The sequence below is a fragment of the Quisquiliibacterium transsilvanicum genome, from assembly GCF_014202215.1.
Classification (GTDB): domain Bacteria; phylum Pseudomonadota; class Gammaproteobacteria; order Burkholderiales; family Burkholderiaceae_E; genus Quisquiliibacterium; species Quisquiliibacterium transsilvanicum.
This window is the reverse complement of sequence record NZ_JACHGB010000003.1, coordinates 1-57,671: the sequence shown is the minus strand read 5'-3', so window position 1 is coordinate 57,671 and position 57,671 is coordinate 1. Positions and strand designations below refer to the sequence as shown.

At 66.4% G+C, this 57,671-nt stretch carries 50 protein-coding genes, 1 tRNA gene and 1 pseudogene (1 of these 52 running past the window's edge); 47 read left to right on the top strand and 5 right to left on the bottom strand.

Going from position 1 to position 57,671, the window contains the following annotated elements; genetic code table 11:
- From HNQ70_RS06740 to HNQ70_RS06630, 24 genes are all read left to right on the top strand, one after another.
- Nucleotides 1–170, top strand: partial view of a portal protein gene (locus HNQ70_RS06740; RefSeq protein ID WP_183965635.1) — the 3' end only. Its footprint begins 2,179 nt before the window's first position; the window shows 170 of its 2,349 coding nt (coding positions 2,180–2,349); the start codon falls outside the window, past its left edge; it ends in the stop codon at nucleotides 168–170.
- A gap of 123 nt (nucleotides 171–293) precedes the next feature.
- Complete coding sequence (locus HNQ70_RS06735) at nucleotides 294–476, top strand: hypothetical protein (protein WP_183965633.1); 183 nt, start codon at nucleotides 294–296, stop codon at nucleotides 474–476.
- A 28-nt stretch (nucleotides 477–504) separates the two neighbouring features.
- The gene (locus tag HNQ70_RS06730; protein WP_183965631.1) at nucleotides 505–1,461 is read left to right on the top strand and encodes a hypothetical protein; all 957 of its coding nucleotides are present in this window, start codon (nucleotides 505–507) and stop codon (nucleotides 1,459–1,461) included.
- Complete coding sequence (locus HNQ70_RS06725; protein ID WP_183965629.1) at nucleotides 1,461–1,667, top strand: carbon storage regulator; 207 nt, start codon at nucleotides 1,461–1,463, stop codon at nucleotides 1,665–1,667. The genes HNQ70_RS06730 and HNQ70_RS06725 overlap by 1 nt, the downstream gene beginning before the upstream one ends.
- A 77-nt stretch (nucleotides 1,668–1,744) precedes the next feature.
- Complete coding sequence (locus tag HNQ70_RS06720; RefSeq protein ID WP_183965627.1) at nucleotides 1,745–2,857, top strand: N4-gp56 family major capsid protein; 1,113 nt, start codon at nucleotides 1,745–1,747, stop codon at nucleotides 2,855–2,857.
- A 32-nt stretch (nucleotides 2,858–2,889) separates the two neighbouring features.
- The gene (locus HNQ70_RS06715; protein ID WP_183965625.1) at nucleotides 2,890–3,357 is read left to right on the top strand and encodes a hypothetical protein; all 468 of its coding nucleotides are present in this window, start codon (nucleotides 2,890–2,892) and stop codon (nucleotides 3,355–3,357) included.
- An 83-nt stretch (nucleotides 3,358–3,440) separates the two neighbouring features.
- Nucleotides 3,441–3,794, top strand: a complete 354-nt coding sequence (locus HNQ70_RS06710) for a hypothetical protein (RefSeq protein ID WP_183965623.1) — start codon at nucleotides 3,441–3,443, stop codon at nucleotides 3,792–3,794.
- 12 nt (nucleotides 3,795–3,806) lie between these two features.
- A complete protein-coding gene (locus HNQ70_RS06705) occupies nucleotides 3,807–4,418 on the top strand; it encodes a hypothetical protein (RefSeq protein WP_183965621.1) in 612 nt (203 codons plus the stop codon).
- Between the two features lie 22 nt (nucleotides 4,419–4,440).
- Nucleotides 4,441–5,151: a phage adaptor protein gene (locus tag HNQ70_RS06700; RefSeq protein ID WP_183965620.1), complete on the top strand. Its 711-nt coding sequence runs from the start codon at nucleotides 4,441–4,443 to the stop codon at nucleotides 5,149–5,151.
- 16 nt (nucleotides 5,152–5,167) lie between these two features.
- On the top strand, nucleotides 5,168–5,515 hold the full coding sequence (locus HNQ70_RS06695) for a hypothetical protein (RefSeq protein ID WP_183965618.1): 348 nt from the start codon (nucleotides 5,168–5,170) through the stop codon (nucleotides 5,513–5,515).
- Nucleotides 5,516–6,903: 1,388 nt separating this feature from the next.
- Nucleotides 6,904–7,068 carry a hypothetical protein gene (locus tag HNQ70_RS20365; RefSeq protein WP_221302699.1) on the top strand — a complete coding sequence of 55 codons (165 nt, stop codon included), beginning with the start codon at nucleotides 6,904–6,906 and terminating at the stop codon, nucleotides 7,066–7,068.
- Nucleotides 7,069–7,748: 680 nt separating this feature from the next.
- Entirely contained in the window at nucleotides 7,749–8,042 is a 294-nt protein-coding gene (locus HNQ70_RS19910) for a hypothetical protein (RefSeq protein ID WP_221302698.1), read from the top strand.
- A 718-nt stretch (nucleotides 8,043–8,760) separates the two neighbouring features.
- Nucleotides 8,761–9,234, top strand: coding sequence for a tail fiber assembly protein (locus tag HNQ70_RS06685; protein ID WP_183965616.1), 474 nt, complete (start codon nucleotides 8,761–8,763; stop codon nucleotides 9,232–9,234).
- Complete coding sequence (locus tag HNQ70_RS06680; protein ID WP_183965614.1) at nucleotides 9,234–10,307, top strand: glycosyltransferase; 1,074 nt, start codon at nucleotides 9,234–9,236, stop codon at nucleotides 10,305–10,307. Before HNQ70_RS06685 ends, HNQ70_RS06680 begins: the two co-directional genes overlap by 1 nt.
- Nucleotides 10,304–10,510, top strand: coding sequence for a hypothetical protein (locus HNQ70_RS20135; protein WP_183965612.1), 207 nt, complete (start codon nucleotides 10,304–10,306; stop codon nucleotides 10,508–10,510). The genes HNQ70_RS06680 and HNQ70_RS20135 overlap by 4 nt, the downstream gene beginning before the upstream one ends.
- Nucleotides 10,507–10,977 (top strand): glycoside hydrolase family protein, encoded by a 471-nt coding sequence (locus HNQ70_RS20130; RefSeq protein WP_183965610.1) that lies wholly within the window; start codon nucleotides 10,507–10,509, stop codon nucleotides 10,975–10,977. The genes HNQ70_RS20135 and HNQ70_RS20130 overlap by 4 nt, the downstream gene beginning before the upstream one ends.
- Entirely contained in the window at nucleotides 10,974–11,495 is a 522-nt protein-coding gene (locus HNQ70_RS06665) for a hypothetical protein (protein WP_183965608.1), read from the top strand. Before HNQ70_RS20130 ends, HNQ70_RS06665 begins: the two co-directional genes overlap by 4 nt.
- The gene (locus HNQ70_RS06660; RefSeq protein WP_183965606.1) at nucleotides 11,482–14,268 is read left to right on the top strand and encodes a hypothetical protein; all 2,787 of its coding nucleotides are present in this window, start codon (nucleotides 11,482–11,484) and stop codon (nucleotides 14,266–14,268) included. The genes HNQ70_RS06665 and HNQ70_RS06660 overlap by 14 nt, the downstream gene beginning before the upstream one ends.
- A 263-nt stretch (nucleotides 14,269–14,531) precedes the next feature.
- On the top strand, nucleotides 14,532–17,918 hold the full coding sequence (locus tag HNQ70_RS06655) for a DUF1983 domain-containing protein (protein WP_183965604.1): 3,387 nt from the start codon (nucleotides 14,532–14,534) through the stop codon (nucleotides 17,916–17,918).
- A gap of 1 nt (nucleotide 17,919) precedes the next feature.
- Nucleotides 17,920–18,498: a DUF4376 domain-containing protein gene (locus HNQ70_RS06650; RefSeq protein ID WP_183965602.1), complete on the top strand. Its 579-nt coding sequence runs from the start codon at nucleotides 17,920–17,922 to the stop codon at nucleotides 18,496–18,498.
- Nucleotides 18,499–18,555: 57 nt separating this feature from the next.
- The gene (locus tag HNQ70_RS06645) at nucleotides 18,556–18,975 is read left to right on the top strand and encodes a GNAT family N-acetyltransferase (protein WP_183965600.1); all 420 of its coding nucleotides are present in this window, start codon (nucleotides 18,556–18,558) and stop codon (nucleotides 18,973–18,975) included.
- Nucleotides 18,953–20,080, top strand: a complete 1,128-nt coding sequence (locus HNQ70_RS06640; RefSeq protein WP_183965598.1) for a tail fiber domain-containing protein — start codon at nucleotides 18,953–18,955, stop codon at nucleotides 20,078–20,080. The genes HNQ70_RS06645 and HNQ70_RS06640 overlap by 23 nt, the downstream gene beginning before the upstream one ends.
- Nucleotides 20,081–20,172: 92 nt before the next feature.
- On the top strand, nucleotides 20,173–21,669 hold the full coding sequence (locus HNQ70_RS06635; RefSeq protein ID WP_183965596.1) for a hypothetical protein: 1,497 nt from the start codon (nucleotides 20,173–20,175) through the stop codon (nucleotides 21,667–21,669).
- Nucleotides 21,670–21,786: 117 nt separating this feature from the next.
- Entirely contained in the window at nucleotides 21,787–33,453 is an 11,667-nt protein-coding gene (locus HNQ70_RS06630; RefSeq protein WP_183965595.1) for an LPD38 domain-containing protein, read from the top strand.
- Between the two features lie 323 nt (nucleotides 33,454–33,776).
- On the opposite strand, the pseudogene HNQ70_RS20615 reads toward HNQ70_RS06630, so the two are convergent.
- Nucleotides 33,777–34,199, bottom strand: a pseudogene (locus tag HNQ70_RS20615) (DNA cytosine methyltransferase); the annotation flags it as partial.
- Nucleotides 34,200–34,391: 192 nt separating this feature from the next.
- Here HNQ70_RS20615 and HNQ70_RS06620 point away from each other — a divergent pair.
- From HNQ70_RS06620 to HNQ70_RS06585, 8 genes are all read left to right on the top strand, one after another.
- Complete coding sequence (locus HNQ70_RS06620) at nucleotides 34,392–34,922, top strand: hypothetical protein (RefSeq protein ID WP_183965593.1); 531 nt, start codon at nucleotides 34,392–34,394, stop codon at nucleotides 34,920–34,922.
- A gap of 53 nt (nucleotides 34,923–34,975) precedes the next feature.
- Nucleotides 34,976–35,053, top strand: a tRNA-Ile gene (locus tag HNQ70_RS06615).
- 274 nt (nucleotides 35,054–35,327) lie between these two features.
- Nucleotides 35,328–36,401 carry a tyrosine-type recombinase/integrase gene (locus tag HNQ70_RS06610; protein ID WP_183965591.1) on the top strand — a complete coding sequence of 358 codons (1,074 nt, stop codon included), beginning with the start codon at nucleotides 35,328–35,330 and terminating at the stop codon, nucleotides 36,399–36,401.
- Complete coding sequence (locus HNQ70_RS06605) at nucleotides 36,394–37,131, top strand: hypothetical protein (protein WP_183965589.1); 738 nt, start codon at nucleotides 36,394–36,396, stop codon at nucleotides 37,129–37,131. The genes HNQ70_RS06610 and HNQ70_RS06605 overlap by 8 nt, the downstream gene beginning before the upstream one ends.
- 127 nt (nucleotides 37,132–37,258) lie before the next feature.
- Nucleotides 37,259–37,468, top strand: coding sequence for a hypothetical protein (locus tag HNQ70_RS06600; RefSeq protein WP_183965587.1), 210 nt, complete (start codon nucleotides 37,259–37,261; stop codon nucleotides 37,466–37,468).
- Nucleotides 37,465–37,761 (top strand): hypothetical protein, encoded by a 297-nt coding sequence (locus HNQ70_RS06595; protein ID WP_183965585.1) that lies wholly within the window; start codon nucleotides 37,465–37,467, stop codon nucleotides 37,759–37,761. The genes HNQ70_RS06600 and HNQ70_RS06595 overlap by 4 nt, the downstream gene beginning before the upstream one ends.
- Nucleotides 37,761–38,297 (top strand): DNA-primase RepB domain-containing protein, encoded by a 537-nt coding sequence (locus tag HNQ70_RS06590; protein ID WP_183965583.1) that lies wholly within the window; start codon nucleotides 37,761–37,763, stop codon nucleotides 38,295–38,297. The genes HNQ70_RS06595 and HNQ70_RS06590 overlap by 1 nt, the downstream gene beginning before the upstream one ends.
- 5 nt (nucleotides 38,298–38,302) lie before the next feature.
- Nucleotides 38,303–40,000 carry a phage/plasmid primase, P4 family gene (locus HNQ70_RS06585; protein WP_183965581.1) on the top strand — a complete coding sequence of 566 codons (1,698 nt, stop codon included), beginning with the start codon at nucleotides 38,303–38,305 and terminating at the stop codon, nucleotides 39,998–40,000.
- Between the two features lie 116 nt (nucleotides 40,001–40,116).
- On the opposite strand, the gene HNQ70_RS06580 is transcribed toward HNQ70_RS06585, so the two are convergent.
- Complete coding sequence (locus tag HNQ70_RS06580; protein ID WP_183965579.1) at nucleotides 40,117–40,593, bottom strand: terminase small subunit; 477 nt, start codon at nucleotides 40,591–40,593, stop codon at nucleotides 40,117–40,119.
- Nucleotides 40,594–40,703: 110 nt separating this feature from the next.
- On the opposite strand from HNQ70_RS06580, the gene HNQ70_RS06575 reads away from it, so the two are divergent.
- The 15 genes from HNQ70_RS06575 to HNQ70_RS06505 all read left to right on the top strand — a co-directional run bounded on the left by HNQ70_RS06575 (nucleotide 40,704) and on the right by HNQ70_RS06505 (nucleotide 54,465).
- Nucleotides 40,704–41,717, top strand: a complete 1,014-nt coding sequence (locus HNQ70_RS06575) for a helix-turn-helix transcriptional regulator (RefSeq protein WP_183965577.1) — start codon at nucleotides 40,704–40,706, stop codon at nucleotides 41,715–41,717.
- Nucleotides 41,714–41,893: a hypothetical protein gene (locus HNQ70_RS06570; protein ID WP_183965575.1), complete on the top strand. Its 180-nt coding sequence runs from the start codon at nucleotides 41,714–41,716 to the stop codon at nucleotides 41,891–41,893. The genes HNQ70_RS06575 and HNQ70_RS06570 overlap by 4 nt, the downstream gene beginning before the upstream one ends.
- 22 nt (nucleotides 41,894–41,915) lie before the next feature.
- A complete protein-coding gene (locus HNQ70_RS06565; RefSeq protein ID WP_183965573.1) occupies nucleotides 41,916–42,209 on the top strand; it encodes a DUF4258 domain-containing protein in 294 nt (97 codons plus the stop codon).
- Nucleotides 42,210–42,249: 40 nt separating this feature from the next.
- On the top strand, nucleotides 42,250–42,573 hold the full coding sequence (locus HNQ70_RS06560; RefSeq protein WP_183965571.1) for a hypothetical protein: 324 nt from the start codon (nucleotides 42,250–42,252) through the stop codon (nucleotides 42,571–42,573).
- Between the two features lie 384 nt (nucleotides 42,574–42,957).
- Nucleotides 42,958–43,776, top strand: coding sequence for a DUF6988 family protein (locus HNQ70_RS06555; protein ID WP_183965569.1), 819 nt, complete (start codon nucleotides 42,958–42,960; stop codon nucleotides 43,774–43,776).
- 300 nt (nucleotides 43,777–44,076) lie between these two features.
- Nucleotides 44,077–45,198, top strand: a complete 1,122-nt coding sequence (locus HNQ70_RS06550) for a DUF262 domain-containing protein (protein ID WP_183965567.1) — start codon at nucleotides 44,077–44,079, stop codon at nucleotides 45,196–45,198.
- A 73-nt stretch (nucleotides 45,199–45,271) separates the two neighbouring features.
- Nucleotides 45,272–46,204, top strand: coding sequence for a HEPN domain-containing protein (locus HNQ70_RS06545; RefSeq protein ID WP_183965565.1), 933 nt, complete (start codon nucleotides 45,272–45,274; stop codon nucleotides 46,202–46,204).
- A 133-nt stretch (nucleotides 46,205–46,337) separates the two neighbouring features.
- Complete coding sequence (locus HNQ70_RS06540; RefSeq protein WP_183965563.1) at nucleotides 46,338–46,559, top strand: hypothetical protein; 222 nt, start codon at nucleotides 46,338–46,340, stop codon at nucleotides 46,557–46,559.
- The gene (locus tag HNQ70_RS06535; RefSeq protein WP_183965561.1) at nucleotides 46,559–47,230 is read left to right on the top strand and encodes an SOS response-associated peptidase; all 672 of its coding nucleotides are present in this window, start codon (nucleotides 46,559–46,561) and stop codon (nucleotides 47,228–47,230) included. Before HNQ70_RS06540 ends, HNQ70_RS06535 begins: the two co-directional genes overlap by 1 nt.
- A 436-nt stretch (nucleotides 47,231–47,666) precedes the next feature.
- A complete protein-coding gene (gene istA, locus HNQ70_RS06530; protein WP_183965559.1) occupies nucleotides 47,667–49,196 on the top strand; it encodes an IS21 family transposase in 1,530 nt (509 codons plus the stop codon).
- Between the two features lie 15 nt (nucleotides 49,197–49,211).
- The gene (istB, locus tag HNQ70_RS06525; protein WP_183965557.1) at nucleotides 49,212–50,006 is read left to right on the top strand and encodes an IS21-like element helper ATPase IstB; all 795 of its coding nucleotides are present in this window, start codon (nucleotides 49,212–49,214) and stop codon (nucleotides 50,004–50,006) included.
- Between the two features lie 196 nt (nucleotides 50,007–50,202).
- Nucleotides 50,203–50,571, top strand: coding sequence for an IS66-like element accessory protein TnpA (gene tnpA / locus HNQ70_RS06520; RefSeq protein WP_183965555.1), 369 nt, complete (start codon nucleotides 50,203–50,205; stop codon nucleotides 50,569–50,571).
- Complete coding sequence (gene tnpB, locus HNQ70_RS06515; protein WP_183965553.1) at nucleotides 50,568–50,915, top strand: IS66 family insertion sequence element accessory protein TnpB; 348 nt, start codon at nucleotides 50,568–50,570, stop codon at nucleotides 50,913–50,915. Before tnpA ends, tnpB begins: the two co-directional genes overlap by 4 nt.
- Nucleotides 50,916–50,975: 60 nt before the next feature.
- Nucleotides 50,976–52,547: an IS66 family transposase gene (tnpC, locus tag HNQ70_RS06510; RefSeq protein WP_183965551.1), complete on the top strand. Its 1,572-nt coding sequence runs from the start codon at nucleotides 50,976–50,978 to the stop codon at nucleotides 52,545–52,547.
- Nucleotides 52,548–52,890: 343 nt separating this feature from the next.
- Nucleotides 52,891–54,465: a DNA cytosine methyltransferase gene (locus HNQ70_RS06505; RefSeq protein WP_343060672.1), complete on the top strand. Its 1,575-nt coding sequence runs from the start codon at nucleotides 52,891–52,893 to the stop codon at nucleotides 54,463–54,465.
- Here HNQ70_RS06505 and HNQ70_RS06500 read toward each other — a convergent pair.
- From HNQ70_RS06500 to HNQ70_RS06490, 3 genes are read right to left on the bottom strand one after another with little or no spacing between them, the layout of a single operon-like run.
- Nucleotides 54,426–54,890: a very short patch repair endonuclease gene (locus HNQ70_RS06500; RefSeq protein ID WP_183965547.1), complete on the bottom strand. Its 465-nt coding sequence runs from the start codon at nucleotides 54,888–54,890 to the stop codon at nucleotides 54,426–54,428. The two genes, HNQ70_RS06505 and HNQ70_RS06500, sit on opposite strands and share 40 nt — an antisense overlap.
- Before the next feature lie 44 nt (nucleotides 54,891–54,934).
- The gene (locus tag HNQ70_RS06495; protein WP_246434829.1) at nucleotides 54,935–56,692 is read right to left on the bottom strand and encodes an AIPR family protein; all 1,758 of its coding nucleotides are present in this window, start codon (nucleotides 56,690–56,692) and stop codon (nucleotides 54,935–54,937) included.
- A 20-nt stretch (nucleotides 56,693–56,712) separates the two neighbouring features.
- Nucleotides 56,713–57,492 carry a PD-(D/E)XK motif protein gene (locus HNQ70_RS06490; protein WP_246434854.1) on the bottom strand — a complete coding sequence of 260 codons (780 nt, stop codon included), beginning with the start codon at nucleotides 57,490–57,492 and terminating at the stop codon, nucleotides 56,713–56,715.
- Between the last annotated feature and the right edge of the window lie 179 nt (nucleotides 57,493–57,671).

The following is a 57,671-nucleotide window of genomic DNA, read 5'->3' as shown; positions in this document are numbered from 1 at the left end:
AGGCGAACAAGGACGCCGACGTCGCCATCGAGCGCGCCCGTATCGAAGCCGCCTCGCGCGAGCGCGTGGCCGAGATCCAGGCCGGCAGCGACCGCGCCATTGACCAGCTCTCGCGCCGCCTGGCCGAGCTCGAGCAGCGCATGAACACGAGGCCGGCCGCGCCGGCCTGATCACCGTCTGTCTCTGGGGTGGGCATCGCGCCCGCTTTGGCCCCGCCGGGCAACCGTGCGGGGTCTTTTTTCGTGGCAAGCATGGTCCCATGAGCGCCGGTCTGCCAACGACAGGAGAGGCCCGTGGCCAAACGCAGCAAGCCGATGACGTCGGTCAAGCCCGATGAGGAATGGAAGGTCGAGTCGGACCTGAACGTGCTCATCGAAGCCGAGAAGATCAAGGGCGACGCCAGCCGCTACGCCAAGGCGCAAGCCATGGCCAAGCGAAAGATGATGGACGCGGCCAAGGTCGCCTCCGATGACTGACCGCCTTCAACCCACCATAGGAGCGCGCATGAGTGCGGCTTTCGACCAGGACGCCCTGGACACCCTGACCCCCGAAGAAATCGAAGCCATTCAGGGCGACGAGATGGACGACGCCGAGCGCGCTGCAATGGCGCGCATCGCCGGCGATGCCGGTGACGACGACGCCGACGCCGACGCCGACGCCGAGGACGACGATCCGGACGACGACGGCGAAGGGGATGGCGACGACGCCGCCGAGAAGCCCGAGCACGCCGCAGCCGAGGCGGCAGCCGACGCAGACCCCGAGCCGGCGCCCGAGCCGCCGGCCCAGCCGGTGGCGCAGCAGACCGCCTACCAGGCGCCGTTGCCCGACGGCTACGAGGACAAGGTCAAGTCGCTCGACAGCCAGGAGTCCGACCTCAAGGCCCGGTTCAAGGCCGGCGAGATGGACTTCGAGGAGTTCGACGAGAAGCGCGCGCAGATCATCGCCGAGCGCGACGAGCTGCGCACCGCCCGCGTGAAGGCCGAGATCGCCCGCGAGATGGCCGAGCAGAACGCCGCCGCCCAGTGGCAGCGCGCAATCGACAACCTCGCCACCCGCGCCGCAACCCCGGAAGGCGGTGGCGTCGACTACCGCAAGGACGCCGAGAAGGCCGCCGACCTGGACTCGTTCGTGCGCACGCTGGCCAACAACCCGGCCAACGCCGAGCGGCCGATGGAGTGGTTCCTCTCCGAGGCCCACAAGCGGGTGCTCGCGCTGCACGGCCTGGCGCCTGCGCGCGCTGCGGCGCCTGCGAGCGCGGATCCGGTGGCCGAAGCCAAGGCCAAGCGCCGCCCGCCGGTGGACGCAGTGCCCAAGTCGATCGCCGGCGTGCCTGGCGGTGACGGCCCGGGCGACGTCGGCGGCGAGTTCGCGCACCTCGAGCAGCTCGAAGGCTGGGAGCTGGAGGAGGCGATCGCGCGCCTGTCGCCGGCGCAGCGTGCGAAGTACGCAATGGGCGCGTGATGGACGAGCGTCGCCGCACCTGCACCGTGTGGGACGTCCGGGCCGGCGAGGTCTTGCGCTTTGCCGGCGCGGAAATCGAAGTCGCGCTGGTCAAGAAGTCCGGCCAGCTCGCGCGGCTTCGCGTGGCCGCCCCAGCGCGCGTGAAGATCGTGCGCGAAGTTGCAGCCGAGCGCGAGGCGGAATTCGTACCAAGCATGGCACCGTAGCACCGTGCTGCAAAGCATCGTAGTCCCCGAGCGCATGACGTGCTCCCGGCAAGTGAAAACTTCTTGGGAGTATCTGAATGGCCCGCACGATCATTGGGATTAACGATCCCAAGGCAGTCAAGAAATGGAGTGGCATGCTGGCGCACGACGCGTCGCACAAGAGCTACTTCAACAGCCGCTTCATGGCGCGTGGCGCCGAGGCGGAAGTGCCCATCCAAATCCTGACCGACCTGGAGTCGGACGCGGGCGAGCAGATCAGCTATGACCTGCTGGCCGAGCTTCGCATGGCCCCGGTCGAGGGCGAGGCGAACCTGGAGGGCAACGAAGAGGGTCAGCGGTTCTACACCGACACCATCTACATCGACCAGGCTCGCTGCGGTGTGAACACCGGCGGTCGGATGACCCGCAAGCGCACGCTGCATGACCTGCGCGAGAAGGCCAAGCGCCAGCAGTCGAGCTGGTGGGCGCGCCTGCAGGACGAGCTGCTGTTCATCTACCTGTCCGGCGCTCGCGGCGTCAACGCCAACTTCCTGCTGCCGCTCGGCTACACGGGCCGCGCCAACAACGACCTGTTCGCGCCCGACAGCAACCATGTGCTGTACGGCGGCGACGCCACGGCGTTCAACAACCTGGACGCCAACGACAAGTTCGACCTGCGCCTGATCGACCGCGCCAAAACGCGTGCGGACGTCCAGGGCGGCGGCGCGACCAACGTGCCGGTGCTGCAGCCGTGCAAGATCGACGGCAACGAGACCTTCGTGTGCGTGATGCACACGTTCCAGGAAGACGACCTGCGCGCCAACACCAACGCTGGCCAGTGGCTCGACATCCAGAAGGCGGCAGCCGGCGCAGAGGGCCGCAACAGCCCGCTGTTCAAGGGCTCGCTGGGCATGTACCGCGGCGTGATCCTGCACAGCCACCGCAACGTGATCCGGTTCGCCAACGCTGGCGCCGGCACCATCGAGGCGGCCCGCGCGCTGTTCCTGGGTTCGCAGGCGGCGGTCGTTGCCTACGGTTCGCCGGGCACGAACATGCGCTTCTCGTGGCACGAAGAGACCCGGGACAACGGCGACAAGGTCGTGATCTCGACGTCGAGCATCTTCGGCGCGAAGAAGGTGCGCTTCACCACCGAGGAAGGTCCGCAGGACTTCGGCGTGTTCGCGCTCGACACCGCAGCGGCCTCGCGCTGATCGGCGTCAGGTAACGGAAACAGGAGCAAGCAATGCCTTTCACCAACTCCAATGACTACCTGACCGGCCGCAAGCCGACGGTCTTCCCCGCCGGCGCGGAAGTGGTGGCCGTGCGCTACCCGATCGCGCTGGTCGCTGCCGACCTGGACGAGAACGACATCGGCGCCGTGGGCACCCTGCCTGCGGGCTGCGTGCCGGTCGGCGTGCTTGTCGACAGCGACGACCTCGACACCAACGCCCAGCCCACGATCGCCCTGGCGGTCGGCGTGCTCAATGCCACCGGCGACGACCTGTCCACGGCCGCGGCCGACGGCGGCGCCGCCTGGGGCACGGGCCTGACCGTGGCGCAAGCCGGCGGCCAGGTCCAGGTGCTGAGCAAGGCGCTGTCCAGGGTCGCGGCCACCGGCGCCGACCGCACCGTGGCGCTGAAAGTGACCACGGCGGCGGCAACCAAGGCCGCCGGCACCGTGGGCGTGACCCTGCTGTATCGCGCCGCCTGACGCGCGATCCATGCAACAGGCTGGCGCCACGAGCGCCGACCGGGGGAGGGGGGCGGCTCCCTCCCCTTTTTTCTGGAGCACCGATGAAACTGAGCACCAGCATCCTGCCGCGACGTGACGGCACCGTGCGCGTTCGCGGGCTCGACGACCAGACCTACATCTTCACGCCCGGCGACGACGGCGAGATGGTCGGCACGATCGAGCATGAGCCGACCGTCGCGTTCCTGCTGCAGGGCGGGCTGTTCTACCCGGCCGACCCCGGCGACTACGAAGCCGCGCTGCGCCTGGCCGGCGCGGACGAAGACGAGCCGGAAGAGGACGACAAGGACGACGACGAGGCCGGCGCCTCCGCGCTTCCCGTCGAGGCCAACACGCCGCCCGTGGCCGCTCCGGCGCGCCGCCGTGGCCGCCCGCCGCGCGCAGCTGCTGCGCAGTAAAGGGCCGGGGCCGTGGCCACCTGGGACACCTGGTTCTCCGAAGTGCTGGTGCACGCGCCTGGCGCGCCGGACCCTCTGGTGCTGCGTGCGGTCAGCCGGGCGGCGCGCGAGTTCTTCCAGCGCACCCGCGCCTGGATGGAGTGGCTCGACCCGGTGGCCTCGGGCGATGCGCCGGACTACGCCTTCGAGCTGCCGCGCGAGACCGAGATGGTGCGCATCGAGCGGGCAACAGCCGACGGCCAGCCGTTCCCGGTGCGCTCGTACCGGCTGATCCCGTCCGACTGGACCCGAACCGACACCGAGGAGCGCTCGCTGGTGAGCCGCGACCTGCAGACGTTCGTGCTCACCGGCAACACGCCGGCTGGGCTGCAGCTGCAGGCCCAGGTGTCTCTGATGCCGAGTCGCCGCGCGCGGGGCATCCCGGACCACCTGGCCGACCGCTACCTGGAGCCGATCGCAGAAGGCGCCAAGGAGATCCTGCTGCTGACGCCGGGCTCGTTCGCGGATGCGGCTGCGGCGGGGTTGGCGCGCGCGAAGTTCGATGCCGCGATCGCCGCGCATGCGGTGGACGCTTTCATGGGGCACGCCGGCCAGGTGCCGCGCGCCCGCGTTTCCTGGTTCTAAGCAACGCCGAACGGAGTACCCAATGGCCATCACCGCCCAATCCATCATCCGCCGCGTCGCCGAGACGCTCCAGGACACGACGTCCATCCGCTGGCCGATCAACGAGCTGGTGCGATACCTGAACGACGGCCAGCGCGAGATCGTGCTGCACCGGCCCGACAGCATGGTCACCAACGCGGCCCAGGCGCTGGTGGCCGGCTCCAAGCAGTCGATCCCGTCCAACGGCGCCAAGCTGATCGAGGTGGTGCGCAACTCGGGCGGCGCCAAGCGCGCGATCCGCGTGTGCGAGCGCGAAATCCTGGACGCCCAGGCGCCCGGCTGGCACGGCCTGAGCGGCGTCACCGAGGTGCTGCATTTCATGTACGACCCGCGCGACCCGAAGGTGTTCTACGTGTACCCGCCGGCCGCAGCCTCCGGGGCGTCCGTGGATCTGGTCTACGCGGCGCTGCCGACCGACGTCACCGAGCCGGCCGACGGTGTCACCTACTCGTCGGTCACCGGCAACATCAGCGTGCCGGACATCTACGGCAACGCGCTGCAGGACTTCATCCTGTACCGGGCCTACACCAAGGACAGCGAGTACGCCGGCAACGCGCAGCGCGCGGTCAACCACTACACGGCGTTCGCCAACGCGCTTGGCGTGGAGCTGCGCGGCACCCTGGCTGTGGCCCCGGTCACCCGCGGCAACCCGAACGCGGCCCGCACGGCCGCTCTGGCCACCTCCGCAGGCTGACGCAAAGGCCTGAACCGTGACCGCTCAGTACGACCTGACCATCCAGCAGGGGGCCACCTACCGGCGCACGTTTCGGTGGCTGGCTGACGGCGACCCGGTGAGCCTGACGGGCTTCGTGGCCCGCATGCAGATCCGGCGCTCGGTGCGCGCCCCGGAGGTGATCGTGTCGGCCACGACCGAGAACGGCCGGCTGACGCTGAACGCGCCCGCGGGTGAGGTGTCTCTGGAGTTGCCCGCATCGGTCACGGCGGCGATCACGGCGCGCACAGGCGTCTACGACCTGGAGCTCGAGGACGCGGGCGGTGTGGTGACGCGCCTGGTCGAGGGCGCGGTGGAGTTCGTGCCGGAGGTGACCCGTGACTGACACGGTGGTAGTGATCGAGCCGCAAGGCGAGCGTCTGCTCGAGGTCGGCATCGCTGGTCCCCGCGGCCCGGTTGGTCCCACCGGTCCGGCCTCGACCGTCCCTGGCCCGCAGGGTGCGACTGGTCCGACCGGGGCGCAGGGCGAGCCGTCCACGGTTCCCGGCCCGACCGGTCCTGCCGGACCGCAGGGCAGCCAAGGCATCGCCGGACCCACCGGGCCGCAGGGCGACCAGGGTGTTCAGGGTGAGACCGGTCCCGTCGGCCCCACCGGTCCGCAAGGCAGCGTCGGCGCGACCGGCGCGCAAGGCCCTACCGGCCCGCAGGGTGTCGTTGGCCCCACCGGTCCGCAGGGGGTGCAGGGCGAGGTCGGTCCGACCGGCCCGCAGGGTGCGCAAGGCATCCAGGGCGAGCAGGGCGTGCAAGGCGTCGCTGGCCCTACCGGCCCGCAGGGTGAGGTTGGCCCGCAGGGTGAGCAGGGCGTCCAGGGGGCTGTTGGCCCGACTGGGCCTCAAGGCGCTCAGGGTGATGTCGGCCCGACTGGTCCGCAAGGCGATGTCGGCCCTACCGGGCCGACCGGCGCGGCATCGACCGTTCCTGGCCCCACTGGCCCGACCGGGCCCGTCGGCGCCGGCCTGAACATCCTCGGCACGCTGACCGATCCGTCCGAGCTGCCGGGGTCTGGCTCAGCCGGTGACGGCTACCTGATTGGCGGCAGCCTGTATGTCTGGGACGGCGACAGCTGGGAGAACGTCGGCAGCGTGCAGGGGCCGACTGGGCCGACGGGTGCTGCTGGCGAGACTGGTGCAGCCGGCGCTGTCGGTCCGACGGGGCCGCAAGGTGAAGCGGGCGCCGCGGGCGTTCAGGGTGATGTTGGACCGACTGGACCTACCGGGCCTCAAGGTGAGGCGGGTGAAGCGGGCGCCACGGGCGTTCAGGGTGATGTTGGCCCAACCGGCCCCACGGGCCCACAAGGTGAGACCGGTGCTGTAGGTGCAGCTGGTGCGACCGGACCCACCGGGCCTACTGGCGCCACGGGCGCCACGGGCGAGCAAGGTGTTGCTGGAGAGGCCGGCGCAGTCGGCCCGACCGGACCCCAAGGGGAAAAAGGCGACCAGGGTGTCGCTGGGGACGTTGGCCCTACCGGACCGCAAGGCGAGACCGGTGCGACGGGCGCACAAGGCGATGTCGGCCCGACGGGTCCGACGGGGCCTCAAGGTGACCCTGGTGCTGCAGGCGAGACCGGTGCTGCTGGGCCTACCGGCGCCCAGGGCGACGTTGGGCCTACCGGGCCTACCGGGCCGCAGGGCGACGCTGGCGAAGCAGGTGCCACAGGTGCCACAGGTGCCATCGGGCCTACCGGCCCGACTGGGCCACAAGGCGAGAATGGTGATGCCGGTGCACAAGGCGAGGCAGGCGCTCAAGGTCCGACCGGCCCGACTGGACCTCAAGGCGAGACCGGTGCCGCCGGTGCCACGGGTATCCAAGGCGATGTCGGCCCGACTGGCCCTACGGGGCCGCAGGGTGCTCAAGGTGACCAAGGTGTCGCTGGTGTAGCGGGTGCCACCGGTGCTGTCGGCCCAACTGGACCCACTGGCCCCCAAGGAGAGACCGGTGCTACCGGTGCTACCGGCGCGCAGGGCATCCAGGGTGTGCAGGGCGTTGCCGGACCTACTGGTCCGACCGGCCCTCAAGGAAGCACCGGCGCTACGGGTGCTGCTGGTGCTGTTGGGCCCACCGGGCCGATTGGTCCTCAGGGTGCCGTTGGCGCAACCGGAGTCGCTGGAGCAACTGGTGCTCAAGGTCCGACTGGACCAACCGGTGCCACAGGGGCGCAAGGTGCTCAAGGGGTCACTGGATCCGTCGGTCCAACCGGACCCACCGGCCCCCAGGGTCTGACCGGCACCACCGGGTCAACTGGTTCAGCCGGACCAACGGGCCCAACTGGTCCCCAGGGTCTGACGGGCAACACCGGCTCGCAAGGCAACGTCGGCCCAACTGGGCCCACCGGCTCGCAAGGCAACGTCGGCCCAACTGGGGCTACTGGAGCGACGGGTGCACTCGGGCCAACGGGCCCAACTGGAACGCAAGGCCCGACTGTCTACCCCGCTGCCGGTCTGGCTGTTTCGACTGGATCTGCGTGGACGACCAGCAAGGCATCGCCATCGGGCGCCGTTGTCGGCACCACCGACACGCAGACGCTGACCGCCAAGACGCTGGGGAACTACACCGAGACGGTGTTCGCCATCACCGACGGTAGCACGGTCAACCTCGACCCCAACAACGGGCCGATCCAGACCTGGACGCTCGGCGCGAACCGTACGCCAGGGCAGGCCAACTGGGCGGCCGGTCAGTCGATCACGCTACTGGTCGATGATGGCAGCGCCTACACGCTCACCTGGACCACGCTGGCAGTGGTGTGGAAAACCGACGCAGGGGTCGCGCCCACGCTCAATACAACCGGCTTTACCGTCATCGTGCTTTGGAAAGTCGGCACGACGATCTACGGCGCTCGCGTGGGGGATGCGTAATGCTTTCTGCAAAAGCCTTGACGGCATCCAAATCTGTTGCGCCTACCACGATAGTCTCTTTCCCCTCCGCAGGGGCTTATTCTTGGACTGCGCCAGCTGGGGTCACGAACATCATTCGCCTGACTGGACGAGGGGGGTCGGGAGGTTCTGAGTGGCAGGTTAGAAACAACTTTGGTGCCACTGTGAGCAACTCCTTAAATTGCAGCATCGCAACTGTTCACGGTGGTTCTTTGAATTGGTCTGTGCCGTATAACCGAGGAATTGAGGCAATAAATCTTCTAAATACAATAACAACCGATCCGAATGGTCAATTTATTAACCCTGGTGTAAACGGCGTCAGGATAGAAATCTATTATTGGTGCAATACAACATCGACATGGAGAATTTCCAGGTCGGGGAGCTCTAGCGGGCAGTATAGAAGGACTGGGACATTTGTTCCATCGGATCCCAGCTTCCCAACCACCGGGACTGTCCCAACACCAAATTCGGTTAATAGACCCATCGTTAATAGCGGCGGCACTTTGGAACAGTTCGTCCTGAGCGCGTCGGGTGGATATTCAGGCGCCTTCGGCTTTGCTTACAGCTTCCCTGGTGGGTTCGGATCAAACCTGCCGTCTGAGGCAACCTACGAAAACATAAGCGTCGTTCCTGGAACGCAATACTCATTCTCGGTGGGCAGGAACATCGGTAGTCCATTGAGCTTCATTGAGTTTGAGTATTGAGCGGGGCCAGGCAAATGCATATCAGGCTTACAAACGGCAATCCCGAGAAGTACACGGTCTGGCAACTGCGTCGTGACAACCCCCAGACCAGCTTTCCGGCGGAAATCTCAGATTCCACGCTGGCCGACTACGGCGTCTTCCCGGTCACGCCCACCGAGCGACCCGATGTCGACCCGCGCACCGAGCGCCTTGAGGAAGGCACGCCGATCCTGATCGATGGGCAGTGGACGCAGCAGTGGTGGATCGTCGCGCTTACCGACGACGAGATCGCCGCGCGGGACGAAGCGCAGGGAGACCAGATCCGCGCCGAGCGCACCCAGCGCCTGAGCGACACCGACTGGACTCAGGTCGACGACGCGCCGCTCTCGAACGGCCAGAAGGCCGCATGGGCTGCCTACCGTCAGGCGCTGCGCGACATCCCGCAGCAGGGAGGCTTCCCTTGGGACGTTGTCTGGCCGGAGACGCCGTGATGCGGATCGCCGTCTACGCCATCAGCAAGAACGAGGAGCAGTTCGTCGAGCGCTTCTGCGCGTCGGCCAAGGACGCCGACCTGGTCCTGATCGCCGACACCGGATCGACCGACGCCACCGTCGAGCTTGCCGAGGCGTTCGGCGCTGCGGTCTACGACATCACGATCACCCCGTTCCGCTTCGACCTGGCGCGCAACGCTGCGCTGGCCCTGGTGCCACGCGACATCGACGTGTGCGTGAGCCTGGACCTGGACGAGGTGCTCGAGCCCGGCTGGCGCGAAGAGATCGAGCGTGTGTGGGAGCTGGGCAAGACCACCAGGCTGCGCTACGGGTTCGACTGGGGGCAGGGCATTCGCTTTGCCTACGAGAAGATCCACGCCCGCCACGGCTACCGGTGGCACCACCCGGTCCACGAGTACCCCAGGCCCGACGGCCGCATCACCGAGGTCTACGCGCACACGGACCGCTTGCTGGTGCGCCATCTGCCGGACCCGACCAAGAGCCGCGGCCAGTACCTGGATCTGCTCAAGCTCGCCGTCACCGAAGACCCGCGCTGCCCGAGGAACGGGTTCTACTACGCGCGCGAGCTGACCTTCTACGCCAAGTGGCTGGACGCGATCGAGGCGCTCAGCCGCTACCTCGCCATGCCCGAAGCCGACTGGCCCAACGAGCGGTGCTACGCGATGCGCCTGCTGGGCAAGGCCCACGACGAGCTGGGCCACGCGCAGGAAGCCATGCGCTGGTACCGCCGCGCGACCGCCGAGGCGCCCGGCACGCGAGAGCCCTGGTGCGATCTGGCGATGGCCTGCTACCGGCGCTCCCTGTGGGCCGAGTGCTACGGGGCGGCCACGAGCGCGCTGGCGATCACCGACAAGGCGTTGGTCTACACGATGGACCCGGCCGTCTGGGGTGCGCTTCCGCACGATCTGGCGGCGATCTCGGCGTGGCACCTGGGCCTGACCGATCAAGCCCGCGTGCATGGCCGCCAGGCCGCCGCGCTGGCCCCGGGTGACGAAAGGATCGCCCGCAACCTGGCGCACTACGAGCGCTCGCAGGAGGAAGTCGAAGCATGAGCACCAGCAGCCAAGCCGCCGTCGAGTCGGGCGCCGCCATCGTCGCCAAGGCGACCCCGCCCGTGACCGTCAGCCTTGCCACGGTGGCGGGCTATCAGGTCAGCGAGATCCTGCTCTGGGCGACGCTGATCTACACGGTGATGATGATCGGGCACAAGCTCTACGCGATCTGGGGCGACGTCAGCGGGCGGGGCAAGAAGTGAGGCACCCGAGGCTCGCGGTCGCTGGGCTGGCGCTGAGCGCCTCCGCGCTCGTGGGCATCGCCGTGCATGAGGGCTACCGCGACCGGGCCTACATCCCCGTGGCCGGCGACCGGCCGACGATCGGGTTCGGTGATGCGACCGGCGTCCAGATGGGTGACCGGACCGACCCGGTGCGCGCCCTGATCCGCCTGGGTGAGCACGTCGAGCGCAAGGAGCGCGAGCTCAAGGTGTGCATCGGCGACGTGCCGCTCCACCAGCACGAGTGGGATGCGATCGTGTCCTGGGCCTACAACGTCGGCACCACGGCAGCCTGCCGCTCGACGCTGGTGCGCAAGCTCAAGGCCGGCGACTACGCGGGCGCGTGCGCCGAGCTGCTGCGCTGGGACAAGTTCCAGGGCCGAGTCCTGCCCGGGCTGACCAAGCGCCGCGCCGACGAGTACCGCCAGTGCATGGGGGCACAGGGATGACCCTCCAGTCCCTCGGCATCATTGCCCTCGTCGTCGCCCTGGCGGTCGGCGGGTTCGGCGTCCACCGCGCCGGCGTCAAGTCCGGCGAGGCCCGCATCCAGGCCCAGTGGGACGCCGAGCGGCTCGCCCACGCCGAGGCCGTCCAGCGCGCCCAGCGCGACAAGGAGGCCGCCGAGCGCGACCTCGCCATCCGTCTGCAGGAGTCCGCCGATGCCCACACAGTCACGCTCGATCGCCTGCGCGACGCTGAGTCTGCTGCTGGCCGTGCTCAGCTACGGCTGCGCGCAGCCATCGCCACCGCCGCCCTCGGTGCTCGTGAGCAGTCCCAGGTTGCCGCCGCCGGACCCGCGACTGATGACCGTGCCGCCGCCGCCGGAGAGCTTCTCGCAGCGTGTGCAGGAGAGCTTGAGCAGATGGGCGCAGCAGCTGGAGGTCTTGCGGCCCAGGTGATCGGATTGCAGGGCTATGCGCGCACGGCCTACGAAGCCGCTCAGGAGAGCCCCCATGGCAATGATTGACCTTCGCAACTTCGGCGGGGAGATGCCGTCTGCCTCGGCCCGCGCGCTCCCGGCGAACGCGGCCAGGACCAACAAGAACCTGCTGCTGGCGACCAACGAGTTCCGCCCGCTGGCCCAGGACACGAACACCGCGGTGGCGGCCGCGGGGGCCAAGAGCATCTACCGCATGAACACCGGCACGTGGAAGGTGTCCGCCTCGGACATCAACTACGTCAAGGGTCAGATCGCTGACGACGACACCGAGCGCACCTACCTGACCTTCAACGACGGGTCTGCGCCGCCGCGAGTGTTCGACAAGGACGGTGCCGACCGGCAGCTCGGAGTCCCTCCCCCCGCCACTGCCCCTGCACTCGTGCACAACGTGGTCGACGAGCTGCGGATCTCTGAACTCCCCGAGGCCGCTACCCAGGCGGCCAGTCTGATCGAGAGCACCATCCGGGCGCAGCTGACCTACCCGATGCTGGGGGGCATTGCACTCGACCCGCCAACGAGCACCTCATACGGTTGGCTGCCGCACCCGACCGACCAGACCAATACCCTCCTGCTGACGCCGATGACCGCCGGCGCGCTCCCCGTAGGCTACGAGTTCTTGCTGGACCCCTTGCTGAACGGCGTCGAGGTCACTTATTCAGGCTTGCAGTTCTGGCAGATCGAGGTCAACTCGCTGGCCGTGGGCCGCGCCGTCAACGAGGCAGCGCTTGCCACCGCGCTTGAGGCTGTCGACGACCCGGTGCGCCCTGGCGAGAAACTGCTCACGCCGACGGAGGCCGCGTTCGCGGCTGACGAGGCTCACCGCTACCTCGACGCCACACAGGAGCCCCAGGCCGCGATGCTCGAGAGCATCTGGCGGGCAGCCTGGAAGGTCGACGGCGTGATGCGCACGGTGCGAGACGGCACCATGACGGCGGCGTTCTTTGCTGGCGACGTGTACCAGCGGGCGCTCTGGCAGCTTGGTGGGAACGCGAGCAGCGGGGAGGAGGGCGCGGTCACGGCCCGGGTGATGGATCTGCTCTACATCGTGGTGGCAAACACCGCCTACGGGACGCCGACCAACATCAACGCCGAGGACGACCCGGCAGCCTGGGTTGCCAACTACGACACGGCTGGCACGCCGCTCGGGTGGTGGGAGCCCAACATCCCCGCGGGTTCATTCAGCCGCTCCGAGGGCATCGGCAAGATCCGCACTGCGCTCTACGCAGCTGTGAAGACGGGCGTCGATGGCGTGCCGTACCTAGATCGCGAGGAGTTCCGAGACAAGGCGCTCGGTGAACTAAATGATCTCGTCAACCGGCGCCCGAGTGCTGAGAGCCGCAGCTACTACGCACCGCTGGTGGTTCAGTGGCTCGACGAAGCCCTGGTTCAGCTCGAGGCGTTCTTTGCCGCGGAGAACCTGCGCAGGCTCGCGCTTGGACTGACGGGCTCCAGCACCTCCGTGGCGTTCGCCCGAGCTGTCGACGACCTACGCGTCGCCACCGACACGCTCACCGCGCACTACGCGATCCTCGGGGACAGTCTGGCCACGCTCGCGCGCAACGTCGTGGGTCACTACTCGGTGGCGGTTGCTGGTCGGCATGCTGAGGTGGCGGTCAGTCCGGTTATCGAGGCTCGCTTTTACGTCTACACCTACGTGACTGACTGGGGCGAGGAGTCGGCGATGAGCCCCGTGAGCACCATGCTCGAGGTGGACCAGAACGACACTGTCGGCGTGACTATGGCCGCTGCACCGAGCGGGCGGAATGTCGCGAAGTGGCGGCTCTACCGCAGCGCCACAGGCTCCACGAGCAGCGCGTTCCTGTTCGTGGCCGAGGGGGCTGTCACGGGCCTGACCTACACCGACTCGGTCGCGGGGGCCGCCCTCGGCGAGCCGTGTCCGTCTGGAGCTTGGCTTCAGCCCCCGGCCAAACTCGGCGGCCTGGTGGGCATGCCCAACGGCATCATGGCTGGGTTCTTCGGGTCGACGGTGGCTTTCTGCGAGCCCTATGTGCCCTACGCCTGGCCGGCGGAGTACTGGGTGGCGCTTGAGCACCCGGTGGTGGGTCTTGGGGTATTCGGACAGACGCTCTTCGTGGGTACCACAGGCAACCCGTACTTCATCAGCGGCGCGGACTCGGCCTCCATGAGCGCGGTCAAGCTCGACAGCCCTCAGTCCTGCGCGTCTCGCCGCTCGATCGCCACCGTCCAGGGCGGGGTGCTGTACGCCTCTCCTGACGGCCTGTGCGTGGCCACACCCAACGGCGTGGAGCTTGTCTCCACCGGGCTGTTCACCCGGGAAGACTGGCAGAAGCTCACGCCATCGACCATGGTGGCGGCTCAACATGAGGGGATCTACTACCTCTTCTACGCGGGATCCGGTGGCGGTTGCCTGACCTTCGACCTGACGGCTCGCAAGCTCGGGCGCATCGATCTCATCGCGACCGCTACCCACAGCGACCTGCTGACCGACACGCTCTACGTCGCGCACAGCGGCACGATCCACTCGGTCGCGACTGCCGCCACCAGACGCACTGGCGAGTACCAGACGGGCAAGATGACCTTCGAGCGCCACGTGCCGATGGCATGGCTCAAGGTGTACGGCGACCAGACGCCCGAGGCCCCGGTGACGGTGCAATGGTATGGCGAGGGCGTGCTGCGGCACACGGCAACGGTGGCCGACACGTCGCCCCAAAGGCTGCCTGCCGGCAGGTGGCTCGAGCACGAGGTGCACATCGCGTCCAAGGCTCGCGTAACGCGCTTGGTCATGGCCGGGAACACTGAGGAGCTGCAGGCCCTATGAGTCGAGGTCGAGACACCGGCAGGGCGCGGCTGCCGGCGCTCCCGCCGGTCAATCCCCAAGACCCCGCGCTGCGAAGCTGGGTCAGCGCAGTCAATGAACGCCTTGAGGTCCGAGAGGGCAGTCGCGGCAATCCTGCAGAGCGCGTCGTCACCTGGCGCGACCTGGAGGCCCTCGGCGTTGATCCGCGTCGGCTTGCGTCCGGGCGGCTCGGCCCGGCTGGCGGCCCCCCGTTTCTTGTGGGCGGCCCAGGCGGGACGACGTACTTGACGGACGCCGAGGCGTTCTCAGCGGCCATCTACAACTCCCGACTGTTCCAGAGCCTCGTGAAGCGCCTGGATGACCTGAGCCGGTTTGACGCCCTGCCCGAGGAGGTGCGGCGCATCCTGCTCAACGAAATCTCTCTGGAGGCAAAGCGGCGCGGCGCCGACATCCAGCGACTGGAGCACAAGTTCCAGAGCGAGACGCAGAGCCTTGCCTACAAGGTCGAGGAGACCACGGCCGCCGTCCAGGGCTCGTCTTCCGGGGTGCGCGAGTTGGCGTTCGCAGCTGCCACTGAAGCCCGCGCTACCGCGGGGCTGGTGAACCAGGTGCAGGCCCGCTTGGATGATGTCGGTGGTGTGACCATCGAGGAGTCGCTGATCGCCGTAGCCGACCGGGTGGAGGGGCTTTCCGGCGAGTACATGGTCAAGATCAACGCCGGGCGCGCGGTCGCAGGGGTCGGCCTGTCGGCCTCGGAAGATCCGGATGGGAACACTGAGTCGGCCTTCATCGTGCAGGCGGACACGTTCGCCTTGGTGCCTACCTACGACTACGCGCAGGGCACCGCCCCTTGGGCCATCGCCGTAGGCGAGACGTGGTACGACACCGAGAACCGCCTGTCCTACCGATCGACTGGTACCGGCACCGGGAATTGGGCGCTCTATACACCCGTGGCGCCTTTCGGCGTGGACACGACCGACGGCGCGATCTACCTCAACGGACTGGTGCGGATCAACGCCACCGGCCCGACGCTCGACGAGCTCGCGTCGATGGGCGGCATCAAGCTCGACTACTCCTCGCAGTATTTCAAGATCGACGCGACCGGCTCGCCGGTGAATGCCACGATCACCCTGACCGCGGTGCTCTCCTCGGGCCTGTCGGGCTACGTGGACTGGTCCTCGTCCTCGGGCTACGGCGGCACGCTACCGGCGGCCGGCACGGCCAACACGGCTACGATCAACGTCGCCGACCTGACGGCCGACGCGGCGGTGTTCACGATCACGAAAGTGGATGGCGCCGACACCTACACCGACACGGTGACCCTGGTGAAGCTGCGCGACGGCACCGACGCGGTTTCGGCGCTGCTGACCAACGAGCATGTCACGGTGCCGGCCAATGCCGACGGCAGCAGCCCCGTATTGACCGGTGCGACCAGCTCCATGCGGGTCTACGTCGGCACGGTCGACGACACGGCCAACTGGACCTTCACGACCTCTGCGTCTCCCGGGGTAGCGCTGTCTTCTGGCAGTGCCACGCCAGACATCGTGGTCAGCGGGCTCACGGTGGACTCCGGGACCGTCACCAAGACCGCGAGCAAGGCCGGCTACTCGCCGATCAGCAAGGTATTCACGATCACGAAGGCCAAGGCCGGCACGTCAGGCACCAACAACGCCGTCGTCTTCATCTACCGGCGCGCGGCCTCTGCACCAAGCAAGCCCTCCGTCGCCTCGACGTACACGTTCTCGACGCGGTCCATCAGCGGGTTGAACAACAGCTGGACGGCAACCGTCCCGGCAGGCACCGACCCGGTCTGGGTGTCCACTGCGGTGGCATCGTCCAGTAGCGACACCGACAGCATCGCGGCGGCGGAGTGGACGAATCCGACCATCCTGGCGCAGAACGGCGCCGTCGGCGATACCGGGCCCAGCGGCCTGAACTCCGCGACCGTCTACCTGTACCAGCGCACCGCGACCGATACGCCCCCTGCGCTCCCCTCGGCGACGACGACCTACACGTTCGCGACGGGGTTCGTCACCGGGTTCAACAACGGCTGGGCGCGCGAGCTGACGACGACCGGTGGCCCGTACCGCTGGGTCATCCAGGCGACCGCCGCCAGCAGCTCTGCGACGGACACAATCTCGTCGGGCGAATGGTCGGAGCCGCGCATCCTCGCCCAGGACGGGAGCAACGGAACGGCAGGCGCGGCCGGCGCGCGAGGCTCGTTGGCGATGTCGGCGATGGTCAGTGGTCTGATCGCCTACCCGACGCGCGTCGGCGGCAAGGCGCGCTGGAGTACCAGCAACCTCAACGAGGCAGGTGCGGTATCGGCCGACTCAGCGGCTACGTCAACCATCTGTACGGCGCTCGGTGTACCGGCCCTTACCAGCAACCTGCAGATCGGCGATACGGTCACGCTGAGCTCAATTGCAGGCGGGGACACGTGGTTGATCGGCACGCCAACGGGGTTCACGGCCGACGCGATTCGCGCCATGACCTACGGGTTGGGTGTCTACGTGGCCGCGGGGACTTCCGGCAAGCTCTCGACGTCGGCTAACGGGAGCATCTGGATTGCGCGTACCAGCGGCTTCGGCACGACAGCGATCAACGCGGCGTGCTTCGCCTACGGACTGTTCGTCATCGGCGGGGATTCTGGGAAGCGGGCCTGGAGCACCGACGGCATCACGTGGACGGCGACCTCGACCTTCGACGGTGGGGGGACGGCCATCACAGGGATCGCCTGCGGCAATGAGGTCTGGGTCGCTGTCGGCGGCACGAAGTGCCAGGTGTCCCGCAACGGCAAGGACTGGGAGGCAACCACCACGCCGTTCGCCGGCGCAATCAACGCTGTGGCGTTCGGCAACGGACTGTTCGTGGCCGTCGGCGCTGCAGGGCGAATCTACACGTCGGCTGACGGCGCCGCGTGGACGCTGCGCACCAGCAACAACACGGACGCATATCACGCGGTGGCGTTCGGGGAGGGCCGGTTCGTGGCCGTTGGCGCCGCGGGCAAGGTGTCGGTGTCGGACACACCCACGGGCGCCTGGGCCGCGCCCACGTCCCTCGGCTCGATGACCTTTTACGCCTGCATCTTCGGCAACCGCACCTTCGTCGTCGGCGGGTCCACGGGCAATCTCCAGACCAGCCCGGATGGTGCAACCTGGGTGTCCCGCAGCGGCTTCACCGGCGCAAGCAACACCATCCAGGCCGCGGCCTACGGCGGGGTTCGGTTCGCGGCCGGAGGCTTCGCCGGGAGCGCCGGTTTGCTGGGGTACAGCTCGTCCCAAACTCCAGCTTCTGTGACCGGCTACTGGTCAGGATCGGCCTGGGTGAACCCAGGGGTCACGATCGACGGAAACCTGCTGGTCACCGGTTCGCTCAGCGCTGGGACAGGCAACTTCAACAAAGTGGTCGTTGCCTACTCGGGCTTCTACTACAGCGACTCGCTCAGCACGAACGCGCAAGGGTTCGTCGACATCACGTTCTCGACCTCCGGCATCGGCACCCCCCTGTGGTCCTGGGCGATCTACACCGGGCTTGACGACCTGATGCCGGTCCTAACGTGGATCGACAACACGGCCACCTCGGTTACGTTCCGGCTGCATATCTGGAACAAGGCGACCGGCGCGGCGTACGTGGGACCAGTTCCAGTTCTGAAAATTGCGGTGTTCTGACATGGACTACTACCTCATCCAGAACGGCGGCGACCGGACGGTCATCCGCAGCGACGCGCCGGTACCGGGGGCCAACGTCATCCCGGACGAGCTGGTCCATGCGGTGTTCGACTGCATGGACGCCGGCATACCCTTCCGCCTCGTCGATGGTCAGCTCGAGCTGGCTTCGGATCTGCGCCCATCCAGGCACGCCACCTACGACTGGGAGCGGCGGGCGTGGGTGGATGCGCGCACCCTGGGCGAGATGAAGGCTCAGAAGTGGGCCGAAGTACGTGCTACCCGAGACGCCAAGGAGTTCGGCGGGTTCACTTGGGATGGCTCGATCTTCGACTCGGACGCGATGAGCCAGTCTCGCATCATGGGTGCTGCACAGCTCGCGCAACTGGACCCTGGGTTTCAGATCGACTGGACCCTTGCCGACAACACCGTGCGTAGCCTATCGGCCGTGGACATGCTCGCTGTCGGAGTGGCTCTCGGCGCTCACGTTGCCGCGCAGCACGCAACGGCCCGGGAGCTGCGCGCGCAGATCCACGCGGCCGCCGATCACCAAGCTGTCGAGGCCGTGGCATGGCCCGACTGATCGCCTGCATCTACCTGTGCGGGTGAGGCGCGTGGCAAGCATGGCACGCTGGTTGCCATGCTGGTCTACGACCTCGATGCGGTGCACGCCTTCATGAAGGGCCGGATTCCGGGCCTGCATCGCTGCGACGACATGCAGGCCATCGGATGGGAGGAGCGCGGGCAGCTGGTCGCCGGCGTGCTGTACGAAGGGTTCAACCCGCACAACGTCTGGATGCACGTGGCGGCGGTGCCTGGTGCCCGGTGGATGCGGCGCGAGTACCTGCGGGCGTGCTTTGCCTATCCGTTCCTGGTGTGCGGCGTCGAGCGGATCAGCGGCTACGTGAACGAGAGCAACTGGCAGGCCCGCGGCTTTGACGAGCACCTGGGTTTCAAGGAAGAGGCGCGGCTGCGCGGTGCGGCGCCCGACGGAGGCGACGTCATCATCTACGTGATGCGCCGGGAGGATTGCAGGTATGTCCAGGTTCCACAGCACTGAGTTCGATCTTCTGCCAGAGCGCGCCTTTGCCGGCCGCCCGGGTCGCTTCGGCCAACGCCTGACCTACGAGGGCAGCAAGGGCAGCAGCACCCCGGCGCCCGACCCGCGCCTGGTCGAGGCGCAGATCCGCTCGATGGGCGTCCAGGACGACGTCATCCAGCGCATCGTCGCCACGTCCGAGGAGATGATGCCGCTGCAGCGTGAGCAGATGCAGTTCGGTCTTGACGCGGCGCGCACGGCCTACACTCAGGCGCAGGCGGACCGGGACTACACCCTGGCCCGCCGTGGCGTTCTGAGCGGGCTTCAGGACCGCTTGACCGAGGACGCGCGCAGCTTCAACACCGAGGACCGGCGCGACCAGTTGGCCGGGCAGGCGACTGCCGACGTCTCGCAGGCGTTCGGCGTGGCTCGAGAAGCGCAGGCGCGCGACCTTGCCAGGCGCGGCGTGAATCCCGCCAGCGGGGCTTTCGCTGCGATGTCGACGCGCTCAATGACCGACGAGGCGCTGGCCCGGGCGGGTGCGGCCAACACGGCGCGCACCGCCGCGCGCCAGGAGGGCTTCGCGCTCACCGACCGTGCGACCAACGCGCTGGCGGGCTACCCCTCGATGAGCATGCAGGCCACGGGCGCCGGCGCGGGCTACGGCGGCATGGGCCTGAACCTCGCCAACAGCGGGCTGGCCGGGATGAACGCCGGGTTTGGCCAGGCTGCAGGCGTTGCCGGCCAAATGGGCTCCAACGCCACGAACATGTACGGTGCGCAGGCGCAGTACAAGCTCGGCCAGGACAGGCTCGCCGCTGAGAGTGACCCATTTGCGTCCCTGCTTGGTGCTGGCGCACAACTAGGCGCAGCGTGGCTCGGCAAGCCGTCCGACCGTCGCCTCAAAGCGAACATTGCCCTAGTCGGGAAGGACGAGCGCACCGGTCTGAACCTGTACGAGTTCGCCTACGTCGGGGCGCCGCAGCGGCGCTTCCGTGGCGTGATGGCCGACGAGGTGGAGTCGCGCTTCCCGGCGGCGGTGGTGTACGACGATCTGGGCTTTGCTAGCGTCGACTACGCGATGCTCGGCATCGAGATGGCCGAGGTGCAAGGAGAGCCGGCATGAGTTTCGCTCGCAATTTCGCTGCTGGGCAGCGCATCGCCAGCGACCTGCTGGACACCTACGAGAAGGGCAAGCTGCGCAGCGATCTGGGCAAGGTGTTCGCCGAGAAGCCAGAGGATTTGCAGGGGTTCACCACGGAGCACATGGACCAGCTGCGCCAGGCCGGCGAGTCCGGGCAGAGCGACATCGGCTACGACGAGGCGCGCCGGGGCTACACCGTGACGCCAAAGGCCGGCGGCGAGGCGAGCTTCATCCCGATGCAGCCGGTGACCGACTTCCTGGGCAAGCGCACTGCCGGGACGATGAACGAGTCTCAGGTCAACGCTGCGCGGATGCGGTCGGTTGCCGACATCCTGGGCGCGCGCGATCCGGTGGCTGGGCTGCAGATGCGTCGGCAGTTGGAGCGCGACGAGCGTGATGACCAGCGGTTCGCCTGGGAAAGGTCGCGCAACGAGCGCGAGGAGCGCACCGCGGCACAGAAGGAGGCCGACGACCAGCAGATGCGCGGAATCGACGCCGAGATCGGAAAAGCCATGGAGCAGCGCCTGGTGCAGAAGGATGGCACACAGCGCCCCATGACGGTGGACGACTACCTCTACGGCAGTCAGATGCGTGCTGCGCGCCTGTTGGCGGCTGGCAAGTCGGACGAAGCTGGGCAGGCGATCAAGGACTACCAGGCGCAGTCGTTCGCCAAGATCCAGCTGGAGACGGCGCAGCGTAACGAGGCGCTAGGCCAGACGGTGGCCGCGCTCAACGCTGGCGACTTCTCCAAGGTGCGCGACTTCTACAACGCCTACGTCCCCGACGGCATGCGGGTGACCGATGTGGTGCCGGACCAGAGGACCGGCTCCATCACGATCCGGCGCATGACGGCTGACGGCCGGCCGGTGCCGGACACCGTCATCAAGGACACCGGGCAGCTGACCGCAGCGCTGTCGACGTTCAAGGATCCGATGGCCGTCTACAACTGGAGCCAGAACGAATTCCAGAACAGCCTGCGCGAGAACCAGGATCGGCGGGCCGAGAACGCGGACAAGCGGGCCGGGTCGGCTGCGTCGGACGCTCGTTCTGAGCGTGATCGAGCGCGCAAGGAGAATGAAGAGAAGGCAAACGCTGCCGTGGCGCTCTTCAAGGAGCGCAACCCTGGCGCGTCAGAGGCAGAGCTGAACGCGGTGCGCAACGGCGTGCTTGCTGCCGTTCAAGAAGGTGGCAGCAAGGCCGACTACAAGCCGGATCAGTTCGGCGCCGGCGGCACCGTGGTTCAGACTGACAAGAGCGGCAACATCACGATCACGAAGGTCGGCGCAAGTGGCAAGCCGACGGCGCCGCTGCGGATCACCGCACCTGGCGCGGCTAGCGCGCCGAGCCAGCAAACGCCGGCCGGCAGAGCTGCAGCGGCAGCGCAGAACCCGCCGGCTCAGCCCCCGATTCCAGCGGCCGGCCAGCGGCGCAATGACGACGGATCGATCACCGGGCGAATTGGGGCTGCGCCGAAGAGGCCCGACAACATCACGGCGGAAGACATCGCCGCGACCGCCAAGAAGTACGGCATCACCGAAGCGGAGGTCAGGCGCCGGCTGAACCTCCCGTGATCCGCGTGGCAAGCATGGCACCCTCGATCGGACTTTGCGAGGGTGTCTATGGCGCGCGATCTGTTCGAGGAAGCTGGCATTGTGATGGCTCCGGCTGCCAAGCAAGGCGGCCGAGACTTGTTCGAAGAGTTCGGCGTCGCGGCGCCGGCCCCGGACAGGCCCGAGCGTAGCGCTCTGCGTGGCGCGGCTGACGTAGCACTCGAGGTCGTCAGCGGCGGCATCAAGGGCATCAAGTTCATCTCGGACGCGGCCGGCGCGGACAACGTCGTCTCTCGCGGCCTTGGCGCCGCAGACGACGCCGTCAAGGGGCTGCAGAGCCCGCTTGCTCAGTATGAAGACCGCCAGGTCTCGCAGATCATGCGCGAGGCCGAAGACAAGGGTGGCCTCGAGCAGGCCGGGCAGGCGCTGCGAGCCGCTGGCGTCGCGCCTGTTCGCATGAGCCTTGGTGCGCTGGCCACCGGGGCGCCGGTGATCGCAGCGTCCATGATCCCGGGCGTGCGCGAGGCGTCTTGGGGCGCTCGTCTTGCGGCTATGGGAACGCTTGGCGCAACGCAGGGCGCGGGCGTCGTCAAGTCCTCGATCTACGAAGGGGTGCGCGATCGCGCCCTGCAGGAGGGGCTTGCGCAAGACGAGGCGCAGGCGGTGGCCGAGCGCGCTCAGCGCTACACCGAGAACCCCGGTCTGATTGCAGGCGGCGCAGCTCTCGGCGCAGCGGCCAGTGCAACCGGCTTCGAGCGCTCAGTGGCGCAGATCCTCGGCCGCAAAGCCGCCGAGCAGGCGGTGGCCCGCAGCGCTGTCGGGTCCGTGGCCAAGGGCGTCGTCAAGGAAGCGCCGCTGGAGGCAACGCAGGGCGGCCAGGAGAGATACGCCACCAACGTCGCCACCGACCGAGCCGGCTTCGAGACCCCGGCATTTCGCGGCGTCGTCGGATCAGCAACGCTGGAGGGCACGCTGTCTGCGCCCGGTGGCGCCATCGGAGGCGCGCTGGACTACGCCGGCAGCCGCCGGCAGCCGCCCGCCGAAGGCCCAGATCCGGCCGCCGAGCCTGCCGCCACCCCAGTCGCCGACCAACCCTCGGCCCGCCCCACGCTATCGGCCGAGACCGTGCAGGCCACCGCGCAGGCCCGCCTGGATGCGCTGGAGCGCAAGGCCAACGGCACGCCCGAGCAGACCGTAGTCGGCCCGGACGGCGCCTCGCTGGTGGTCCCCGGCGAGCAGCCGCAGTACCTGAACCTCGAAGAGCGCCGCGAGCGCACGTTCCTGCGCGAGAACCTGGGCGAGCCGCAGCGCTTGGCCGACGGCCTCGGCGTGACGGTCGGCACGGCGGCGACGCCCGAGGCGCGGCTGGTCGAGTTGGATCTGCTGTCCCAGGTTCGCGGTCTGTCCGAGCCGGAGCGCGCGGAGTTCGATGCGCTGCTGGCGCAGTTCGACCAGGAGGATGCCGATGGCGGAGATGGCGCAGTTCCACCCATGGATCCAGGAGCCGATGGAAGCGGGGCTGCTGACGATGCAGCAGGCATGGGCGCTGGAGTGGGAGTTGATGGTCGACCCGAGCCCGGCGTGGTCGGATCCGGTCCTGCCGCTGGCACGGGTGGCGAGGCTGTACCACCTGGACGTGACGCAGAGCGTGCCGCAGTAGCACCTGCCGCACCTGCGGTGCCGGATACCGCACCTGCGGTGCAGGCGACCGCACCTGCGGTGCCAGAGGCCACAACCGAGGTGGCGAGCGCCCCAGCAGAGGTGACAGGTGCGCCGGCGGTGCAGCCTGCGCCGATCACCCGCGAGGCGAAGCTGCCCCTTGGCTCGACGGTCTACGACGGGCAGGGCAACCCCTGGCGAGTGCAGAACCGGCGCAGCGGTATCCTGACCCTGCAGCCGATCGTCGGCGGGACGCCGGACACGAAGGCGGCGCAGCGCTTCGTCATCGACCAGGACAAGGCGCCGGCCAACAGCGGTGCGCGCGTGGAGCCGCTGTTCCTGCAGGCGCCGGCTCAGGGCCCGCAAGCTGGCAGCACGCCCACTGGAGCCGAAGCCCCGGTGGGAGAGGCGCCGGCCTCGGGCGAATCGGGAGTATCGCCGGCGTACGCCCGCCGTGTGTTCCGCGGATCGGGCCGCAAAGACAAGGGCAGCGTCTACAACGGCGGCAGCACGCCGATCCTGGGCGACGCCGCCTACTACGCTCTCGACGAGAAGACCGCGTCGAAGTTCGGCCCGAACGTCGAGGCGCGGGACGTTTCGCTGCGCAACCCCCTCGTCATTGATTCAGACCAGAAGTGGCGCGCGCTGACGCGCGAGGCCGGCGACGAGGAAACGGCGGCCAACGCGGACGCGGTGGCCGGGATGCTGCGCGACCGCCTCGAAGTGGCGCGCAGGGATGTTGGACCCAAGCAAGGGGCAGGGGATGCTGGCACTGGAGTCGGGGGTGTACCGAGAGCGGACCTGGGAACCGCAGTTCAACCAAGTGACGGCCGACCTGGTGGAGCAGGCGATCAGGCAGGGCGTGCTTTCGCCGGAGGAGGTGGCGTTGCTGGCGACACTGGACTTCCGCGACCCGAAGGTGGAGACGCCGCACCGCAAGGTCTGGCTGCTCCGGCTGGAGACGGAGGGGGCGCCCGTCCAGTAGTCCTGCAGAACCGCGATCGCTCCGGCGTGGCTTCGGTCACGCAGATGCAGTCGATCGCGGCCAACCCGGACCCGCGGCGCCTGTCGTTCTCGCGCGACTTCGGCTCCGGTGCGCCGGTGGTGTTCTCCAACTTCGACGAGGCCCGCCTGGTCGATGCGCAGCTTGGGCGAGAGGACACCATCACCGATTCGCAGGGCCGGCAGTACGCGATCCAGTACGCGGTCATCGAGGCCGACGAGGTGGTGGCATCGAACGCCGCCGACGGCACGCCCAACGACCTGTACGAGGACAGCGACACGCCGGGCCTGATCCGCGCGGTGGCCGGCAACGGACGGATGGCCGGGCTGCAGGAGGCGTTTCGACGCGGCACCGCTGCCGGCTACGCCCAGGGCATCGCCGCCGACACGGCGCTGCACGGCATTGACCCGGCGGTCATCGACGCCATGTCGAACCCGGTGCTGGTGCGCATCATGCGCGCGGACGACGTGACACCGGACATCGGGGATCGGTCCAACGTCTCCGGCGCGGCGCGGCTTAACCCGGTCGAGCAGGCCCGCACCGACATGGCGCGGGTGAACCTGGAGGCGCTCGATTTCACCGAGGCGGGCGACCCGACCCCGGCGGCGGTCAAGGCCTTCGTGGCGGGCATGCCCGAAGCCGAGCGGTCCGAGTTGATGACCCGCGACGGCGCGGCGGGCCGGCAGGCGATCGACCGGCTGATGGCGGCTACCTTCGCCAAGGCCTACGGCGACGAGCGGCTGGTGGAGCTCTACGCACAGGCGACCGACCCGGACGCGCGTAACGTGCTGTCGGCGATGGCGCAGGCCGCCGGCGCGATGGCGAGGCTCGAGGGCATGGGCGACCTGGACGTCCGGTCCCTGGTGATCGACGCGGCCAACATGGCGGTGAACGCCGCGCGCAACGGGGTCAGCCTGGCGAAGTTCGCGCAGACGCCGGACATCACCCTGGCGCCCGAGGTGCGGCCGATCGCGGAGACGCTCGCGGCCAACGCGCGCTCCGCGAAGCGGATGGCCGAGGCGCTGCGTTCGCTGGCCGACCTGGCGTACAGTGAGGCGACGAAGGAATCGGCCGACATGTTCGGCGAGGTGCCGCGGCGCACGCGCGGCCAGGTGATCGAGGAGGTCTTCGGTGGACAAAGACGAGAAGGCGGCGCGGACGCTGTTCAGAACGCCGGCCGGGCAGGCGTGGATGAAGCAGGCGCTGCAGGGCAAGGTGACGCCCCAGGCCAGCGCGAACCTGCAGGCAACACGGGCCAACCTCAAGGCGAACGAAGCGACCGACCCGCGGACGGGCAAGACGACGCCTTCGGGCTGACGTCCTACACGCTCGACGAGCTCGCGCAGCGCGACGCGGAACTCGAGCAGACACAAGCAGACCAGCAGGCCGAGCAGGACCGGCGCGCCTCCGCTCCACCGGCGGATGACTTCGTCCTGTCGGGGTCCGACCGCCCGGCTGATCAGGCTGCGGCGCGTGGGCAGATGGAGCTTGCTGAGGCGCCGGCCACCGAAGCCGCTGCGCCGGTCGATCCCACGCAGCTTGAGCGCGACTACCGGACCTATCCGACGCAGGTGCGCAAACAGATTGCCGACAACGGCGCAAGCGCCGCCCTGTACCGTGCTGCCGGTGCCCGGTCTGCCGATGCGTTCAGCACCTTGCCGATGGACGACCAGGCTGCGGCCTACGTGAAGTTCGTCGAAGCCGGCGGCGCTCCTGCGTCCGGGCTGCCGCAGGACTACAACGCATGGGTGATGGCTCAGGAGCGCGACGCGGAGAATCGGCGCCTGCAAGGCGACCCCGTCGTCCGGCAGGCCAACGGCAAGGCGTTCGCGTCTCGCGCCACTGCCGAGCGGTTCATGCGCGATCACGATCTGTCGGACACGCACGAAGCCCGCGAGACGGTCGGCGGATTCGAATTGCGTCGGCTGCCGGAGGCCCAGCGGCCGAGCGCCATACGGAGGCTTGCGGAGCGCCAGGCGGCTGACCCTGAGACTCAGCGACAGGAGCGAGCGTTCGCGCGCGCCGAGGAAATCGGCACCGCTGCCGATGCCGCAGTCATGGCCTACGAGAACGGCGAATCGACCATCGAGGAATTCGAGGCCGCACTGGACGCCGTGGCGCCCGCCGCTGCCGCGAAGCCCAAGCGCACCAAGCCCGCTGCCACCGACCAGCGCATCGCCGACTACTTCGCCCCCGGCAACATCGTCCCGAGCTACGGCGGCGGATTCGATCGCGTTCTGGAGTTCCGCCCCGGCGAGGACGGCAAGTGGTCCGTGAAGGTCGAGGCGGTCCGCAAGGACGGTGACGCGTGGGTTGCTGACGGCGGGCCGCGCGATGCGCGCTGGCACTCGACGGCGCCGGATCAGCGGGCGTTGACGAAGGGGCCGGAGGAGCGCGCGCCGGCCGATGAAGCGCCGAAGGCCGAGGCCGCGGCGGGGAAGCAGGCCACGCCCATTTCCGACTTCGGGTCGAAGATCGGCGGCGCACGCAAGGACACGTCGACGCCGACCGGCCCTCGGGGCACCAAGCAGGCCGACGACCGACCGGGCTGGCGCAAGCGCTACTCGGTGAGCCAGATCGCGGCGAGCAGCCGGCTGTCCGAGGTCGGCCGCTGGACGATCCACGACGAGCGCGTGAAGGACCGGCTGGGCCAGGCCAAGCAGGTCGGCCGCGACAGCTACGCGACGAAGGAAGAAGCCGAAGCCGCGATCCCGCTCGCCGAGGTGGCTCGCAACCATCGCGCCGTGCCGGCCAGCACCAAGCAGGGTGAGTCGACGGTCTACGAGATCGTCCGCGACGTCACCGACCGCAAGCGGGTGAAGGTGGTCGATCAGCAGTTCGTCACGCGCGAGGACGCGCTGCGATACATGATCGAGCACGCGGTCGAGATCATCGAGACCAAGACGAGCTTCGGCGAGGAAATCCTGCCGACGCCAGAGACGGTCATGCGGAAGGGCCCCCCTCGGCGCACGGCCGATTCCGTCGGTGAGGACTTCCAGAGGGCATTCGGGTTCCGGGGCGTGGAGTTCGGCAACTGGAACAACCAGGCCGAGCGCCAGGAGGTGATGAACCACGCCTATGACGGTCTGATGGACCTGGCCGAAGTGCTCGGCATCCCGCCCAAGGCAATCGGCCTGGACGGCGAGCTGGCGCTCGCGTTCGGCGCGCGCGGCAACGGTCTCTCCGGCGCCCGAGCGCACTACGAGCCCGACTATGCCGTCATCAACCTCACGAAGATGCACGGCGCCGGGTCGCTGGCCCACGAGTGGCTTCATGCCGTCGATCACTACTTCGCTCGGCAGGATGGCAAGGCGAAGTCCGCGCGCGTGAAGAACAAGCGCGGCGACGACGTGTTTCCGACGCAGGGCACCGAGCAGGCGATGGCGAGTCACGGCTTCGGCTACAAGTCGGCGGTCCGCCAAGAGGTGCGCGACGCCTACAAGGCAGTCATCGAGACGATGTACCGCAAGGCCGAGCAGTTCGTCGAGGACACGCAGAGGGCCGACAGGTTCGTTGCCAACGCCCGCAAGGATGTGCAGACGCGACTGGTCTCCATCCGCCAGGACCTTGCCGAGCAAAAAGACCCGCGCTACTGGAAGCGCAAGAACGCTCCGGCAAGTGCCGAGCAACTGGCCGCGTTCGATGAGATCTCCCGCAAGATCGTCGACGGCGAGATGCTGGAGACCACGCTGGTCCCGGTGAGGTCGGCGACGACCCGCAAGACACTCGGTTCGATGCGCTGGTCGAACGACGCGCTCGAGCGCATCAGCGCGATACTCAAGGACGTGCGCGGCCGGGGTGGGTTCGATTCCACCAACCAGTCAGGCGTGCTCGACCGACTGCGGCAGGAGATGGGCAACTACAGCCAGCGCTTGAAGATGCTGGCTGACGCGCAGTCCGCCGAGGTGAAGTCCCGCAAGGTGCCGACCGAGTACGCGATGGCGGCCAAGAGCATCGACCAGGGCCGTGCGTCGGACTACTGGTCGACGCCGCACGAGATGGCGGCGCGTGCTTTCCAGTCCTACGTCTTGGACAAGATCGCGGAGCAGGGCGGCGAGAGCGACTTCCTGACCTACGGGCCGGAGAACGTGGTCGTGCCGACGCCGTGGGGCTGGAAGCGCCCGTTCCCGGCCGGCGCGGAACGTAAGGAGATCAATGCCGCGTTCGATGCCCTGTTCGCCACGATCCAGACCCGCGAGACCGACACCGGCGTGGCGATGTTCAGTCGCTCCGAGGAAACGCGCAAGGCCTACGAGGCGAGGATCGACGCGCTGTTCGCCGGGGAGAAAGCGGCCCGAGTTGGAGCGAAGGTGCTCGATCGCTCGGACATGCTAGACATGCTCGGGCTTGGCGGCGGCCCCGTGCACCTCGCCGAGAGCAAGGTTCTGGACGGGCGAGATAATCATCCGCGCATGACCGCCGAGGCCTGGAAGAAGATCCCGCAGTGGATTGAAGATCCGGCCGCGGTGTTCGAATCCGATACCGTCTCCAGGCGGCTGACGTTCATCGCACCGGAGACGGTCGGCGGGGCACCTGTCATCGTGATCGTCGAGCCGAACGTTGACGTCGGAGCGGCTGATCTGCGCGTCCACATTCTCGTGAACGCCTATGACAAGGACGGCGGGAAGCCGCCGTTCGGTCGGTGGATGCGCGACGGACTGGCGCGGTACGTGGACCAAAAGAAATTCCCGACCATCCTGGCGCAGGCTGGGCTCCAATTGCCCAGTACCACGCAGAACAAGCCGGGAACGAGGAAGATTCTAACCGAGAAGAACCTCGCTGGCTACCGTCGCGCTGCGATGAGCCGCGGCGCCGGCCCGGGCCTTTCCGTGGAGGCAGCCACCAGCATCGCCGCCGCGGTGCGCAAGGCCTGGGCGAACGGCCCCGAGGTCGTTGTCGTTGCCGACATGGCCGACCAGAAGATTCCCCAGGCGGTCCGCGACGCGGACGCCGAGCAGCGCTCGCGCGGCGCCACCGGCGAGCCGGAAGGGTTCTTCTACGGCGGCAAGGTCTACCTGGTGGCTGGCCAGCTCGCCACGCCCGCCGACGTCGTCCGGGTGCTGTCGCATGAAGCGCTGGGCCACTACGGCCTGCGCGGCCTGTTCGGTGACCGCCTGGCCGGGATACTCGATCAGATCGGCCTGGTGCGCCGCACGGAGGTGATGGCCAAACGGCAGGAGTACGGGCTGCCCGACACCACGGCGGGCCGGCGCGTGGCGGCCGAGGAGGTGCTGTCCGTCATGGCGCAGACCAACCCGCAGCTGGGCTTCGTGCGCCGCGCGGTGGCGGCGATCCGCACCTGGCTGCGCGGACTGGGGCTGGACCTGCGCATGACGGACGACGAGATCATCCGCAGCTTCATCCTGCCGGCGCGCCAGTGGGTGCAGCGTGGCGGTGCCAGGCCGGCGGCCGGCGAGGTGTCGATGTCGCGCGGCGAGCAGGTGCACGCCGAGATCGACGAGGATACCGAGGCGCTGCTCGAGGAGTTCGGCCTGCCCGCGGGGTCCAGGGAGGAAGCGCAGCGGGCGCTTGCTGCGGGCGATCGCGTGTTCGTGGCCGCGGAGATGGACGAGCAGGCCATCGAGGTGCTGAGCGTGCGCGGGCTCGAAGGGTACACGCCGGACCAGATGCTGGTGCTGCGGCGCGGCGATGGTATGGCGTTCTCCCGCTCGGCAATGAAGAGCGCGACGGCCAACATGGATCGCGGGCTGAAGGCGCTTGCGCAGGCGGTCATGGGCAGGACCACCGTGCATCGAGCCATGTTCAGAAACGGACTTGGCTGGGTGGACTTCGTCTGGGGAGACGAGGGTACGGTCAAGTCGGACGGCCGCACCAAGGGCGCAAAGGGCCTCTCTCACATCGTCGAAGCTCGCATGCGCAAAGACGGGTTGACCGAGAAAGAGGCGATCGGCGTGCTCAGCGAGATGGTCCGAGCGATCGCCGCTGGCGGTGAGACCAAACGACGCCAGGTTGGCCGTTCAGTTTCTGCCACGTTCGAGCACGACGGCTATCGAGTGGCTTTGGTGAAGACCCACGGTGCAAACGCGTGGGTCGTCACGGCATTCGAGATTGGGCCAGATGCGCGCCCGGCGGGGTATGCCACCGCTGCGCCTACGCAAACCGCCGCTTCGCTCTCCCGCGACGGAATGGGAGCTGGGCCCGTGGCCCCCGGTGACACCGTCCCATCACTGGGTCGGGCTACGCGCGGTGACTCTACGAATAGAGGCGGCACTGCGGGAGCGGGAAGCCGAGATAGTATGGCGCCCGGCAGGGAAGATGGCAACGCCATGTTCTCCCGCTCCACCCTGGGCGACACCCCGCCGCCGTCCACGCCGCCGGCCAATCGCTGGCAACGCCTGAAGGCGCGCGCGATGGAGCTGACCAGCCCCGAGGCGCTCGACAAGCTGATCTACGAGCTGCAGGACAAGTTCATCGACCTCAAGCGGATCCGCGACCACATCGCCGCGCTGGGCGGCACGGTCAACGATCTGAACGACGCCTACCTGGGAGAGGAGCTGTACCACAAGCGTCTGGCCAAGCGCACGCAGGACTTCCTGAACGACGAGGTCAAGCCCCTGCTGGCCGAGCTGCGCGCCACCGGCACGGGCATCCAGGACTTCGAGCGCTTCCTGCATGCGCGCCACGCGCCGGAGGCCAACCGCGTGCTGGCCGAGCGCAACCCGAACCAGGAGATGATCGACGCCAGGCGCGCCCAGCTGGCCGCCGACGTCCGGCAGCTGGAGCTCGACCTGCAGCGCGCCACGGCACGCGGCACGGCCACCAAGGCCATCGAGCAGGCGCTGGACACCGCGCGCGAGCAGCAGCGCGTCTGGGGCCGCGTGCAGGCATTCCGCGGCACCGAGGCCGAGCGCAACGCTCTGTCCGGCATGTCGGACGACGAAGCGCAGGCGCTGATGGACGGGCTGCCGCCCGGCCGGCGCCAGGTGCTGGAGTCGCTGGCCGCCCGGGTCGACGCGATCAACGGCAAGACGCTGGATGCCCTGCAGAGCTACGGCCTGATGGACAGGGCCAGCCTGGACGCCTGGCGGGCCACGTACCAGTTCTACGTGCCGCTGCACCGCGACGAGGCCCACGCCGACAGCGGGGCGCACCCGATCGGCCAGGGGTACTTGAGCAAGGGCGATGCGGCCAAGCGACGCACCGGCTCGACCGAGCAGGTCACGAACATCCTGAGCCACGTGGTGATGCAGCGCGAGGCGGCGCTCACGCGCGGGGAGAAGGCGCGGGTGGGCAAGCAGCTGTACCTGCTGGCCGCGCAGAACCCGGACCCGAGCCTGTGGCAGGTGGACAAGCCGCCCAAGATCCGGCGCGTGGACGAAGCCACCGGCACCGTGGTGACGATGGTCGACCCGCTGTACAAGCAGAAGCCGAACGTGCTGATGGTGCGCATCGGCGGCAAGGACGCCGCGATCGTCTTCAACGAGCGCAACCCGCAGGCGATGCGCCTGGCAGAGGCGCTGCGCAACCTGGACGTGGGCGACCTGCACTTCCTGGTAGGCATGGTGGCCAAGGGCACCCGCTGGTTCGCCTCGGTCAACACCCAGTACAACCCCATCTTCGGCCTGATCAACTTCGCGCGCGACCTGGGCGCCGGCGTGCTGAACCTGTCGACCACACCGCTGGCCGGCAAGGAGCGCCAGGTCGCCCATGGCACATTCGCGGCGATGCGGGCGATCTACCGCGACACCCGCGGCAAGGCGCCGGCCAACGCGCAGTGGGCGCGCCTGTGGCAGCAGATGCAGGACGACGGCGGCACGACCGGCTACCGCGACCTGTTCGTGGATGCCAACGATCGGGCCAAGAAGCTGCAGCGCGAGCTCGGCGCGCTGGATCGTGGGCAGGCCAGCAAGGCAGCGCATGCCGTGCTGGATTGGCTGTCGGCCTACAACGAGACGATGGAGAACGCGGTCCGCCTGGCGGCCTACAAAGAGGCGCTGGACATGGGCATGAGCCGGCCGCGGGCGGCCAGCTTGGCCAAGAACCTGACGGTCAACTTCAACCGCAAGGGCCGGCAGACCCGCGAGGCGGGCGCCTTCTACGCGTTCTTCAACGCGGCGATCCAGGGCAACACCCGGATGTTCCAGACGCTGCTCGGGCCGGCCGGCAAGAAGATCATGCTTGGCGGCGTGATGCTCGGGGCGATCAACACGCTGCTGGGCATGGCGGTCATGGGCGGCGGCGACGAGGACGAGTGGGAGAAGATCCCCGAGTTCATCAAGGAGCGCTCGATCATCATCCCGGTCGGCCGCCAGGACTACGTCACCATCCCGATGCCGCTGGGCTTCCACGTCCTGCCCAACATCGGCCGCACTGCGGTCGAGATGATGCTGGGCGACCCGGACAAGACCCCGGGCAAGATGGTCGGCAAGCTGCTGATGACCCTGGCCGAGGCGTTCAACCCGCTCGGCTCGTCGCAGGATCTGCTGCAGATGGCGGCGCCAACCGTCATCGACCCGGTGGCCGCGCTGACGCAGAACCGGGACTGGACCGGCAGGCCGATCTACCGTCCGGACTACAACAGCCTGGACCCGACCCCGGGGCCGCAGCGGGCCAAGGACACCGCCTCGACGCCGTCTCGGGTGATCGCGGAGCTGCTGAACATGGCCACCGGTGGCACCGAATACCGGCCGGGCGCCATCAGCTGGACGCCGGACCAGATCGACTACGTGTTCGGGCAGCTGACCGGAGGCCTGGGCCGCGAGATCCTGAAGCTCAACCAGACGATCGTAGCGCCGATCACCGGCGAGGAGCTGCCGGCCTACAAAATCCCCCTGGTCGGCCGGATCTACGGCAACACCCGCGGCCCGTCGGCGCAGTCCGAGCGCTTCTACGAAAACGTGCGCGAGATCAACGAGATCGAGAACGAACTGCGCGGCCGAGCCAAGGCCGGCCAGGACGTGCAGGAGGTGCTGCGCGAGGAGCCGCTGGCCCGACTGATCGGCGCCGGCAACGCGGCCGAGCAGCAGATCCGCCGGCTGCGTGAGCAGCGCCGTGCGGTCTCGGAGCGCGCCGAGCCGGGATACCGCAACGAGGTCGCGGAAATCAACGAGCGCATCGGCGGGGTGATGGCGGTGCTCAGCCGCCAAGTGGGGGAGGCCAAGCGGGCAGAGACGGTGGAGTAGAGCGGGCGAAGTCGGGCGAATCCTGAACCGGCGCGGCAACAGCTAGCCGATCCAGGCCGCCTGCAGCGCGGTATCCTCGCGCCTGATCCGCTGCATGAAGGCGCCGTGTTACTGGAGGGAAGCTTGCCTGCTACAGCAAGTCGAGGGCTCGGAATATTGGCCCGGTCGTTGTCGATCGTTACGGACGGATCCGGGAAGGGCTTCGAGTACGGCAACCGGTGGCAGTACCACCCCCGGTCCGATCGCCATTCAAAGATTGCGTGCTGGACCCGCTCGCGGCGCTGCGGCAGGCCGAAAGAATAGCTGTCGACCACCCGGTACGCCCATCGATAGCCGAGGCGCTCGAACTCGTCCACGATTGCGCGCATCGCGCCACCGCGCCCGAGCTGGAGCATGAACGGCACGTTCTCGACGATGACCCATGGCACTGGACGGCGGCGCGCCTTTCTGTCTTCGATCAGACGGAACACCTCGCCAATCAAGCCGCTTCGATGCCCGGCCAACCCGGCAGTCCGGCCGGCCTGGCTCAGATCCTGACAAGGGAAGCCCGCGGTGATCAAGTCGATCGCGGCCGGCAGACGGTCGTAGGCGACGACATCGTCGACCAACTCGGCGCCGTGGAACCTCGCGCGAAGCACGGCCTGAGCTGTCGGCAGGATCTCGCAAAGCACCTCCGTTTGATGTCCCGCCTTCGACAGGCCCAGCTCGAACCCACCGATGCCGGCGAACAGTCCTGCAACTTTCATGCTTCGCTTTACCTGTGAATTTCGACAGCGATTATGGCCCAGGCCAAGGCACCGTGCCCGCGCTGCTCATGTTGATCGAGCCGTTCTCGGCGTGACTGGGCGGTCAAAGCGCCAGCAGTGATACGCGAGTGATACGGCAGTCCGGCGAGCCGCGCCGATGCTGGCCCCGCACTCCCTGAGCTATCATTCAACATGGACATTGACGACGCAGACAAGCACGCCGTTCGCGCGATCATCGAGAAGTACGGACTGACCGACGCCGGCCGCCTCGCTGAATTCTTTGCCGCAAATGATCTTCGCTTGCCGTACCGTAGGGAACGTCCAGGAGCGAAGGAGAACCCTGTGCTCTATAGGCGCTGGTCCGGGATGATGTCGCGGTGCTACAACCCGAACGTCGTGTCTTATAGGCACTACGGCGGACGCGGAATAAGAGTCTGCGCGCGCTGGCATGACTTCGAGAACTTCGTCGCCGACATGGGGGAACCGCCGGAAGGGATGTCGCTCGATCGTATCGACGTGAACGGCGGGTACTCTCCAGAGAATTGCCGATGGGCAACGCAGCAAGTTCAGGTAGCCAACCGCCGCCCGGTGAAGCGCGGCCCATCAAAAGGCGTCCTCCGGACGATCGCCAAAATGGAGCGCTGGGCAAACGAGAAGTTTGGGCGCGATCTCGACGGGGACCTGCTGCCTGACCGTGGGGCCGTTTCTGCCAGGAGCGCATAGAATCCATACTGTCTATGCGCCCAGTGCGCAGTTCTAAGTGGTTGATTTAATTCGGGCCTCTAGCTCATGACGGTTAGAGCAGCGGACTCATAATCCGTTGGTGCCGGGTTCGACTCCCGGGGGGCCCACCAGTATTGGCGCGGGTTTCGGCGGTAGTGGGTACTCAACAATTCCCCCGGTGGGACACTGGTGGGACAGTTGACCACCCGCCGTTGCCCACGACAGCCGACCGTTGCCGGCCATGGCAAGGGGGCGGTAAGCTTCCGCCCGTAGTACGAGTAGCACAGCGATGAAACCGATGGTGTGACCGCCGTCGGCGGAGCAACAACTGCTGACCTGCAGGGGTTGTTCCGTCGAATCCGCAGGCAGCCGCTCCGGTCGAAGCCTTTTCCAAAGGGATCGCTGATGGCTACCATCGAGAAGCGCCGTGCTGGCGATGGCATCTGTACTTACCGCGCAAGGGTCCGACTCAAGGGACATCCGTCTGCCACAGCCACGTTTGTTCGCCTGACCGACGCCAAGCGCTGGGCGCAGTCGACCGAGGCTTCAATTCGGGACGGGCGCTACTTCAAGACCGCCGAGGCAAAGCGGCACACGGTCGCAGAGCTGATCGATCGCTACGAGCGCGAGGTGCTCGCCTGCGAACCGAAGAATGCCAAGAACACCCGACGCAACCTGCGGTGGTGGGGCGCGAGGATCGGCCCGCTCACGCTTGCCGACGTGACGCCCGCAGTCATCGTCGAGTGCCGCAGCGCGCTGCTCGCCACGTCGACACGGCGCAAGCGGCCGATGTCACCGGCCACAGTGGCCCGCTACATGGCCGCGCTTTCGCACGCGTTGACCATCGCGGTCAGGGAGTGGCAGTGGCTCGACGATTCCCCGATGCGCAAGGTCAGCAAGCCCAGGGAGCCTCGAGGGCGGGAGCGATTCTTGTCAGAGGATGAGCGCCAGCGGCTTCTCAACGCCTGCAAGGTGTCGTCGCAACAGTGGCTCTACGCTGTTGTCGTTCTTGCGATCTCCACGGGCATGCGTCGCGGGGAGATCCTCACCCTGCGTTGGCCTCAGGTCGACCTGAAAGCCGGGCGAATCTTGCTCCATCAGACCAAGAATGGCAGCTCGCGGGCGGTTCCGCTAAGTGGGGTGGCGCTTGCGCTGATCGCCGACCTCGCGAAGGTCCGCCGGATCGATTCCGACCTCCTATTCTTTGGCGACGACGTATCGAAGCCTTTCGCACTCGACAACCACTGGAGGCGTGCGCTCGAGGTGGCCAAGGTCCATGACTTCAAATTTCACGATCTTCGACATACCGCGGCGTCCTACCTTGCGATGAACGGCGCATCGACCATCGAGATCGCGGCGGTTCTCGGACACAAGACCCTTGCCATGGTTCAGCGCTACAGCCATTTGTCCAGCAGCCATACGGAGGCGGTGGTGGCTTCGATGAACGAGCGGATCTTTGGGCGTATCGCAAATGAGTGACGACCCCTACGGAAGCTTGGGCGAACTACAAGATCCCCAGTGGAGCTCGATCTGGACGTCGTGGTCTGTCGAGCGTCGAGACCAGTACCTGGAAGATGCACGGCACATTCGCATCTACACGTACGACCAGGTGATCGACATCCTGCAAGGACACCCTCCGCGGTCGCCGGGATGGGATCACGCACAGACGTGCCTGAGTGAAAACCGCGCTGCCGTGGAGCGGTTTCGCTACGACGTCAAGCAGGGGCGCATGCCGCCGAGCCCGACGCGCGACGAACTCCGCAGTTGGTGCGAGGCCTGTGGCGTTGACCTGCCAGATCTCATCCGGCCGCGCGAGGAGGAAAGCGACTATGAGCAGGCACCGAAGGCCAGGATCGGTGCCCTTCGTGGCCAGCCTGCCTCCGTCTGGACAGTACTTCCGCAGGAATTCCAGGCGACAAGCGAGACGAAATCCGCGCGTGGCCGGCCGAGAACGACGACCGTCCGGAATCAGGATCTGATCGAGGCCGCCAATAAATACATGTTCGAGATGGCGCGCACCGGAGTGAGTATCAATCTGGCGACGATCATCGAGCACCTGAGCAGCCTCAAGTGTGGGCACGGCATGACGGCTGAGGCAATCAGGCGGCAGATCACGGGGAAACTCCAGAGAGCTCGGGCAGCCGTTGTCGCTAGCCGTTCCGGAGCGGTTGAACCGTGCCCGAGACGTGGAAACTTCAATCGATTCTGATACCGCTGGAAGGTGTCCAGAACCGCTCAGGAGTCGGCAGTACCGCCGGCATTTTTTTCCCTTTTTTCCCTCCGGACAGTAACAACATCGGACGCACATCGCGCCCGAGTTACCGGAGCAGATCGTCATGAAAGCCCCCCAAGGCAGCACGCGGCACATCCCCGCAAACGATTGGCCGAATCACCATCCGTGGCCGCCCATCGGTGGCTTGCGCCACCTGATCTTCAACGCGAAATCCAATGGCTTCGATCAGGTCGTTCGCCGCATCGGACGGCGCGTGCTGATCGACGAGCAGGCGTTCTTCGCCTGGGTGGATCGGAACGGAGGTGCGAAGTGAGCTACTCCCACGGTCAGCTCACCGACGAGCGGATCCGAGCCACCTGCTTCGCGGCGCCGGACCTTGGAGGGGCTCTCGCCCTCGGAGCAGAAGGTTCCGATCCGCTGGTGGTACAGCGCGCCCGGATCGAATCCGAAGGCGCTGCCCTCCCCATGATCGGCTCGCCTGACGGGATGACGCTCACGTACCACATCCTCCGTCGGACCGAGTCGACCCACTTCGACAACCTGATGTCGACCGACCGCATGGGGGCGACGGTGTCGCGGCTGATGTTCGGTTGGAGGACGGCGTGATGGAAGTCGATTTGCTCATGGCACAGCGCTTCCTGGACGCGCTCGATCCCAACGGAGTATTCACGTTCCAGACCTTCGACGACTCGTCCGCCAAGCGCGGGAACCTGGCCCAGGTCCACCACGGGCGACTGAATGAGCATGCCGAGCGCCTCGTCAGCCTCAACCGTCAGGGCGCGGGCATCTTCTTGATGATCAACAGGGGCGACGGCATCGTGCGTCCTGGCGCAAAGACCTGCCGCACGACGGCGAACGTGACGGAAATCCGCTCGCTCTTCGTCGATCTCGATGGATCGCCCATCGAGCCGGTAGTCCCCCACGAACCCTCCATCGTCGTCGAGTCCAGCCCATCTCGCTGGCACGCGTACTGGCTGGTGAGTGGATGCCCCCTGAACGAGTTCAAGTTGCGTCAGCAGCAGTTGGCAGCGAAGTTCGGCGGGGACACGAAGGTCTGCGATCTCCCCCGCGTGATGAGGCTTCCCGGCTTCTTCCACCGGAAGGGTGAACCGTTCATGACCCGCCTGATCCGTCCGGAGTGATCGACATGACCCAGAACAGCAATCTTGGTTCCATTCCTGCGTGCCCGCCCGAGGCACGCCAGTACGCCGAGCTCGTGAAGGCCTTGGGCCTCGAGGCCGTCCGCCCGATTCCGCCGAAGAAGGCGCGCCGCGTGGCACCGGCGGCCAACGACGGCGACCGCAGGATCGTCGAGTCCTCGCGCAACAACACGCTCGCGAGCATTGCAGGCACGATGCGCCGTCGCGGCATGACGCTGGGGGCGATCGAGGCCGCCTTGCAGGCCGAGAATCAGAGCCGGTGCCAGCCTCCGCTCGAGGCGTCCGAGGTGTCGGCGATCGCGTGCAGTATCGCCAGCTACCCGGCGGCTGATCCCGCAGATGCGCTCGGAACGCTGACCGACACGGGAAACTCCGCGCGTTTTCGCGAGCGCTACAAGGACGAGCTGCGCTACGTGCCGGAGCGTGCGAGTTGGCTTTACTGGGAGGGGCAGCGCTGGCGCTTCGACGGCGCCGGGGCGGTGATGGAGCGTGCGAAAGTGGTCGCACGAGCAATCCGCCAGGAGGCGGACGCGCTCGCCGACGCAGAGGCAATGACGCGGGTCGCCCGGCATGGGCTCGCGACCCAGCACGCGGCCAGGCTGAAAGCCATGGTCGAGCTTGCGCGATCGGAAGAGGCGCTCGTTGCGCCGATCTCCACGCTGGACAGCGACGACATGCTGCTCGGCGTGCTGAACGGGGTTGTGGAACTTTCGACCGGCAAGCTGAGGGAGGCGAAGCGGAAAGACCTGATCTCGCGGCAGGCGCCCGTGCACGTCGACCCGAAGGCCAGGTGCCCGGTCTTCGAGGGGTTCCTGGCAACGGTCTTCAGCCGCGACAAGGCGCTGATCAGCTACATCCAGCGGGTGGTGGGCTACGCGCTCACGGGTCTCACCGACGAGCAGTGCCTGTTCTTCCTCTACGGACACGGGGCGAACGGGAAGAGCACCTTTCTGAACGTGCTGCTCGATCTGCTCGGCTTGGACTACGCGCTGCAGACGTCCTCGGAGTCGTTGATGGCCAAGCGGGGCGGCGACGGTGCTGCCGCCTCGAGCGACGTGGCGCGTCTGCAGGGGGTGCGCGTCACCACGGCAAACGAGATCGAAGAGGGGGCTCGGCTGGCGGAGTCGGCGATCAAGCATCTCACTGGCGGTGACATCGTTTCCTGCCGATTTCTCTACGAGGAGATCTTCCAGTTCAAGCCGAAGCTGAAGCTCTTCATCGCGGGCAACCACAAGCCCATCATCCATGGGACGGACGACGGAGTCTGGCGTCGTCTCCATCTGATCCCGTTCGCTGTTCAGATCCCGAAGGCGCAGCGCGACCCGAAGCTCATGGAGAAGTTGCGTGCGGAGCTCCCCGGCATCCTGAATTGGGCGATCAAGGGCTGCCTCGACTGGCAGGCCGGTGGACTGCGTCCGCCGAAGGTCATCACCGATGCGGTGAAGAGCTACCGCGATGAGATGGACGTCCTGGGAGAGTGGATTCGCGAGTGCTGCAAGGTCGATCCGAAGGCGCGCTGGCCGGCAAGCGAGGCGTACCGTGCTTACAGGTGTTGGGCCGAAGAGAACGGCTTCAAGCCGATGTCCTCGACCGCCTTCGGCCGCAAGCTCCGCGAACGCTTCGAGAGGCGCGAGAACAGGGAGGGGCGGTTCTACTTTGGCATCGCCCCGAAGCACGGCGGCTAGCCATGAGGGGCCCCCTGATTGCCTCATTGGTGGGGTGGAGGGGGTGGAGGGTTACGGCCGTTTTGACCAAAGTCCTACAGATACTGTTTCCCTAGGGACTTTCACGAAAAACGGGGTCAACCCTCCACACCCTCCACCACCCGCTGGCCGGCGATGATGCCGGCCAGCTCTTCGTCCGACAGCGCCTCAAGCCGGCCCATCAGGCCCGCGTCATCGATCTCGGCCGTCACCTTCACCCGGTCCGGCGCGTAGTACCCCAGCATCTTCCCCAACTCCCGCCACGCCGCGATCATCGCCCCCGGCTCCCGGCGCTCCCGAGCCATTTCCACAGCCTCCAGGAGCCCCTGAACGACGCGCTGGCGGGTCATGCACACCTCGGCCGCTGCAAGGGCCTCCTGGGCCGCTACGGCCCCCTGGACGGCCTTGTTAGCTTTCAGCAGTCGGCAGGCGGTCACTCGGGCCGAAGCAGGGGCGAATCCGGCTCGTAGCGCCGCAGCCGTGGCGTTGCGATCCACCCCGTATTCCTCGACGAACCGCCGTTGACGCGCGGTCAGCTCAACTCGTGGCATATGTGTCCTCAGCGACGGCATCATGCATTATATCTCATTAAATGCGCCACGGGCTATTCGGGACACTTGCATATCCCTTTTAATCTCCCTATAGTTCGGGTTAAGCGGGCGTCCCGCGAAACCCGGAGATAGTAATGGCAGCTCTCATCCCCCCGTTCTCCAAGTCGGAACTCCTCGAGGAACTCCGTCTCACTCTGTTCACCTTCGCGCGGGAAGTCGGTCGTGCGTACACGTTCTCTGGCGCCTTTCGTCTGCTTGGGCTGGAACCGCCAGAAGACGAAGAGGGTCCCTATCCCGATCCGTTCGTCACTGCCCAGGTTGATCCGATGGAGAGCATCGACCTGGCTTCCCTCTGGATTACCCGAGAGGTAGAAGCTCTCTACGACTTTGCGTTCGAGGGGCGGCACGCGGCCGGCCTCGACTGGTCCGTTGTCTGCGAAGACGTGTATCCGTTTCTGCGATCGGTCGAGGCCCACGAGGCTGTCGTCGACAGCATCGGGATGCCTCGCCTGCTTCGCCTGGTGCTGGAGCTTGGTGTCGCGAGAGCGGTCGTCAACGGGGACTGCGACGAGATCATCCCGATCCGTCCTCCGGAACGTGAAGAGCCCGACACCCGCTTCGGCGGCTTTTTGCCGCTTCGTCAGGTCGCCCTCCTCGCGGGCGTCGATGAGAAGACCGTGCGCAACGCATCGGCCAATCCCAAGGCGCCGCTGAAGAGCAAGTCGATTGGCGGCCGCGCTTACTTCGCGGTCGATGACGTCCGGGCGTGGCTCGACAAGCGCGGCCAACTGTTGCCAACAGTCATGGTGAAGTCCTCTGCATCGAGGGATCTGAAGACGCAGCCGTTCACCTCTGTTGAGGATCTGGCGCTCTTCCTCGAAGACCGCCGCGCGACGGTTGGCGTGGCCTGGAATGCGACCGATGCATCCGGTCAGCGGCGGATCCCCGAACTCGCGCTGGCGTGGACGGCCTCGACTCAACCCATGAACTCGCCGAGCTTCGACCTCGAGGCTGCGCTGGCCCTGGCCGATGCGCTGCAGCTGCCGGCGGGCGAATTCGTGCCTGCTGTGCTCGAGCTGTTCCAGAAGATCGAACAGGAGCGCGTGCGCGCCGAGTTGCGCGCTCAGCTCGGAGGGGAGAAGCAATGAAAGACGAGACGGCTCACCTGGCCCCGGAACTGGCGATCACCGAAACCGAATGGCAAGTGATCCAGTGGCTGCGCACGCAGACCGGTTGCGCGTTCGCAGCCCTGATCACAGCGAAGCAGAAGCGGCTCTTCGATGCGTTCGTCGAGTCCCTTCGCGAATCCCCGACCGTCCACTGACCACGCTTCAAGGAGCGCTGAAATGGCACAAGGCAACATCGCTGCGCTGGCTTTCACGCCCCACGCCCGTCGACGGATCCAGAGCCGGGCGATCGCGCAACGGGCCATCGAATACGTCCTTGAGTTCGGTCGCGAGCGTCGCAGCGCCGGTGCCACCAAGATCTACCTCGATCGCCAGGCGCGCCAGCGGCTGGAGCGGGAGGTCGGACGCACAGAAATCGCCCGGCTCGGACACAAGCTGGACATTGCAGTTGTCGTCGGCGACAGCGACCGGGTCGTCACGACGATGTACAGAACCCGGCGCACTCGCCACTGAAGAACGCGCGACGCGAACTACATCAACCCCGGAGACCTGGATGCCCAAGATAGATAAACGATTTGCACTTGTTCGAGATGGCCAGCTTTGGTACGCGGCAATGATCGAGGATCGTGACACGCACCAAAGCACCTTCCGCATCTCGGAGTTCGGAAAAACGCGAGACGCCGGAAAACAGGCCGAGCAGGTTGTTGACATCGAACTCGTTGCGCGACGCGTGCTTCTTCAGAAGATGCGAATGCGCTGCGCGCCAGTCGCTGAGGGCGCGGCTGCAAGTTCGCTGGGTCTCAACAGTCGCCGGGTCACGGGCTATGTCCTCGACGCCGCCATCGCTGCGCGCCTTGGCGTGCCTCCGACCAGTTGACTGCAACGGTACGCCCGGCGCCACTGGACTGGCATGGATGGCAGTTGGTTGCGGCAGCACAGAGCTCACGCTCGGCGCGATCACGCTGGGTCTGTGCGTGCCAAGCGCAGCCCCAGCCGGCTCCTGCTCCCCCTTCGAGGCCGCCTACCCGGTACTCGCGTGGCTCTGCCGCGCACCGAACCTGCTCCGAGCGCCACGGCGCAAGGAGGAGGAGGCGACCCCGAAGGTGGTGTTTCCGAAAAATGGGGACGCGCTCCCCATGATCGCTACTCGTGCGCGCCGAACGAAACGTGCCGGAGCCGCGCGCATCCATCGCAGCAGACGGCCTCAACCGCCGGTCGGCCCGTTATCGCGCAGCAGAGTGGGCGATGCCTAGGATGTTGCATGGAAGACTTGCCCCACCTCCTCAACCGCTCGGCTGCTTTCGCCGCCCACCTCGGCAATCTTGTCGCCGAAATCCGATTCATCAATCCCAGCCCCCGCACGGCCGCCTGCGCCGCGGCAGCGGACCTCAGCATGGAGCACGCACACGCCGTGCGTACGCTCGTTTCCGCCAGGACGGGGAACTCTGCCTGCGCGCTTCTGCGCACTCAGTACGAAGCCCTCGTGCGGAGCGGTTGGGCGATGTATGCCGCGACGGACGGGCAGGTCGAGAAGCTCAACCTGCCGATCAGCCACGAGTCGCAGCAGGCTGCAAAGAACCTGCCCGGTGCGCAGGAGATGCTGGAGGCCCTGAAAAAGAAGATGGCGGCAGAGCCCGCGCTGGCCGGGCTGGTTGTTCCGCTCACGCAGATTCACGAGGTCTCGTGGCGACCGCTGAACTCGTTTGTTCATGGCGGCCTGCACCCGCTCCAACGAACGAACGGCGGATTCCCGGTGCAACTGGCCAAGGACGTCCTGCGCAATTCGAATGGAATGCTGCACATGGCGCATCGGATGCTGGCGCGGCTGGGGGCATCCTTGGAGGTTGTCGCAGCCGTGGAGCACTGCTATGTCGGGTACGAGGACTGCGTGCCGATGGGGAGACGATGGATCGAGGTGGCGCCCAATCGCAGCGCGCCAGCGTTCGAGGATAGTGCGGAGGCCGATGTCAGCACGAACCGGCCGACGGGAATCTTTGTAGGGACGGGAGCCGTCGGACGTCTGCTGACATTCACTACAGCGGGGCCGGGTGGCCGGAAAGTACTGCCGTCAAACGTCTAGGTCCGGCCAAAGCGCGGGGACGTGCCTAGCAAGGCCAAGCACTCGGCGTCTTCCCCAGCCAGCCTGTATCGGCGAACGCGTCCTTCCGCCCCTACAGTCTTCAGCCATTGTGCAGCAGAGGCTAGCCAGCGACTCCGGGGCGCTGCGTGGCGGCGCAGAACCCCCAGTGCGGCTTCGCGGTTAGGATTCCCAGGGAGCGTCGATCACGGATTGGATTGCACCTAGCTCAGTCGCCTAAGTATCTCGTTGGCGCAGGCACTTGCACGTCAAAATGCATCTAGCGACACCTAGAGGAAAAACATGTCAAACAAAGCGGTACCCACGGTGCAACAGAACGCCGGTGCTCAGAACGACAAGATCTTGAAGCGCTTCTTGCTGGCCCAAGACAGCTTGGTCTACCAAACCGCAGACCTTTCCTTGGGTTCACTTGCCGGAATGATGTCTCCGGGCGCCGGGGGCACTGCGGCGATCAATCTGGATCCTGATTTCCAACGCCGTGAGAGGTGGTCGACCGAGAAGCAGTCCGGCCTTATCGAATCATTCTTGCTTAACGTCCCGGTTCCGCCGATATACCTCGCTGAGGACGAGTACGGCCAATATTCTGTTGTAGACGGCAAGCAGCGCTTGAGCGCGATTCGAGCTTTCATGACAGAGAACCTTGCACTTCGCGCTCTCGAGAAGTTCACCGAACTCGAAAGCCGGTCGTTCGCCAGCCTGCCCGAACCGCTTCAGAACGCACTAAATATCCGCCCATATGTGCGCGTCGTGACGCTGCTCAAACAGTCTGACCCCACCCTCAAATTCGAGGTCTTCACCCGATTGAACCGCGGAGGAGAACCAATGCTTCCGCAGGAGCTCCGCAAGGTTGCATACCGCGGCTCATTGAGTGACCTCGTCTTCGAACTTTCGAAAACTTCCTTCCTGCGCGACCAATTGAAGATAATTTCGGACGCATCCCCGGCCTACAAAAACATGGAGGACGCAGAGTACGTACTACGCTACTTCGCCCTCAGGAATGGCTGGCAGACTTTTCCTGGGAGTCTCCGCGGCGAACTGGACGGCTACATGGTCAAGAACCAGCACTTGAAACCTGCCCGGATCAAGAGTCTGCGGGAAGATTTCCTCAGATCCTTAAATGCTTGCCAGAAAATATGGGGTGAGCATGCATTCAAACGACACACAGGGACCGGATGGCGCTCGCAGTTTCTTGCAGGAATGTACGACGCGGAAATGCTGGCGGTTGGTGAACTGACAGATCCGCAGCTCGCGAAGGCGATCACCAAGTCAACGACGATCGTCAAGCGCACAGCGGCACTGTTCGAAGATCCGCATTTCGAGAAATCCGTTCGACAAGGCACCAACACCCCATCATTCGTCCGCAATCGCGTGAAAGCGGTGACTGCAATGCTTCACGAGCCGTGACGATACCGTGAGTGCGAGAGACTCCTTGTTGGCGACCTTGGCGGTCTTGAAGGACTGTATTAATGATCCTGCCTTGGTCGACAAAGCACCCGCTGAGGGTGCTCACAATGCGCGCGCGCGAATGCTGCGTCAAGGATTAGCAGTGTTGGTGTTTTCGACGGTCGAGACCTTCATAAGAGAGCGGACCGGCGAGGTATTGCGCTCATTCACCAACCCTGCGCTTGTGTTCGCCGATCTCCCCCTGCCACTTCAGAAGGCAGTTACCCTGGACGCACTGGAAGGCGTGCGTTTCCGACTAAAGCTCCAACCAGCTGCGAACAGAATCGCATGGATTGTGGCGAAGTTGGCGCCAATTTCCGGTGCAATGACGAACGTGCAAGGCTTATCAGATCATTCGTTCGGCCACTCAGCGTCCAACATCGGGGAAGACGATGTTAAAGCGATTCTCAGGTCCTTTGGGGTCGACACGCCTTGGGCCCAAATTACATCACTGACCGCTCGGTTTGGGATTGCGACCCTAGATGCTGAGGCCGAGTTCAAGTCGATAAAGGAGCGAAGACACTCCTCCGCACACGCTTTGACAGGGCAGGTCCTCTACGCTGACCTTCAGAACTCAGTTAAATCATCGCTAGCCATCTGCCTAGCGTTCGACCTACTGCTCTCCCACTCAGGGGGGCTCTTGAACGCAAGAGCGGGCCCAGGACAGGGGGGGCGCGCTTTGTTGACGCATCTCGATTTCGAGATCGTTTTCGTTGCGTCCAGAAGCGGAGCAACAGGATTCGCGGTTAAAAGGGAGCAGTTGCCACCTCCCGCACCTTTGCTGAAGAGCACGACCGTCAAGACGTTTTCAACCGAGAACCTAGCGATCGAATTTGGTGAACAGTATGCAAACGGTAGAAAACGTCCGCTTGTCGTTCTTGATGCGACTTCGATTCCAGCCAAGTGGGTCACTTGGCAGCCGAAACGGTTTATGCATCGCACGGCTGCTCCCCAAACTGAAGACTAAGGAACGAAGTAACACTTACCCTCATTTCACTGACTAGACGATATACAAAGAGGGCCATTGTGAGCGGGCACAAATCGGACACTACGCTATTAGAGCGAATCAAAGAACTTGAGGCGCGCGTCGAAAGCTTGGCATGTGGCCTAAACTGCCCGAGGATCAGCACCATCCCGACATGCTCTCCCACCTCGGCCTTGCCCTGATCGAAGCGGTACTCCAGCTCACGCCGGCCGAGCTCGAGGAGGCGCTGGAGCGCGACGTGCTGCCCGTGGCTGGTCCGCCCGAGGAGCGCCAGGCGCTGCTTGATCGCCTGGAGTACCTTCGGCGCTACGTCAACGCGACCCGCTGGGAGGGGTGATGTGCAACCGGTATGTCAGCCCCGAGCAGGCCGACATTGAGCGCTTCTTCGAGATCGGCCGGCGCAACCCGCTACCACCCTGGCCGCGCGAACTCTACCCGCGCGCACTTGGCCCGTTCGTCCGTGTCGACCGTAACGGCCACCGCGAGCTGGTGGTCGGCCGCTGGGGCCTGATCCCGCACTTTGCCAAGTCGCCAGACATTCGCTACTCGACCAACAACGCCCGCGGCGAGGAGCTCGCCCAGAAGCCGACGTACCGCACGGCCTGGGCGCGCGGGCAACGCTGCATCATCCCGGCCGTCAGCTTCGACGAGCCGAACTGGGAGACCGGCTGCAACGTCTGGTGGCGATTCCGGCGTGCGGACCGCGAGCTCTGGGGACTGGCCGGGCTCTGGAATGCCTGGATCGACCGCGCGACCGGCGAGATCCAAGAGAGCTACACGATGCTCACGATCAACGCGGACGGCCACCTGCTGATGGGGCGAATGCACAAGCCCGACCCGTCGTTGCCGCCGGACGCCCAGGACAAGCGCAGCGTGATCCCGATTGAGCGGGCGGACGCGGAGCAATGGCTCCTGGGGTCGGTTGAGGATGCGCGGGCGCTGATGAGGGCGCCGGGGGTGGAACTGTTCGACGCCCGGCCGCTCGCCCCGACGCCGCGCGTCGGGTAGTCTCCGCCGGGCGCATCTCCTGCGCCCCGCGTCCACCATCCTCCCCGGATGGCCAGCTTCCAACCCCACACCAACCCGCGCCCCTGCCGCCACTGTCACTGGCTGGTGGCATTAGAGAAGCACGCCGGCACGGCCCTGTGCGGTCTCGGTGGGCGCGACACCCGGCATTTGTCAGCGACCGGCATATACCGGCCACCCCGGAGTCGGCATAAACCGGCCAGAGCCCGACCGGCGGCGCGCAGTCGGAGTCGGCATATACCGGCCAGCGCGTAGTCGGCATATACCGGCCAGGCCGCAGTCGGCGTAATCCGGCCACGGCGCAGCCGGCATATACCGGTCAGCGGCGCCGCCGCGAGCGTCTCGAGATCTCTGACCCGATCGCTACCCTGCGGGCTTTTTGCTCGAGGGGATCGCGGTGGGTCGCAGGAGGATCGAGATGTTCCAGTACCGTCAGGTTCTCGTGCGCTTGCGCGCCGGGGACACCACGCGCGAGATCGCCCGCTCCGGTCTGATGGGGCGCGACAAGGCCGGCGAGCTGCGCACCCTGGCCCTGAGCCGCGGCTGGCTCGACGCTGGCGCCGAGCTGCCGGACGATCAGGCGATCGCCGCCGCGCTCAAGCCCGCGCGACGCGCCTCGTCCACGGTCTCGGCCGTCGAGCCGTTTCGCGAGCTCGTGCTGCGCTGGGTCCAGGCCGGCGTGCAGAGCCGGGCCATCCACGCCGCGCTGCGCCGCGAGCACGGCTTTTCCGGCAGCTACTCGGCTGTGGTGCGGATGGCGCGCTCGCTGCGCCAGGCACAGCCACCCGAGGTCACGGTGCGGCTGAGCTTCGCGCCGGCCGAGGCCGCGCAGGTCGACTTCGGCGCCGGACCGGTGCTCATGCACCCGGACGGCAAGCCGCGGCGCACCTGGGCGTTCGTCATGACGCTGTGCCACAGCCGCCATCAGTACGTCGAGTTCGTCTGGGACCAGAGCTCGGCCACCTGGCTGGGCTGCCACCGCCGCGCCTTCGAGTGGTTCGACGGCGTGCCCGAGCGCGTCATCGTCGACAACGCCAAGTGCGCCATCGTCAAGGCCTGCCGACACGATCCGCTCGTGCAGCGCGCCTACGCCGAGTGCGCCGAAGGCTACGGGTTCCGCATCGAGGCTTGCCCGCCGCATGACCCGCAGAAGAAGGGCATCGTCGAGTCCGGCGTCAAGTACCTCAAGGGCAACTTCCTGCCCACGCGCAGCTTCCGCGATCTGGTCGACCTGAACCGTCAGGCGCGCGACTGGGTCCTGCTCGAAGCCGGCGAGCGCATCCACGGCACCACGCGCGAGAAGCCGCTGACGCTCTTCGCGCTCGAGCGCCCGCTGATGCGCCGGCTGCCGCCCGTGGCGCCGGACCTGGGCACCTGGCACAGCGTGGTCGTGCACCGCGACTGCCACGTCCAGTTCGCCCGCGCCTACTACTCGGCCCCGTTCGCCCTGGCCGGCAAGACCCTGTGGCTGCGCGCCACCGACGCCGCCGTCGCCCTGTACCAGGACTACCGCCACCTCTACACGCACCTGCGCGCACGGCGCCCCGGCGAGCGCATGACCAATGCCGAGCACCTGCCGCCGGACGCCCGTGCGTTCTATCGCCACGACCGGCACTGGTGCCATGAGCGGGCGCTGGCCATCGGCCCGCACTGTGCCCAACTGATCGACCACCTGCTCTCGGATCGCATCGCCGAGCGACTTCGCGCCGCCCAGTCCGTGATCGCGCTGGCCCAGCGCTACGGCGCCCAGCGCCTGGAGGCCGCCTGCCAGCGCGCCATCGCGCATGACAGCCCGTACTACGTCACCGTCAAGACGATGCTGGCCACCGGCGCCGATCTCGCGCCGATCGCCTCGGTCGAGACGCCCGGAAGCTACCAGCGCACCCGGTTCACCCGCAGCGCCGCCGATCTGTTCTCCAACGCCCCCGCCACCACCACCCTCCAGTAACAGGAACCCTCGTCCATGACCACCTTCAACCCCATGCCCGAACTCGCCCCGCAGCTCAAGCAGCTTCGCCTGTCCGGCATCCTCGATTCCCTCGAGTCGCGAAACCGTCAGGCCATCGAGGGCAAGCTCGCCTACACCGAGTTCCTGGCCATGCTCATCGGCGACGAGGTTGCCCGCCGCGAGAACAAGAAGTTCGACATGCGCCTGCGCCGCGCGCAGTTCCGCACCACCAAGACCCTGGAGCAGTTCGACTTCGAGCGCGTGCCCACCCTGAACCGCGCGCTGCTCCAGGACCTGGCCGCCGGCCGCTACATCCACGAGAATGCGCCCGTGCTCATCGTGGGGCCCAGCGGGGTCGGCAAGAGCCACCTGGCCCAGGCGCTGGGCCACTGCGCGGTGCGCCAGGGCGTGGACGTGACCTTCACCACCTGCACCGCGCTCACCCAGTCGCTCAACGCCGCACGCGCCACCGGCATCTACGACCGCAAGATCGGCGCGCTCGCCCGCGTCGGGCTGCTGATCATCGACGACTTCGGCCTCAAGCCGCTGCGCGCACCCGCCGACGAGGATCTCCATGACCTGATCGCCGAGCGCTACGAGCGCGCTCCCACCATCGTCACCAGCAACCTCGACTTCGAGGAATGGGACCAGGCCTTCGCCACCAACCGCCTGCTGGCCAGCGCCACGATCGACCGGCTTCGCCACAACGCCTACTGCCTCGAACTCGACGGCCGCTCGTACCGCGATCCGAAGGTCGCTCCGGCACCGAAGAAAGCCGCCGATCGCGCCCCGAAAACTGCGGCAAAATGACCCACTGAACCAACCCCCTCGGGACGCTTCACGGCAACCGCCACACTGGCCGGTATATGCCGACTCCCACTGGCCGATTTATGCCGGCTGCTGACAGCATTGGCCGCCGGACGTAACCGTCCGGTCAGCCCCATCTTGAGCTGACCTGCGTCGGCGCCGAAGATGGTGTCCACCAATTCGCGGGTGGACACCAATTTTGACGACAGATGGGAATCGAGAGCAGGCCGGCGTCGCGAAGGTCGATTCGGCGGGTCGGCGCTGGTACACGGTCCAGTTCAAGCGGGAGATCGTCGCTCGCTGCCTGCAGCCCGGCGCCTCGGTGGCGGGCATCGCGGTCGGCAATGGGCTGAACCCGAACCTGGTGCGCAAGTGGATCGAGCGGGTGCACAAGGAAACCCGCAAGCTCGCGCCGCTGTTGCCCGTGGTGCTGGCCGATCCGCGAGCGGCAGCCGAAGTGCCGATCGAGGCCGCGTGCATCGAGATCCGGATCGGCGATGCGGTGATCGCGGTCGGCGCGAAGGCCTCGGCTGTGCAGATCGAGGCGCTCGTGCGCGCGCTGCGATGATCGCACTGCCCGCGGGCACGCGGGTGTGGATCGCGGCGGGCGCCACCGACATGCGCAAGGGCATGAACGGGCTGGCGGCGCTTGTGCAGACGGCGCTGGAGAAAGATCCGTTCGCCGGTCACGTGTTCGTGTTCCGCGGCCGCCGCGGCGATCAGGTGAAGCTGCTGTGGTGGAGCGGCGATGGGATGAACCTGTACCTGAAGCGCCTGGAGCGCGGCCGCTTCGTCTGGCCGCAGGCCGACAGCGGCGCGGTGTACCTGAGCCCGGCGCAGTTGTCGATGCTGCTCGAGGGCATCGACTGGCGCCGCCCCACGCGCACCTGGCAGCCGGAGATGGCCGTCTAGCGCGGTTCTCGGGACGACGGCTGTTTTGTCGACGAGCGTGTCGCCCGTACACTTGACGACATGCGAACCGCGTCCGCTCAACTGCCCGACGATATCGAAGCGCTCAAGCGCCTGGTGCTCGAGCGCGAGGCGCAACTGGAGATCGCGCGGCACAACGAGCGCGCGCACCTGACGCTGATCGAACACCTGAAGCTGCAGATCGCGCGGCTCAAGCGCATGCAGTTCGGACGCAGCTCGGAGAAGCTGAACGCGCAGATCGAGCAGCTCGAGTTGATCGTCGAGGATCTCGAGCAGGAGCAGGCCAGCACGGCGCCCGAAGCGCCGGTGCGGGCCAAGGCCGCAAGGCAGCAACCGGTGCGCCGCCCGCTGCCCGAGCACCTGCCGCGCGAGACGGTGCGCCATGAGCCCGAGGCGGGCTGCCCTGAGTGCGGCAACAGCATGAAGACAATCGGCGAGGACGTCGCCGAGATGCTGGAGTACGTGCCGGCCAGCTTCAGGGTGATTCGCCACGTGCGCCCGCGCATGGCCTGCGCCTGCTGCGAGCGGATCGTGCAGGTGCCGGCGCCGAGCCGGCCGATTGCGCGGGGCCTGGCCGGCCCGGGGCTGCTGGCGCACGTGCTGGTGTCCAAGTACGCCGATCACCTGCCGCTGTACCGACAGTCGGGCATCTACGCGCGCCAGGGCGTGGAGCTGGAACGCTCGACGCTGGCCGACTGGGTGGGGTCGGCCGCGAAACTGCTCGAGCCGCTGGAGCAGGCGCTGGGCCGGCACGTGATGGCCGCCGAGAAGCTGCACGCCGACGACACGCCGGTGGACGTGCTGCAGCCCGGGCGCGGCACGACGAAGACCGGACGGCTGTGGACCTACGTGCGCGACGACCGGCCCAGCGGCTCGGCCGATCCGCCGGCGATGTGGTTGCGCTACACGCCGGACCGCAAGGGTGAGCATCCGCAGCAGCACCTGAAGCACTTCCGGGGCATCCTGCAGGCCGACGGCTATGCCGGCTTCGATCGGCTCTACGAGGACGACACGATCAGGGAAGCGGCGTGCTGGGCGCACGTGCGCAGGAAGTTCTATGACCTCGAGCAGGCCGAGCGCTCGCCGATCGCTGCCGAAGCGGTGCGCCGCATCGGAAAACTCTACGAGATCGAGGCCGAGATCCGCGGCAAGCCGCCGCACGAGCGGCGCGCCGAGCGCAAGGCGCGCGCCGGGCCATTGCTCAATGACATGAAGATCTGGCTCGAATCCACGCTGACGAAGATCGCCCGCAAGAGCGCGCTGGCGGTGGCGATCCGCTATGCGCTGACGCGATGGGTAGCGCTCACGCGCTACGTCGGCGACGGGCGCATCGAGATCGACAACAACGCCGCCGAGCGCTCCATCCGCGACGTGGCGCTGGGGCGCAAGAATTACCTGTTTGCCGGCTCGGATGCCGGCGGCGAGCGCGCCGCCGCCATCTACAGCCTGCTGGGCACGGCCAAGCTCAATGGCCTGGACCCCGAGGCCTACCTGCGCACGGTGCTGGATCTGATCGCCGATCATCCGATCAACCGCATCGAGGAGTTGCTGCCGTGGCGACTCTCGCTGACCACGACGACCTCATCGGATCAACCCGAGGCCGTGGCTGCCTGAACAGCCAGCGCTCGGAAAGACGGTGCTGAGCGGACGGTTACCGCCGGACGGCGGTTGCGCCTCGTGGGAGCGGGAGCCGGGCAGCGACGACGACCTTAAGACAAAACCGTAACGCCAAGCGCTTCGCGCCCCTGCCACATAGTCTGTAATGGCGGCCAGCTCCGCGCTCATGGAAGCGCCAAGGGCCCCCTGCGCGCATTCAGATAGACTAAAGGGTTACCCAAGAGCAATCTGGCCTCTCCCAGACCCGACGGCAAGCGTTGGTGTTGCGTGCCTGTGCTCTGCAGCTCTTGGCAACGGAACGGAATAATCACAACCAATGGTGGAGCGAAGCGAGATTCCGGTGATCGACCTGTTCGCCGGACCGGGAGGGCTGTGCGAAGGCTTTTCGTCCATCGTGGACGAACGGGGACTGCCGCGTTTTGCCGTCAAGGTTTCCATCGAAAAGGATCCTGTCGCCCATCGCACGCTGCTGCTTCGTGCGCTCTTTCGAAAGTTTCCGAAAGGCAAGGCTCCCCGTAGCTACTACCAATATGTGCGCGGTGAGATCACCCGCGACGAGTTCCTCGCACTGCCAGAAATCCGAGACGCCGCTGACGCAGCCGCCAAGGAGGCACGCTGCGCGGAGCTGGGCGCGACGCCGCACGAGACCATCGACGGCTGGATCCGAGAAGCGCTTGATGGCTGTAGTGATTGGGTCTTGATAGGCGGTCCGCCCTGTCAAGCCTATTCGCTGGCGGGCCGCTCTCGTCTGCGACCGAGGGACCCGAAGGCCTTCGAGAACGACAAGCGACATTTTCTGTATACCGAGTACCTGCGCGTCATTCAGGAGTTCCGGCCCTCCGTCTTCGTCATGGAGAACGTCAAGGGGATGCTCACCTCGAAGCATGGGGGCTCAAGAATCTTTGAGCGCATTCTTTCTGACCTCTCCAATCCGAAGAATGGACTCGCGTACGAAGTTCGCTCCCTCGTGGTTCATGGCGGCAACCTTGAACCCAACGACTATGTGATCGAGGCAGATGATTTCGGCATTCCTCAAAGCCGGCATCGAGTCATCCTTTGGGGGGTCCGCGCGGACTTGGCCGCGGCGACCCCCGCGCTCGCCAATGACCCCAAGCGGTTTCTCCTCGAAAAGAGTCCGCAAAAGGTCAGTGTCAGAACGGCACTATCTGGACTTCCGCCTCTGCGCAGCAGGCTCTCGAGGGAGGCTGACTCCTTCCAATCATGGCTTGATGCCATGAAGACCGCGCCGAGGAGCTTGAAGGGTTGGCGGTCACCGCTCCGAACAAAGATCGAAGCGCTGATGGCAAGCGCGCTCGAGAAGGCTGAACAGCTGAAGTCGCCTGGCGCAGCGTTCATCCGCGCTGACGTCAAGCCAGACGATACGATGCCCATGCAGCTTCGTTCGTGGTACCTAGATGAACGTCTGCGCGGCGTGCTGCAGCACGAGACGCGAAAGCACATGCGATCCGACTTGCATCGCTACATGTTCGCCGCCTGCTTCAGTGAAGCGCAGGGTTACGCTCCAGATATCACGATATTTCCACCGCGGCTATTGCCTGACCACGTGAACATCGACGAAGACGATCCTCCTTTCAAGGACCGTTTCAAGGTGCAAGTCGGACATGCTCCCTCGTCGACCGTGGTGGCGCACATCAAGAAGGATGGCCATTACTACATCCATCCTGACCCGATACAGTGCCGGAGCCTGACCGTCCGCGAAGCGGCTCGGCTCCAGACATTTCCTGACAACTATTTCTTCGAAGGCTCCCGTACGGAGCAATACGGCCAGATTGGAAACGCCGTACCACCGTTGCTGGCCAGCAAAATCGCGAAGGTCATCTACAGGTTCCTTTCCTCGCCTCGCCAAGCACCTCGTCAACTAGGCGAAACCGGCGGACCGCCAATCTCCTCGTAAGGGGAATCAGCCTCGATCCAGGCGACGATTCGCGACCGCAGCGACTCCCGCGTTTTCGGATCACGTGTTGCGCACTCCCAAACGCATAGGACTCGCCAGCCCCTCGACGCAAGCTCTGCGATCGCGCGCTGATCGCGGTCAACATTGGCTCGGAGCTTAGTCGTCCAGAAATCCGTGCGTGTCGATGGCGTCGTGGCGTACCTGCACCCTCGGTGAGCGTGCCAGAAGCAACCGTGCACGAAGATTGCGATCTTTCGGCCTGGCATGACGATGTCCGGCGTGCCCGGCAGGTCGCGCCGATGAAGACGAAAACGAAACCCCGAGGCAAACAGCAGGCGTCGCACCAGGATCTCAGGCAGCGAGTTCTTGCCCCTGATACCAGACATCATCCGGCTACGGGCGGTGGGCGACACGATATCGGACATGGACGGTTCAATCGTTGACAATGCAGCGTCGCGCCCGACGGCGCCTACGCGATCTTGAACTCCGGGATGTTGTGCGCCGCCTCGGAATACGTCGCTCCCATCACCGCCTCTCGGCACTCGGGCCGCTTCGCCCATTCGGACACCATGCGCCCGCCTGCCGTCGAATGCAGCGCTTCATTGACCTCCCTGGCCCACGTGGCGATCTGACACAGCAGTTCCGGAGATACGGCCTGCTTCGCCCAAACGCGCTCCAAGTCGATACTTGCCCCAAGCTTTTCAGACACAACGGAAACGGTGTAGGCCGTGACGTTGGCTTGAAAGGCCTGGAACATGGGACGCAACAGCTTCTGCGCCTCCCGGTAGATCTTGGCCTTGGCGATCATGGACTTGAACTCCGCCACTGTCGGGAGCGCGGTATCTTGGCCGTCGACAGGAGCGAGTGTGGCCATGAAGCGGTCGAAGTTCTTCTGCGAGCCGAGGCTCACGATGTCAGGCCTCTGGTCCCAGGCGTTCAGATATCTTGCCAAATCGGTCTTCGTGATGCGCCGCGCGGGAGGGATCGCCTCCTTCAGCGCTTTGAGCTTTGCAGGCGTCGTACCTTCTCGAGCAAGCAACGTGTTGTAGCTGCCCGCTGCGCGTTCGTAGAACCATTGTCCGACGCCGTCCGGGCAGTAGACTGAACGCGAAAGCTTTTCGATCTCGACGTGGAAGGGCTTGTTTGCTGAGAGATCGGATTGGCGGACAGCATTCTGGCTGTTCGCATAGCGCGAGATGTCGGAAACCAGCGCCTCCTCCTTGGTGGAGTCCTGAACCTTCATCACGATGATCTTCGCCGGCACCCTGACCCGACTCAGGTCCGTCTCGGGGTATTTCTTCTTGGTGAAGTAGAGCGAGGCAGTGGTCTGACCACCATTGACTATCTGCAGGCCTTTGAGCCACGCGATGCCGGCAGCCCCGTTTTCGTTCTTGCCAAGGCGCATCTCGTCGGCCACGATCACGATGCCATTGTTGTACGCCATGAAGCGCTCGGGGGAGGTGCGCAACGTGGCCTGGATGCCGGCATTGACTCCTTTGCCCTTGACGCTTAGGAAGGACCGAACATTGGCTTCCAGAAGTCGCGCGCCGAACTTCTCATAAAGCAATCGCAGCGCCTCGCCCGGGATGGCCGTCAACGCGTAGTCGCAGTCATCGTTCTCTCCAGGCACGAATACGCAGGGCAGCGGCGCTCCGGAAACGTCGTTGAAATCGACAACCAGCTCGTCACGCGGCCTGCCTTCGGACCAATGCCGATGGAGCCGCTCGATGTCCATTACTTCTAGGCGCACCGCCTTGCCGCCGATATCGCGCGTCTTGAAGCTCTTGGACTTGGCCACCCGATCAGTGATGACATAGACGCGGACCTGCTCCAACTCGGTGTATACGCTCTGAAGCGTCTCGGCAAGCGATCGAACATCGCTGGACGGATCAAGCCTCGGGGCCATTTTCCCCTCGGCACAGAGGGCCAGGAAGCGCAGGCATTGCTCGACGGCCGTCTTGGTCTCTGAGTCTGGAATGGGTGTTGGAACGTCGACGCCTGCATAGAGGCTCACGAACAGATCGAGCTGATCGGTGTCTTCGGAGACGGAGTAGCCGCTCAGACGCAGGTTCGCGTTGCCAACCTTTCCCTCGAAATGGCACTCGACTGGCTCGAATGTCATCCCGATCTCCGACATGTGGTCCATCACGATTCCGGCGAATACGAGCTCTTCATATAGCGCGCCATCCCGCAATTGCGACCGGACTGCGGCCTGCGTCTCGAGCAAGAAGTCTCCTAGGCTTAAGTTCATATCGCCCCCAGCTTCTTGAACACATCGACCGCGGCGACGTTGTCGCCTGAGATCTTGTCCAGATCGAGCTCATACGTGGCGCGAGAGATTCCTGCGGGCACCCTGCCAGGGGTCAACCTAGGAAAGCCTTCCCTCACCTCGAACACCCGCGTTTCCGCCAAGGTAAACCGCCGAGCATAGTGATCAACATGCGCATCGAAGTAGCCCACCCTTAGCAATCGTTCGCTCAATAGACGGACGGCTTCGGCATCGTCCTTGACGGCCTCTCGAATCGCCGCGACCAGATCCGGCAGGCTGCGGCCCGTCCCCGTTTGCCTCAACCGCACACCTGCGAGGAACAGCGGCTGGCGCAGCGAGTCGTCGAGTTGCTCGAGCGAGCCGATCCTGGCGGGGAATCCGACGGTTGCCAGCGTGGCCTTGACCTCCAGCGCACCGGTGCCGAGCTCGAAGTCCTGGGCGCCATCAAGCGGCCCGACCCACGACTCGACTGCGCTGGACGGCAGCATGCCCGCATCGATGAGCGCTCGCAGTAGTGTGAGCTCCCCAATCAACCCAATCTCAGCCTCAGGGGCGAGCACCAGGGAGCCCTTGCGCATAAACTCCTGCCAAGCGCCGACGCGTCCGACAAAGACGCGCAGCAACTTGGCCTCAGTGGCCCCGGTGGAGGCCCAATCGTCCAGCGCCCCAACAACATCGGAAGCCATCGCGGCGAAGAGCTCTGCGCTCCCGGTGTGCCTGCGAGTCAGGGCAAGCCAAAGCTGCCCGGCGCTCTCCATGGTCACGCGCTCTACAGTAAAGCCCTGCCCCTCAGGTAGCCTCTCAGACGCTGCCAATTGCGCGCACGGGAAGCCGAGCAGGATTGAATCGCCCCGGGTTTTGAGGAGGCTCCAACCTTTGAGAGGATGGAGTCATGAAGAAGTCACCGAAGTTCTCACCTGAGGTCCGTGAGCGGGCC

Excerpts from the sequence above, each read along its gene's own strand:
- HNQ70_RS06730 (WP_183965631.1), top strand. The coding sequence starts at position 505 with ATGAGTGCGGCTTTCGACCAGGACGCCCTGGACACCCTGACCCCCGAA.
- HNQ70_RS06725 (WP_183965629.1), top strand. The coding sequence starts at position 1,461 with ATGGACGAGCGTCGCCGCACCTGCACCGTGTGGGACGTCCGGGCCGGC.
- HNQ70_RS06720 (WP_183965627.1), top strand. The coding sequence starts at position 1,745 with ATGGCCCGCACGATCATTGGGATTAACGATCCCAAGGCAGTCAAGAAA.
- HNQ70_RS06715 (WP_183965625.1), top strand. The coding sequence starts at position 2,890 with ATGCCTTTCACCAACTCCAATGACTACCTGACCGGCCGCAAGCCGACG.
- HNQ70_RS06710 (WP_183965623.1), top strand. The coding sequence starts at position 3,441 with ATGAAACTGAGCACCAGCATCCTGCCGCGACGTGACGGCACCGTGCGC.
- HNQ70_RS06700 (WP_183965620.1), top strand. The coding sequence starts at position 4,441 with ATGGCCATCACCGCCCAATCCATCATCCGCCGCGTCGCCGAGACGCTC.
- HNQ70_RS20365 (WP_221302699.1), top strand. The coding sequence starts at position 6,904 with ATGCCGGTGCACAAGGCGAGGCAGGCGCTCAAGGTCCGACCGGCCCGA.
- HNQ70_RS06680 (WP_183965614.1), top strand. The coding sequence starts at position 9,234 with ATGCGGATCGCCGTCTACGCCATCAGCAAGAACGAGGAGCAGTTCGTC.
- HNQ70_RS20135 (WP_183965612.1), top strand. The coding sequence starts at position 10,304 with ATGAGCACCAGCAGCCAAGCCGCCGTCGAGTCGGGCGCCGCCATCGTC.
- HNQ70_RS06665 (WP_183965608.1), top strand. The coding sequence starts at position 10,974 with ATGACCCTCCAGTCCCTCGGCATCATTGCCCTCGTCGTCGCCCTGGCG.
- HNQ70_RS06660 (WP_183965606.1), top strand. The coding sequence starts at position 11,482 with ATGGCAATGATTGACCTTCGCAACTTCGGCGGGGAGATGCCGTCTGCC.
- HNQ70_RS06650 (WP_183965602.1), top strand. The coding sequence starts at position 17,920 with ATGGACTACTACCTCATCCAGAACGGCGGCGACCGGACGGTCATCCGC.
- HNQ70_RS06645 (WP_183965600.1), top strand. The coding sequence starts at position 18,556 with ATGCTGGTCTACGACCTCGATGCGGTGCACGCCTTCATGAAGGGCCGG.
- HNQ70_RS06640 (WP_183965598.1), top strand. The coding sequence starts at position 18,953 with ATGTCCAGGTTCCACAGCACTGAGTTCGATCTTCTGCCAGAGCGCGCC.
- HNQ70_RS06620 (WP_183965593.1), top strand. The coding sequence starts at position 34,392 with ATGGACATTGACGACGCAGACAAGCACGCCGTTCGCGCGATCATCGAG.
- HNQ70_RS06610 (WP_183965591.1), top strand. The coding sequence starts at position 35,328 with ATGGCTACCATCGAGAAGCGCCGTGCTGGCGATGGCATCTGTACTTAC.
- HNQ70_RS06605 (WP_183965589.1), top strand. The coding sequence starts at position 36,394 with ATGAGTGACGACCCCTACGGAAGCTTGGGCGAACTACAAGATCCCCAG.
- HNQ70_RS06600 (WP_183965587.1), top strand. The coding sequence starts at position 37,259 with ATGAAAGCCCCCCAAGGCAGCACGCGGCACATCCCCGCAAACGATTGG.
- HNQ70_RS06590 (WP_183965583.1), top strand. The coding sequence starts at position 37,761 with ATGGAAGTCGATTTGCTCATGGCACAGCGCTTCCTGGACGCGCTCGAT.
- HNQ70_RS06585 (WP_183965581.1), top strand. The coding sequence starts at position 38,303 with ATGACCCAGAACAGCAATCTTGGTTCCATTCCTGCGTGCCCGCCCGAG.
- HNQ70_RS06580 (WP_183965579.1), bottom strand. The coding sequence starts at position 40,593 with ATGATGCCGTCGCTGAGGACACATATGCCACGAGTTGAGCTGACCGCG.
- HNQ70_RS06575 (WP_183965577.1), top strand. The coding sequence starts at position 40,704 with ATGGCAGCTCTCATCCCCCCGTTCTCCAAGTCGGAACTCCTCGAGGAA.
- HNQ70_RS06570 (WP_183965575.1), top strand. The coding sequence starts at position 41,714 with ATGAAAGACGAGACGGCTCACCTGGCCCCGGAACTGGCGATCACCGAA.
- HNQ70_RS06565 (WP_183965573.1), top strand. The coding sequence starts at position 41,916 with ATGGCACAAGGCAACATCGCTGCGCTGGCTTTCACGCCCCACGCCCGT.
- HNQ70_RS06560 (WP_183965571.1), top strand. The coding sequence starts at position 42,250 with ATGCCCAAGATAGATAAACGATTTGCACTTGTTCGAGATGGCCAGCTT.
- HNQ70_RS06555 (WP_183965569.1), top strand. The coding sequence starts at position 42,958 with ATGGAAGACTTGCCCCACCTCCTCAACCGCTCGGCTGCTTTCGCCGCC.
- HNQ70_RS06550 (WP_183965567.1), top strand. The coding sequence starts at position 44,077 with ATGTCAAACAAAGCGGTACCCACGGTGCAACAGAACGCCGGTGCTCAG.
- HNQ70_RS06540 (WP_183965563.1), top strand. The coding sequence starts at position 46,338 with ATGTGGCCTAAACTGCCCGAGGATCAGCACCATCCCGACATGCTCTCC.
- HNQ70_RS06535 (WP_183965561.1), top strand. The coding sequence starts at position 46,559 with ATGTGCAACCGGTATGTCAGCCCCGAGCAGGCCGACATTGAGCGCTTC.
- istA (WP_183965559.1), top strand. The coding sequence starts at position 47,667 with ATGTTCCAGTACCGTCAGGTTCTCGTGCGCTTGCGCGCCGGGGACACC.
- istB (WP_183965557.1), top strand. The coding sequence starts at position 49,212 with ATGACCACCTTCAACCCCATGCCCGAACTCGCCCCGCAGCTCAAGCAG.
- tnpB (WP_183965553.1), top strand. The coding sequence starts at position 50,568 with ATGATCGCACTGCCCGCGGGCACGCGGGTGTGGATCGCGGCGGGCGCC.
- tnpC (WP_183965551.1), top strand. The coding sequence starts at position 50,976 with ATGCGAACCGCGTCCGCTCAACTGCCCGACGATATCGAAGCGCTCAAG.
- HNQ70_RS06500 (WP_183965547.1), bottom strand. The coding sequence starts at position 54,890 with ATGTCCGATATCGTGTCGCCCACCGCCCGTAGCCGGATGATGTCTGGT.
- HNQ70_RS06490 (WP_246434854.1), bottom strand. The coding sequence starts at position 57,492 with ATGGAGAGCGCCGGGCAGCTTTGGCTTGCCCTGACTCGCAGGCACACC.